The following is a 57,671-nucleotide window of genomic DNA, read 5'->3' on the forward strand; positions in this document are numbered from 1 at the left end:
GCCTCGCCCAGGATGGCTTCCAGGAGCGCTTCGGTCGCCTCCGCTTCCGCTGCTGCTGTGAACCGGGCGGTCTCCTCCAGTCGGTTCAGCAGATGCCCGAAGGCTTTCTCCCTCGCTCCGTTCGGGGCGGTGCGGGCGCGGAAGGCCGCAGCATTCGAGGGAGGCGCGTATGCGAACGAATTCGGTGAGGTGTCGGCGACCGCGTGTGCTCGCGAGTCGCGGGTGGCCATCGGAAGGAGGGCCATCGCGCGGACGCTCATGATGCCCGCCTCCGGGGGGAGTCGAGCTCCGTCCAGACGGTCTTGCCACTGCCCCCCGGGTCGGTCTCGACGCCCCAGCGGTCGGACAGCTCGTCGACGAGGCACAGGCCGCGCCCGCTCGTCCGGCTCACGGAGAGCCTCTGCTCCGTGGGCTTCACGGCGGACGGATCACGCATATCTACGCGCAGCTGGTCGTCGGACCACGCAACGGTGATCTTGACCTTCGCTCTGTGCGGCAGGTTGACGCAGCCGTGCAGGATGGCGTTGGTCATGAGCTCCGTACAGATCAGGGTGACATCGTCGGCGACGTGCTCAAGGCCGTCCTCCTCCAGACACGCACGCAACTGGCGGCGCACACGCGAGATCGCCGCCCGGTCCGCGGGGAAGGACGCTTCGAACTGGGGCTCGTTCTTCGCACCGAGCGTGACGACGAGGTCGTGGAGTTCGGTCACCGCACACACTCCTTCAGCTGGCAGTGCCGCACCCGCATGCCTCATGACGGTGGACGGAGCTGCCAGGCAGCTAGGCGTCGTGCGCGTCAAGTGGTGCACGTTCATCGGCCACTTCTCCTCGCCTGGCAGCGTGCAATCGGCTCTGGCCCCCGAGCCGGCCCATGTGAATGAGGTCGTCGATTCCCCTGCGCCGCAAGCGGGTTGGAGGAATATCGTCTTCACGAGACAACCGCGTCTGCGAGGGGCTGGGTATCCCGGTGAGCACGCGGGAGTGGGGAACGTGGGGAAAGATCGTTTTGGAGGCGGGGGCGCACGATGGCACGGATGCGCAACGAGAAACTGGCTGCGGCCATTGCTGAACTTGGCCTGTCCCAGGCCCGTCTGGCCGCTCGCGTCAAGGCGGTGGCGGAAGAGCACGGTGTCGCCAGCCTGGCCTCCGTCGGCCGATCCCACATCACCAAGTGGGTGGGCGGAGTGACCCCCGAGCCGCCGGCTGCCCGTATCTTGGCCGAGACGCTCTCCCGTGGCCTCGGTCGCCTCGTCACGCTCGCAGACATCGGGCTGGCGACGGACACCGAGCCCGAGCCGCAGCCGCCGGCGTGGAGCGACGACACACTGACCACGCTGGTGACGCTCGGGAGTGCGGACATGGACCTCGACCGCCGACGCCTTTTGGCCAGCACCATCCACTCGACGATCGGCTTGGCCCTTCCCGCCGAGCAGTGGTTCGAACAGGCCATGGATCGGGCCCGCGCCCGCAAACCTCTGTCGGGCCACACCGTTACAACTCAAGACGTGGAAGACGTCCGCGAGATGTGTGACTTCTTCTCCCGGCGAGACCAGAAGCGCGGCGGGCGCGCCGGGCGCACCGCCCTGGTGGCGTACCTGCGCACGGACGTTGCTGACCTCCTGGGTAGCCACTTCCCTACCGAGGACATTCGCCGCAGCATGACGTCGGCCGCAGCGGAACTGGCCTACCTCGCAGGATGGACAGCCTTTGACGGCGGTGAACATCCGCTCGCACTTCGCTGGTTGACCGCCGCGACCAATCTCGCGGAGGAAGCCGGCGACGCTCCCCTGGCCGGCCATACGCTGCGTGCCATGGCCCACCAAGCGGTTGACCTCGGAAACCCAGGAGAGGCCGTGCGGCTGGCCGAAGCGTCGCTTTCCAGCCGCCGGTACGCCCAGGCCTGCTGGCGAGAACGCTCGCTGCTCGGCGTCGTCCACGCCCGAGGCCTGGCGGCGAGCGGCGAGAAGAAGGCCGCTGTCGCCGCCCTGCTCCAGGCCGAACGAGACCTCAGCCGCGCCAGCGAGAGCGACAACGAGCCCAACCGCGTGTTCTTCTTCGGCGAAGCCAGCCTCGCACACGAGACCGCCGCCGCACTTCGTGACCTGGGCGATCTCCAAGGAGCTGAGAGCCAGTTCCGCCACAGTGTGCGAACTCGCCGCGGTGAGTTCACCCGAACTCACTCCGTGACTCTGGGATACCTCGGGGCGGTACAGGCCCAGCAAGGCCACCTCGACGTCGCCTGCGAAACCTGGGGTCAGGCACTCGATGCCATGGCCGGGGTTCAGTCCGGGAGAGCTCGCGAGACCGTAGTTCAGATGCGCCGGGCCTTGTCCCCGTTCCGAAGCCGGGCAGGGAGCCGAGCCGCCGAACTCGACGCAAGGGCGCGGACAGCCCTCGGCGTAGGCTGACGCGGCCAGGACGACGATCGTGGCAGTCGCTGCGACTGCCACCCAGATCAGACCTAAGGGGCCTTCGTGTCCGACGAGTTCATCCAGGTGCCGGTAATCGGCCGAGTCGTTGGCGGCCACACCGGCCGTCGCGACGACTTCAAGGGCGGAGTCGAGTCGATCATCCGTCTGAACCCGGAATTCCCCGTGGAGACCTTGAAGGGCGCCACTGAGTTCAGCCACCTTCAGGTGCTGTGGCACTTCAGCGAACGCTCGCCTGAGGACGTCGCCCTCCACGCCCGGAGCCCGCGCGACAACCCGGCGTGGCCCGAGACCGGAACCTTCGTTCACCACAATCACCGGCGCCCGGCCGGCCTGGGCGTGTCTTTCCCCAGGTTGTTGCGGATCGAGGGGCTCGACGTACATGTGACCGACCTGGATGCCGATGACGGCACACCCGTCATCGATGTGGTCGTGGTGTTCCAGGAGTTCCTGCCACGCGGCAAGGTCACACAGCCGACCTGGCCTAGCGAGATGCTCAAGGACTACTGGACCGACGCAGAAGAGCGTCCCTAACAGGGATCGCTTCTCCCGCGAGCGGTGCCAGTACAGGAGCGACCACGCGCGGGGAACGGCTCGTCCCCGCTCTGTGGCAAGCATCTGCATGAGCGTGCCGGTCACGAGGACCTCCTTGCGACCGGCACGAGGTCCCCCCGCGCAGCCAGCCACCCGCTGCAGCTTCCCGACAGCGGACGCACCCACCACTTCTTCGCGTCGTAGACACCGGGGCCGACTACCAGGAGTACGTCACAGTCCCGATTCGTGTCGTGCGCGATGCCGTCCACTTCAGGGCTCCAAGTGCCCGTCGGATGAGCCGCCGTGTCCCTCGCCAAGGACGGGACGCAGGGCGCCCTCTTCGCAACTGTTGCCTGGTCAGATCCTGTCCGCAGTTGCGCAGACAGGTACGCGTCAATCGAGGTGGGAGGCATAGCCGGTCCTCGTCGTCGAGTTGGCGGAGGCTCGCGAGGTATGCGAAGGCACACAGAGTTAGCGAGCAGCTGCTTGCTGTTGCGACCAGCCGAGTATGGCAGCGACTTCTTCTTTACGTAAAGCGAGTCTGCGAAATTTTCTCAACGAGCTTCTTCGGTTCCTTGCGGAGCGACCGGAAGCTATCGTCATGTCGACACTTGACGTCGAGTGAGCAGTTCTCGCGTCAGCAGCCCGAGACGAAGTCCCCACAGAAGGAGTTGACATGGCAGCCGTCGACGACAGGTCCGTCGCACTGTGCCGCATCCTGCTCAGGCTGCAGCTCCGCCGGCTCCGTCAAGCCCGGGGGCTCAACGCCTCCGCCGTCGCGAAGGTTTTCGGGTGGTCAACAGCACGCATGACCCGCCTGGAGACCAAGGACACCGCGGTCGAGGTCGGCGACGTTCGCCTTCTTTGCGACTACTACGAGGCGCCGCGCGAGCTTCGCGACGAGCTGGAGAACTATGCCCTCATCACCAAGACGCGGAAAGACTGGTGGGAAGAGAAGCCGTACAAAGGCAAGATCCCACCGTGGTTCCAAGCCTGTCTCGGCCTGGAGGCTGCAGCTCGGACCATCCGCATCTATCAACCCGAGTTCGTGCCAGGCCTGACTCAAGACCCTGAGTACGCCCGGGCGATTCTCGCCCTCTCCGAGGCCGATGAGCAAACCCAGGAGGTCCACGCCGCAGTGCGGGCGAAGCGACAGAGCATCCTGGAACGCGAGGAGGGCGCACCCTCGGTGGTGGTGATGCTCAACGAAGCGATCCTTCGGCGGCCCGTGGGCGGGAGCGAGGTCATGCGCCAGCAGTTGCAACGCTTGATGCACCTCGCTGAGCAGCCCCACATCACAATCCGGGTGCTGCCGTTCGCTGCCGGTGCGCACCCTGCCATGCACGGCCCCTTCACCTTGTGGGATTTCGAGGATGAGACGGTGGGTGAGCTCGCCTACCTCGAGAACCTCGTTGACGGCGGAGTCCACTCGGACGCCGAGAAGGTCGCACCGTTCATCGACGTGTTCGAGCGGCTGGATTCTCTTGCCGTTACCCAAGAGTTCTCGATCAAGATGATCAAGGAGGCGGCGGCCAGCCTGTGACCACTCCAAGGCCTGGCTGCCTCTGGTCAGGTGCTGGCCTGGCCATCCGGGTCCGCAGGGGAGACTCTGAAAGGATGCCCAGGCAGTCGCCTGGGAGGCCTTCAGCAGAAGGCCGAGGTACCAAGGAAGTTAGGAGAGTCTCCGTTGACGCAGGAGCTCAAATGGTGGAAGAGCAGTTACAGCGGCCAGAACGGGGGGGACTGCATTGAGTGCGCCGTGCCCTCACCGGTCGGCACAACGGGGGCCGCGCAGGACGTGATCCACGTCCGTGACTCTAAAAACAAGAAGGGGGCACACCTTACCTTCCCGGCGGCGTCCTGGAACTGCTTCGTCGCCGCCGCCAACCGTGGTGAGTTCGGCACCGCATAAAGAGGAGTTCGCCGCAACCCCATAGCAGTCGCAGTGGCCCGAGCGGGTCCCCCCTCAAGCGTAGTGAGGAGGGACCCGCTCGGCGTTCTACCTTCCCCCCGTGAGGCCTCAAGAGCAACTAGGCGCACTCGCTGTCGTCGAGCCGCTTCGGCCTCCGGTTCTACTTGGGCTTACCCGGAGCGGGGCTGTGGCCTCCAAGTCTCTTCGACAGCCGGGGTACGTATGGTTGCGTTGCGGCGCGGAGTGGAGATCATGCTGCGGCGCAACTCGTCGGCAGGAAAGGCCCGTTCGGCTAGTTTCGAACCCACCGCGACAGTCTGTCGACGGGGTGTGACAGTGATGGTCGCCGAGGTCATTGGTGGGCGATCGTGGCCTGGAGGACGAGCGCGCCAGCATGCAAGCCGGGCGGGCACGCCATCCCATCAGCAGTCCGGCCTCCCGGCCGACCAGCAGGGGCACGGTCTGACAGCAGAGCTCGAACAGCTCCGGCGCGGGCAGTGCTCACCTGGTGGCGGCCACTCATCGAGCCTCACTCACGACCCGATGAGTCCCATTAGGCGCGGGACATCCTCGATCGTTACGGGCTGTGAGTGAACGTATCCCGGCCTGATCAGTGCCGGAAAGTGACGCACGGTGGTTTGGGATAGTGCACGGTGATCTTCTTCCCCGTCCTCGCGGAGCTCGGCGAAGAACGCACCAACAACACACTCATCCGCTGGCTCAGCCACCACACCGCCCGACTCATGCAGACCTCATCCACGCAGACGGCCGGGCAACAGTCCGCTGATCCGCTCGCCGAGCTCGGCGAGCGGACCCGCAACAGAACAGCCGCCCGCCACGACAACCGCCGAAGCCGACCCAGCGGCCGACCAGTTACACGGCACCGACGAAGGCACTGAACAGACGAGTGACGTCGAGCTGACTGCGGGCGGGGGCAATCCCTGAGCAGCAGCATGCCCTGGGCGCCGAGTAGCTGCCCGGCGGCCCGCATCGGGAGGCCGCGCTGCACCGCCACAGGTTCTCGGCGAGAGCCGTTCCAACGCCCACCGGAGACGGGAAGGAGAGCCAGACTGTCGGCCATGGACACTTCCTCAGCCCACCAGGACCGTGAAGAAGCAGAGCGGCTGAGCACTGCCGTGGGGGTCCTCGCCGACTTCCTGAGCCGCCAGCCGCTCACCCAGGCCCTGGCCTCGCTGGAGCACCGACTGGAGGGCGCCGACGGGATGAATGTCATGCGGATCGCGGCGGACGGCCACGTCGTGCCGCAGCTGCTTGCCTCAGCGCTCACGGTCCGCGAGAGCCTGGGCCGGATCAACGACTTGATCCACGCCTGCGGCATCCTCCTCGTACTGCCCCACATCCTCGGGGATGAAGAACGCATCACCGTTCGCCCCTCCCTCGGCGCCGGCAACGACCCGAGCCGCCCGTACGACGTGGAGACAGACCAGCGCATCACGGAGTTCAAGCTCGCTCGTTGGCGCGGCGCAGACGCCATGCGCAAGCGCCAGACCTTCAAGGATCTCGTGATGCTGGCCGCCGACACCTCCGGCCGCCGGGCTGAGCTGTTCGTGATCGGCCCCGAGCCCTGCCGCTTCCTGACCACCAGCACTTCAACTGCGGCCTGGGCCCTGGACCGCAGCCCAGGGGCGCTGCGGACCTTCACCACCGTCTTCGGCACACCGGGCATGTCCGTCGCCCAGTTCACCGCGACGCATGCCGCCCACGTTCAGATCACCGATCTGCGGGTTCTTCTCCCCGCGTCCGTCGCAGCCCTCCTGCAGTGAGCCGTTCTCACCATGAGGCGCCAGCCTTGCGAAGGGCCCTGTATTCACGCTCCCCAAGCCGCGGCGGCGCGTTCCACACTAGCGCGGCGCCAGTGAACAGGTGGTGACGCGGCATTTTGCCTGGTCACAGCGGGGCGCATGCGAGCTATCGCCATTCACATGCGCAGTCGTGGATGACTGGCCCCTCGTGCCGCCGCCTTGAGCGGTCTCCTCGCCATGGCGTACATCCTCGACGACGACGGCCATGCTGCTGGGCAGCGGCGTCACGGGGCCGGGCAGTTCGCGAGTTCCGGCTGGATCGGCCGGCAGGGGAGTGAGGCAGCTCCGGGGAGGCCGAAGCGCCCTCTGGTTGGGGCACCGGCATCCGTGCGATGTGCACCTGCAGTCTGGGGCGTCGGTTCGCCGCGGCAGTGGGTTAAGCGCGGTGCTTGCCCGGCGCGGGCTGCCGCCTTGCGAGCCCGGTCTGCCGGGGCTGTCAGTCCTGCGTGGTGTGCGGCTATCGAAGCGGCGATGGCGCCGCCGGCTTGAATGGCCAGTGCGGGGATCGGGCGGAGGGCGACAGCGGCCGCAGCTGCAATCTGTGAGTTGCTGGGGCGCTCGGAAGGTGTCGCAGAGTCGGAACGGGAAACGGTCCTTGACGAACGCCGTGTGCCGTCCCTGGGCGAAGAGTCGGAGCGTGGCTGCGGGGCCAGCCATGCACGGGCCGGTGGTGTCGAGAGTGTTGCCATGCTTCCGCGATTCCAGCGCGGGGAGTCCCTGGTGTGCATTGTTTCCGCAATGCCTCCTATGCGGCTTTCCGATCAATTTGTGTCAATAATCTAATTCTTATCTGGGGTGTGGGATTTATCCCCGAGTGGTGGTAAGGACCACGGTCGGCCGGTGCAGTTTCGCCGAAGCTGGCTTGTGCTGTCAGCGGCGGCCGGCGTGGCCAACGAGCGGTGATACGCAACCTCCAGTCATGGCACGTGGCCTCGGGTGTGTCGCGAACGGCGTGAGTGCAGCGGCCCAGGAGACGCCAGCAGCGGTGAGGGGAATGCCTGTCGGCGTCCCGGGGGGATGTTCGCTTCCGTACCCTGGTGAGGTTCGCCGTCCGGCTCGCTGTGACGGGCGGCACAGAGACTTCGCGGCAGGCAGCAACACGAAAAGGTGACGAGTGAGCGACAAGAACCAGGAGCTGGCCGACTTCATCTGGTCGGTGGCCGATCTGCTGCGCGGCGACTACAAGCGTTCCGAGTATGGCAAGGTCATCTTGCCGATGACCGTGCTGCGCCGCATGGACTGCGTGATGGAGGACACTCGCAAGGACGTGTGGGCGCGTGCCGAGTCATACGCGGGTATGAACAAGGATGGCGTGCTTCGGGCTGCTGCCGGCCGGAACTTCTGGAACCTCTCCCAGCAGTCATTCGCCACCATCGGCGCGGACCAGGACACCGACAAGGTCGAGAAGAACCTCAAGGACTTCATCGACGGCTTCTCGGCGGAGGCCACCGAGATCCTCGACCACTATGCCTTCCACCTTCAGATCGAGCGGCTGGCCAAGGCCGGTCTGCTCTACCTCGTCGTGCAGAAGTTCGCCGAGATCGATCTCAGCCCCGCAGTCGTGGACAACCACAACATGGGCTTCGTCTTCGAGGAACTCATCCGTAAATTCGCAGACGCCTCGAACGAGACCGCCGGCGAGCACTTCACCCCACGCGAGGTGATCGAGCTGATGGTCGAGCTGCTACTCGCTCCAGACGCTGAACGCCTTACCGGTGAGGCTCCTGTGGTCGATATCCTTGACCCGGCCTGCGGAACCGGTGGCATGCTGTCGGCAGCTGAGGAACACATCAAGACGCTCAATCCTCGGGCACGCGTGAACCTGTTCGGGCAGGAGGTCAACGCTGAGTCGTACGCGATCTGCCGCTCAGACATGCTCCTCAAGGATCAAACGGCCTCCAATATCTGCTTCGGAAATTCATTCACCCACGACGGCCATGAGGACGAGCAGTTTGAATACATGCTCGCTAACCCACCCTTCGGCGTGGAGTGGAAGAAGGTCGAGAAGGAGATTAAGGAGGAATATGAAGATCGCGGCTACGATGGCCGCTTCGGTGCTGGCCTGCCCCCCATTAACGATGGCTCCTTCCTTTTCCTTCAGCACATGATTCAGAAGATGAGGCCATTGAAGAAGGACGCCGAAGGCAGAGAAGTCGGGGGCAGTCGCATCGCCATTGTATTCAACGGATCGCCGCTTACTGGCGTTGCGGGATCGGGTGAGTCGGAAATCCGCCGATGGATTATCGAGAACGACTATCTGGAAGCGATCGTTGCCCTCCCGGACCAACTCTTTTATAACACAGATCTTTCTGCCTACTTCTGGATCGTCACCAACCGAAAGCCGAAGAACCTCAAGAATCGGATCATCCTGGTCGACGCGCGGGATCAGTGGCGCAAAATGTCAAAGTCGCTGAGCAAGAAGCGTAAGCGGATCGCTGAGGAGCAACGCAGGGAGATCTGTCATTGGTATGGGCAGGCATATCGACTGGCGCGCTCAGGTGAGAACTCTGAACACTCCGTACCGGATAAGGTGAAAGTCCTTGCTGCCGACGAATTCGGATACAAGCGGATCGCCGTAGACCGGCCACTCAAGCTGCGCTTCGAGGTCACTGAGGACACCCTTGACGCGTTGCGCGCATCCAGGGTAGTTGCCAGGGAGTTCCGTGATCCAGAGAAGCTAGTTGATGCATTGAAACCCCTGGTCGGGTCGAGTTGGGCTACCAAGGCCCAGGCGTGGGGTGACCTTCTAGCAGCAATGGCTGAGAAGGGTGTGACGTGGCCGAAGGGTAAGCCCTTCGACAGGGCCATGCGTGACGCAGTCGGAGTGCCGGATCCCGAGGGTGAGATCCAATATGCAAAGAAGGACCAGCCCGAACACGACCCAGGTTTGCGAAACTTCGAGTATGTACCCCTTCGTGGTGACATCGACGAATACTTCGCGCGTGAGGTGAAACCCAATGCCGAGGAGGCGTGGATCGCGGAGTCCAAGAACGCGGAAACGCAAGAAATCGTTCGTTTTCGGATCGGGTACGAAATCCCATTCACGCGACACTTCTACGTCTACGAGTCCCCGAATTCCCCGACTGATATCGACAGGGAGATGAAGGCCCTGGAGGCAAAGATCCAGACGTTGCTGAGTCAGTTGGCCACATTGGATGATTTCACCTTCGCTGAGATCTCCGAGACTGTGTCGCCCGGCGGCTTGAGGAAGCCGCGTGCCGAAGGGGCGTGGAGGTGGCTCCCCGAACTGCCTGACAGTTTTAAACTGGTACGCCTCGCGTATGTGGCTCGCCTGCAGAACGGGTTGACGGTCGATGCGAAACGCGATATCACCGGGGATGTCGTCACGCGTCCGTATCTGCGCGTAGCCAATGTTCAAGCCGGTCGTCTTGCGCTCGACTCCGTCACGGAGATTACGGTGCCGCGGAGTGTGGCCCGGCGTAGCACGCTCAGGGCTGGCGATGTTTTGATGACCGAGGGTGGGGACTTGGACAAGTTGGGCCGCGGGACCGTATGGCGAGGTGAGCTGGAAGGTTGCTTGCATCAGAATCACATCTTCGCCATCCGGCCCGACGAACGGCATCTCGATGGCGAGTACTTGGCTTACGTCACTCAGTCCCTCCATGGGCGCTGCTATTTCGAGAGCACGGGAACCAGGACTACGAACCTCGCGTCCACCAACAGCAGCAAGATCCAGAACTTCCCAGTGCCCCTCCCGCCCGTGCCGACACAGAAAGCATTGGTCCGTTCCCTTAATGCGTCGCTCGACCGCCAAACACGGCTGCGCGACGAGATCGAGCGCCAGCTCGCGCTCCTTATCGAGCGCCAGCGGGCACTCTCCACCGCTGCAGTCACCGGGCGACTGCGGGTTTCCACCACTTAATCGCCGCTCGATGTTGTATGCCGCTTCCCCTATCCCCGAGGAGAATCGATGACCCCCGTCCCTGCGCAAGCACGAGAGGCGCACACTGAAGGAGCCTTCGAGGCCGTCATCGAGTCTGCCCTGCTCCGGAACGGCTGGGAGCGAGGGCTCGGCAATTTCTACGACCACGAGCTTGGCATCGACACCTCCGAACTTTCCAAGTACCTCCGCGCGTCCCAATTCGACGCCTGGGAGCGGCTGATGGATGCCTACGGAGAGGAGGAGCCAGATGCCATCCATCGCTTCGCAGCCCACGTGGCCAAGCAGATAGACGCCCGCGGGACACTCGACGTACTGCGGCACGGAGTTGTGGACCGGAACGTGAGGTTGCGACTCGCCTACTTTCGCCCCGCGCACACCCTCGCCGTCGGTGCGCTCGACGAGTACGACGCCAACCGCCTCACTGTCGTCCGGCAGTTCCACTACTCCTCGGCCAAGCCGACGAGGTCGCTCGACCTGGCGCTTTTCCTCAACGGCCTACCCATCGCATCCGCCGAGTTGAAGAACCCGCTCACCGGCCAGACCGTCGAGCACGCCAAGCGGCAATACCGGACGGTTCGAGATCCGAAGGAGTTGTTCTTCGCGCGTCGTAGCCTCGTGCATTTCGTGGTCGACCCGGATTTGGTGTTCCTGACGACGCGTCTGGCTGGTCCCCAGACCCGCTTCCTGCCGTTCAATATGGGCGATGGAGGCCCGGGGAACATCGGCGGTGCTGGCAACCCGCCCACCCCCGACGGCACCACGTATCGCACTTCGTACCTGTGGGAACAGGTATGGCAGCGTGACAACTGGCTCGACCTCCTGCACCGCTATCTGCACGTCGAGGACGAAGCCGCCAAGGCGGGCAAGGCCCCCCGCTATCGCCCGGGCGCCGCGCACACCCAGCCGCTAATCTTCCCGCGCTTCCACCAGTGGCATGCCGTACGGAAGATGACGGCGCACGCCGCCCAGCACGGGGCGGGCGAGAACTACCTGATCCAGCACTCGGCGGGGTCCGGCAAGTCCAACACCATCGCCTGGCTCGCTCACCGTCTCGCATCACTGCACACGCCCGAAGACCCGGCACTCCTCGACCCGGCCGCCGCCAAGGCCAAGAACCTCGCGGCGAACAAACCCGTCTTCGACAAGGTCGTCGTCATCACCGACCGCCGGGTGCTGGACAAGCAACTCCAGGACACCATCTACCAGTTCGACCACACACCGGGCGTCGTGCTGCGCGTCGACGACAGCTCCCAGCAGCTGGCCGAGGCGCTGACCGGGGCGACCGCCCGGATCGTCATCACCACGCTGCAGAAGTTCCCCTTCATCCTGGACAAGACCTCCGGCCTTGGCCGCGAGCGCCGCTACGCGATCATCATCGATGAAGCGCACTCCTCACAGGGGGGCAAGGGCGCCGACGCGCTCAAGAAGGCTCTGGGCAAGCTCGGTTCGGATGCAATCGACGAGGACGGCGATCCACTGACCGCTGCTGCCCTCGCCCGCGGCAAGCAGCCCAACCTGTCCTTCTTCGCGTTCACCGCGACCCCGAAGGACAAGACGCTCAAGCTCTTCGGTACTAAGACTTCTGACGGCGGGCAGATGGAGCCGTTCCACATCTACTCGATGCGGCAAGCCATCGAGGAAGGCTTCATCCTGGACGTGCTGGGCACCTACGTTACCTACGGCACGTACTTCAAGCTTCAGAAGGCAGCCGTGGACGAGGCGGAGAAGCAGGTCGATCCGCGCAAGGCCAAGTCGAAGCTGGTACGGGCGGCCCTGCTGTCCGAGGCGTCTCTCGACTCCCGGGCGAAGATCATGGTAGACCACTTCCGGGCACACTCCGCCGACCGGCTCGGCGGGCGGGCGAGGGCGATGGTGGTCACGCCCAGCCGTGAGCACGCCGTGCGCCTCTATCAAGCAATCCGCGCCTACGTGGAGCGGTGCGGCTTCACGGACTGCGCGACTCTGGTCGCGTTCTCCGGCACTCTCACCCTCGACGACATCGAGTACACCGAGGCCAAGCTCAACGGCTTCGCCGAGAGCGAGCTTCCAGTTCGATTCGCCTACACCCGTCTCGACGACCCGAAGCCGCCGTCCGTTCCCCGCCCTGAATACCGCATTCTCGTCGTCGCCGACAAGTATCAGACCGGATTCGACCAGCCGCTGCTGACCACCATGTACGTCGACAAGCCACTGGCGGGCCTGGCGGCCGTGCAGACGCTGTCGCGGCTCAACCGCACGCATCGGCTCAAGTCCGCCGAGGACCTCTTCGTCCTGGACTTCGCCAACAGGCCCGAGGTCATAGTGGAGGCATTCCAGGCGTACTACGAGGCGTCCCTCGCCGAAGAGCCCGAACCCAACCTGCTGTTCACCAGGCATGATGAGGTGATGGCCTATCGCCTGCTGATCGAGGCGGAGATGGACGCCTTCGTCACCGCGTACTTCGCCGCGTTCAAGGACGGCTCCGCCACCGATGCGGCCGTGTCCAAGGCTCACTCGAAGCTGCACCACTACACCACCGGAGCCGTGGACCGATTCAACCGTTTGGCGGACGAAGAGCCGGACGCCGCCCAGGAGTTCCGGAGCGCGTTGGACGCGTACGTCAAGGCGTACGGCTGGCTCTCACACGTCATCGGTTTCGAGAACGAGGAGCTGGAGCGGCTCTTCCAGTACGGGCGGTTCCTGGTACGACGCCTGCGCCTACCAGCGGGTTCCGCCAGCGTGGACATAGGGGAGATCACTCCTAGCCACATGAACGTACGGAAGACCGGCACCCCCGAACTGCGGCTCAAAGCGGAAGGCGCGCAACTCCTGCCGGGCATCGTGCCGCAGCCCGCTGGCGCATCCCCTGATGCGCAGGAGAAGTCGCTAGCTGAGGTCATCGAGTCGGTCAACGAGGAGTACGGAATCGGCCTGTCCACCACAGACCAGATCCTGCTCGGCCAGCTCGTTGTCGCCGTCTCCGAAGATCCCGACTTGAAGCGGATCGGCCTCCACAACGATGAGGAGACCTTTCGCCGGGAGGTCGACCGGGACATGGACCGCATCGTGATCGACCAAGCCCAGTCCAACGATGCCCTCTTGGTGCGCTACTACGACGATCCGCTGGTGAACAAACTGTTCAAGCAGGTGGCCACCCAACAGGCGTACGGACTGATCCGCCGGCCCGCCCGCCGCGAGGCGGAACGCCGTGCGACCGCCGAGCGGGCCGCGGCGATCAAATCGGGTGAAGCCCCGGCCGCACCGTCCACTGATGCGTAACCTGCGCAGGTAACGGCCTGTCACGTCAAACAGCCGGTGCGTGCCCAGCGCCCGCGCGGAAGGGACCACCGAGGTGCTGCAAGACGAGTCGACCGAGGATGCCGCCGTGCCGTCCCGGCTCCTCGCTGGACGCTACCGGCTGGACAGACCGATCGGCGCCGGCGGCATGGGCGAGGTGTGGCACGCATACGACGAACGGTTGGGGGACAGGCGCGTCGCGGTCAAGATGATGCTCACCGACGTCCGCGGCGTATCCGGCATGCCGGGCTTCGGCGCCGCCGAGGCGCTGCAAAACCGGCGCGAACGCTTCCTGCGCGAGGTGCGCACCACCGCCGCCATCGAGCACCTCGGCATCCCCGCCGTCTACGACACCGGCGTCGACGACGTCTCGGGACGGCTGTATATCGTGATGCAGCTTCTGCGTGGGCGGGAGATGCAGAGGTTAATCGACGACACGGACTACACGGCTCAACCACTCGCCGTTTCCTGGGTGGCCGCAGCGGGCGCGCAGATCGCATCCACGCTGGATGAGGTCCACCGGCACGACGTTGTCCATCGCGACATCAAGCCTGCCAACCTCATGCTCACCCCGGAGGGCGTGGTCAAGGTCCTCGACTTCGGCGTCGCCACCCTCCTCGGCTCGGGCACTCACCCGCGCCTCACTCAAGAGGGCATGACCGTCGGCACGCCGCCCTACATGTCACCTGAGCAGAGCTTGGCCAACGCGGTCGGCCCTGCCTCCGACATCTACGCCCTCGCATGCGTGCTGTACGAACTACTCACCGGAAGACCACCGTTCACTACCGACAGCAGGGGCTCCTGCACTTGGCACCATGTCCGCACTCCACCTCCGCCGATCCGCACCGTGCGCCCGGACATCCCCGAGGAGTTGGAGCATCTCCTCCTGGGGATGCTGGACAAGGAGCCGGAACGGCGGCTCGGGGCCCCGCAGGTCTACGATGCTCTGCTGCCCTGGGTATACGGACAGGACGACTCCACCACTGCCCAGCAGGAGTACGACCCGCGCCAACCTTTCCGCCGCCCCTTCGGCGGCCCGACCAAACGCGTCGCCGTCCGCTCGTACACGCCGACCGAGATCGTCACGGTCGCCCATAATGCCGCTGGTGAGAAGGGGCCCATACCGCTGACCGATCAGGAAGCGGACGAAGTGTCGGACGTTGCGGCACGCTTGGCCCAGGACGGAAAGTTCGCTCAGGCTGCCGACCTCCTCGCGGGTGCCATAGACCGTGCCGCGAACGGAGTCCTACACGATGACCTCGTCTTTTCCCTAGCCCAAGTGAAGTTCCTGGCGGGAGCCCACCGAGAAGCGGCAGACCTTTTTGAGGAAGCGGGAGCCGCCTACGACGCTTTATACGGGGCTGAGGACGAGCAGGCCAGGCTGTGCCGCTACTTTGCCGCGCAGTGTCGCATGGCCCTCGGCGAATCCACTGCTGCCATCCAGGCCTTCCGCGCATACTCGGCCACGCAGCCCAACACGGCCGACGGTGAAGCCATCGACCGATACCTGGACGCCCTTGCCTCCCTCACCCGCCTGCACGCCGCCAAGGAACGTTTCCCCGAGACCGTAGCCGCAGCGGAGGAGTTGCGGGAGGCCACTCGACGCCTTCGTGGTCCTGACGCACCGGAACTCACCGACATCGATGGGTTCCTGGCCCGTCTTGGCCGCTTCACAGGCTGACGATGGCGATTCGAGCGCCTGACAGCGCCCGCTGAAGTCGAAGGAGGCCCCTGACTCGTACGTTCTCTCACCTGCGGCTCTGCTCTATGGCAGCAACCCGAGTTCGCGGGCCGTTTTCAGGTCGGCGACAGTGTGGGTGCCGATTAATCATCCGGGCTGGTCAAGCGGCATATTGGTACTCGTGCAGAGTTCCGCGCAGGGCTCGCCGCCGCGTACAGCGAGGCGTGGGCGAGCGCCCTGACAACCCGCAGTAGCCCGCCTTCGGAGGCGGCGAGGAGGGTGGCGGAGGCGTCGTCGAGGGTCACGGTCATGGCGGGCCTCTTGGTGCTACGGGCGAGGGTGAGACGGAATGCACGTACGTGTGCGGTCAACTGCCTCCGGCGGGAGGGGTTGGCGAAGGGGTAGGTCAGGAGGAGGGAGAAGGGCTTGGGACGGAGGCGTGCGTGCATTTCGTCTCACGGCGACCCGCCCGCGGGGCCGCCGGGAGCACCGGGGGCCGTCCCAGCGGCCGGGGGAGCAGGCGCGAGGGGTGGCATGGCGCGGCGCGGGCGCGGGACGCGCGGGAGGAGGCGGCGGGCGCGGCCCCGGGGGCGAAGGTGCGCTTCCACTGCGGCCATGTACTGCTCGCGGACATCCGCCAGCGCCCGCAGGTCGACGACCGACGTCGGGATCACCATCGCCGTGTCGTCCGCCACTGGGGGCGAGAGCCACGCATCCTTCATGCTCTGCCCGGCCACCGTCCGCGTACGGGCGACGAGTTCGTCATACGCGGCGCCCACCTCCGGGGCCTCGAAGCGGACCCATGCCTCGTGCCAGGTCAGTCTGGCCTGGATCTCCCGCAGCTGCTCCGACAGGCGGACCCGCTCCTTGGCGGCGGCGTCCGCGCGGGCCCTCGAAGGGCGAGTGCTGGGCGAGTGCAGGACCGTCGACAGCGCCGCCCGCACCCAGCGGGCGACGGTGGCCTCGTCCCCCTCGGGCATCCACGGGTAGTAGGGGGCTCGCCCGACTTCGCGCAGCGCCTCCGTTCGTGCTTCGAACTCCGGGCCGGGATGCGGGCCAGCCGCGAACGGCTTCATGACCATGCACCGTAGCGTCTCGACCCTGAACGCGCGTCGGCAGTAGGCGAGTTGGGTACGGTCCGACGGGCGGTCTGGGTCGTTCGGCGGCGGAGGCGAATCATGAAGAGTGCGCACGTGGGGCTCGCGGCGTTCGAGAACAGAGTGAGCGAGGCTGCCCGGACCCTGCTGCACAACCAAGGGTATGACGGCGGGTGGGGCCTCACCCTGACCTCGGTCTCGTCCATCGTCAACACCAGCGAGGTCCTGCCGATTCTGCGGGCCGCCGGCATCGCCGGACAGCCGGTTCGACAGGGGCTCGACTTCCTCACCGGCGCCATCCCGGAGCACTCGCGGCCCCGGCCCAAAGGCGGCCGTGGTGAGCACACCCGGTTCATCGCCTTCGGCCTGGCCGGACTGCTGTCCCACCCCCGCTTCTTCCACCACAACGGCGTCGCGGAGACCGCGGCCTGGTGCGTCGGCTGGCTGGAGGACCACCAGGTCGACCACGGCTGGCCCGAAGTCCTCGGACTCGACGACACCTCGCTGCACCAGACCGCCTTGGTGGTGCACCGGCTCGCTGAGCTCCGAGATACCCTCCATGATTTCGGCCCCGGGCTCCTCTTACCTGGCGGGGTGGAGACCAGCAGCCTGTTGGAGCGCGTCGAGCCGCTGATCGGCCACGGAGTGCATGGTCTGCTCTACCACCGGCGCCCCAGCGGGGCATGGGGGTGGCGTACCTATATCGACACCGAGCCGAGCCCGAGCAAGACCGCGCTGTGCCTGCTCGCGCTGTCGGCCGTCTGCTCGGGCACCGGGCCCGGCGGCGAGCCTGCCTTTCGGGACGGCCCGCGGGAGGCGGGTGGGGTGCACGGCCCGGTGCAGCGGAAGCGGCTGTCCGAAGTGGTCGTCGAGGCCGGACAGTGGCTGCTGCACAACCACCACCGGTGGGAGGAGTTCGTCGAGGACGACAAGGATGTGCAGGGCACGGCCTGGGAGCACATGGCGTACGCGCTGTGCACCCAGGCTGCCATCCGGGCCGGTGCGAGCCCGCGTGATCCCCGCCTCGCCAAGGCGTGGAAGTTGATGAACGGCCTGTGGGACCCGGAGGCCGGACTGTGGAACGAGCCGGGTGCCTCGGGTAAGCGCGCCACCATCCGGGCCGCGTACTACACGGTGTCGGCCTACATGGAAGCGATGCAGCGTCTGGCCCGGTTGAACCTTGCCGACCCCGCCTCCGAGGACGCGAGCGAGGCGTCGGCCGAGATGGTCATCGTCCATGTCGCCCTCGGTCCTGGCCGGACCGTCCTCCTCGGGGCGCGCGACAGCGAAGGAAGGGTGGCGTGTGAGCTGTCGGAGCGCCTTTTCGACGTGGTGAAGATCGTGTACGACGCTCCTGAGGCCGGAATGTCGACCGAGCGGATCGCGGCGAAGCTCTACGTCGCCCCGTCCTCGGTGCCCAAGTACGTTCAGCGCCTCAACCGGGCCGTCTCTGCGGTCTTCGGCGGCGCCCCGGCCCGGCTACTGCTGGCCAGTACGGTGGACGGGGCCAGCGGGTATCGCCTCGCGGGGCGGTAGGCCGCCGCCTACGACGTGGCGCGCTCCCCGGCCACCGGGTAGTTCAGCAGGGCGAACCGCGCCAGGGAACGGACCTGGTCGAAGGTCTTGAGGGTGTCGAGGTCCTCCAGGCCGAACCAGGCGGCCCCGTGCACCTCTTCGAGCTGCGCCTCCACGGCCTGTTCCCGGGTGCCCGGCTGCCGCTGGACGTAGAAGAACTGGACCAGCGCCGGCGTCGGGAAGCCTTCGCGCTCGATGTCCACGTAGAACGGCACGGGTTCAGGTGTGGCGTTGTGGTCGGCCGGGTGGATGGCCGGCTGGCTGGAGATCGCCTCCACCAGCAGCCCCGTCTCCTCCTTGAACTCGCGCACCGCCGTGCCCGCGAAGGACTCCCCGGGCTCGATATGACCGCCCGGCGGAACCCATTTGTCGAAGCGGTTGTGGTGCACGAGCAGCACTTTGCCACGCTCGACGAGGTAGCCCGAGCAGCAGTACACCAGACCGATGTCGCGGGCGGTCTGGCCGTCGTGGATCAGAATCGAGCGAGGCACCCCGCCACGATAGCCCACCAGGCAACCACTCGAACTCCCGTGCAGGTGAAGCGACTTCAGCGCAGTGTCAGCGCCGCGCCGATGACATGTCATCGGCAATGACAGCGCGATGTCATCGCGTACACGTCACTGCGGGACGGATTGTGGTCGTATCCCCGGCCCGCGGCTCCCGCTCGCGGTCGGCGATGCCCCTGTCCGTCGAGGAGAGGACCCCGATGCGCTCTCGCCCGTCCCCGTGGCGTGCCCGGTACCAGCAGCGGTTTGCGGCCCCGCAGACCGTGGTGGTGCAGCCCACGACCTGGTGCAATCTGGACTGCCGGTACTGCTACCTGCCGTTTCGCAAGCTCAAGCACCAGATGCCCCTGGAGGTGGCCGAGGCCCTGGCGCAGGCGGTGGCCCAGTTCGACGACAGCGGCCATCCGATCGGCATCGTCTGGCACGGCGGGGAGCCGCTCGCCGTGGGCCAGCAGAAGTTCGCAGCCCTGCTCGCGCCGTTCGAGGCCCTGCGGCAGGCGGGCCGAGTCCACCACTATGTGCAGACCAACGCAACACTGATCACCGAGACGTGGTGCGACCTGCTGGCCGCGTACGACGTCCGCGTCGGGGTGAGCATCGACGGCCCGGCCGCCTTGAACGCCGAGCGCGTCGACCTGCGAGGCAAGCCCGCCTTCGACCGGATCCTGCGCGGAATCGCGCAGCTGCGCGAGCACAGCATCCCGTTCTCCGTCATCTCGGTGGTCGGCACCCTGGGCATCACGATGCCGGAGGAGCTGCTGGAGTTCCTGACCTCTCTGGGCGGCCATTCGGTGGGATTCAACATCGAGGAGATCGAAGGGGTCAACGCCGACCGCCAGCCGCCAACCGCTGGCCAGGCCGAGGAGTTCTGGCGCCGCATCCTCACCTGGACCCGCCGGCATCCTGGCGCCCCGGCGCTCCGGGAAGTCGAACGCCTCGCCGAGTACCTCCAGCTGATCCGTTCCGGCCGGAGAGCTGAGTGGGACGGGCGCCGCCTCGACCCGATCCCCACCATTTCCTGGAAGGGCGACGTGGTCCTACTCTCCCCGGAACTCGCGGACACGGCGGCGCCCGAGTACGGCGACTTCGTGGCCGGCAACATCCTCGACCGCCCCCTGCCCGAGATCCTCCGTGATGCCCACCGGCTGCGCTACGTACGCGACTTTCTCACCGGCCTGGACCGCTGCCAGGCCGAATGCGAGTTCTTCGACTTCTGCCGCGGCGCCCAGGCCGCCAACCGCTACTTCGAGAACGGTGACCTCACGACCACCGAGACCAACTACTGCCGGGTCTCCCGGCAGGCCCTGGTCACGGCCCTGTCCACGCTCGCAACCAAGGAGGCTGTTGCATGAAGATCCTGGACCGACTCACCACATCCGACACCCCCGTCGTGATGGAGTTGATAGCCACGCACGACGTCCCGCCCCCGGTGATCGTTGAAGCAGCGTGGGACAACCGGCCCACGTGGGACAACTGGGCGAAGAACCCGGCCCCCTTCGACAACCGCCCGACCTGGGACAACTGGAACAAGAAGAAGTAGGCCGCGCCGCTGCTGGCACGCCTGGGGCGTGCCAGCAGCACCGGCGACCGAGCCACCGCGCTGAAAGGCTGTTGATGGACACCCGCACGATCCGCCGTACGAGCGTCACGCTCCCTGCCCTGAACGAGCCGGGCCTCTACCTCTCCAACGTCACCTCGCTGGAGGGCGGCCGTGGTCGGGTGGCGGAGTTCCACTACGCCGACGCCGACCTGCGGGACCTCGACCTGGCCGACACCCACCTGATGGACGGACGGATCACCGGCCTCAAGGCCCAGCGCACCCGCCTGGAGAAGCTCCGCGTCGACTCCGTGGAGTTCACCGGATGCGACCTGTCGTCCCTGCAGTGGACCGACAGCAAGATCTCCCGAACCGTCTTCCGCGACTCCAAGCTCATGGGCGCCGCACTCGAAGACGTGACGCTCGACAACGTCCTGTTCGAGAACTGCAAGTTCGACTACAGCACCCTCACCCGCGTCCGGGCCGCCGGCCCGGTGATCTTCGCCAAGTGCTCTCTACGCGAGACCACCTTCGCCGCCGCTGACCTCGGCGCCGCCCTGATCGATGACTGCGATCTACGGCTGACCGAGTTCGACGGCGGGAAGAACCACGGCCTGGACCTCCGGGGTAACGACCTCTCCCAGCTCCGCGGCCTGGCCTCGCTCAAGCAGATTGTCATCGACCACGCCCAGACACTCCAGCTCGCTGAGGCCCTCGCCGTCGAGCTGGACGTCACCTTCGGTGAAGACCTCGACGACAAGTAGCCCCGCACCTGCCCTGGGGAGGCACGGCCATGGGCCCACAGCTCGTATTCCACTCCTTCGACGACCTACGCGGCCGGTGCGACACCGCACCGGTCCGGCAGACCACCAGCGAGTCCGATTACGACGACGGCGCTATCGTCCCCGACGAGAACTGGAAATCGATCACCGCGGCCGACGCCGAGCAGCATCGTGCCGATGACTCGGTGCCGGACAGCATCCGGATCGAACTCGTACACCGACCGCTGCCGGACCTCGATTCCGACGACTTGGCCGGCCGCCTCGAAACCGCCGCCCGCCTCGACCCCCTCAACGGCCATTGGCCCACCACCCTCCTGGGCTGCGCCGCCAGCCCCGGCCACTGGACCACCACCACAGAGGACTCCACCACCGGTCGCCGGATCGGACTGCACGTCGACAACTTCGACCGACTGCCGTACGCCCGACGCCACCAGGGTCGCCGACGGCTCTGCCTCAATCTCGGCCCTGGCCCGCGCTACCTGCTCATCGGCGACCACGACATTCAGCAGATCTGCCGCACGCTCCACGCCGACCCGGACCGGCACCACCCCCACACCGAGGACATCCGCCGGTACGTCACCGCAGGACACCCGCTGCGCTGCCTGCGCATCCGCCTCGATCCGGGCGACGGCTACATCGCTGCGACCGAGTTCCTTGCTCACGACGGCTCGACCGCCGGTATCGACCAGCCCTCCGTCGCCGCCTTCTGGCTCGGCCAGCGACCGAACGCGTCATGACCGATCAGCCGCGAGACAGAGCTCAAGGACCGGGAGACCCTCGCATGGACGCGAGGGCGCCACACCCCGCGCTCGACCCTGCCATCGCCTGGCCCACGCTCGGCATGTGGGTTCGATGGGAAGGCGAGCGTCTCGACCTCGTGTCGCTAGCGCCCGCACACGGCACCACAACGGATCAAGTCCTGCTGCCGTGCTCTCCGGAACTCCTGATACAGCTCGGGAAGATCTCGCTCGGCAACAGCCGTGCCGGCCTGTACGCCGTGCGCCTGGCGGAGGACGGCGCGGACCACCGTCTGGTGCTCTGCCAGCGGGGTTGGGAAGGTGCGGTCCGAATCAGCGGAGCCGTGTCCTCGATCGCTGAGCCGCTGTACGGGAAGACCCGAGCCGCCATGCTCGCGGCCGGCCGCGAGCAGAGAGCCGCGGGGAACCAAGACGACGCCGCACAGTGGAGCACGATGGCCCGCCAACTGCTGCTGGCCAAACGATCCTCCCGGCGCGGACGCAGCGTCCGAACGATCTCGGGTGGACTGCCCACTCTCGGCAAACACGGATGAATGAGGGGGACGAACTATGCGAGCCCTCCCGGCAGCAGTTCCCGCCGATCCTGCACGAGGCCGGGCTGGGCTGGCACCAGCTGGTGTGTGCGCTGCGCGACCTGCACGGACCCGACCGGCACCTGGTGAAGGAGACGAACCTGTTCTTCGCGGCCGACACGGTGCCCGGGGTCCTGCCTCGGTCGCCAGCTATCGTCCTGACCCGGGCCCCGTCGGGATCGCGTCGTCGTTCGCGCGCGTTCCGCGAGTGAACCGAAGCTGTCCCTGGCGCTCACTGCCTACTCCCGCACCCACCCTGTCGACGTCGTCACCACCACCCAGCCCATGACCGACCTGGGCTGGATACCGGCGACCTGTGACGCCGTGGCCCCGTACCCGCGAGAAGCCGACGCGCGCGGGCAGCCGCGAGGCCTCCCGTGGGGAGCCGGGAGGCGCGGCGGGCCCCGCCGCCACGGGGGGAAGCGGCAGGGCCCGAGGGGCCTCCACCTGGGGGTGAGGGGCCGTCCGCACACCATGCACCACAAACCGGCCACCGGGATAGATCCCGACCGGAAATAGGCGCTGTCAGTGCCAGCGGCAATGATGGGCTGCCACCTCACCTGCGCGTCGCAAGCGTCAACGTCCGCTGCGCTCGGGTCCTTAACCTTTTGCGCGGGCGGTTCGGCGAGGCCCCCATCGGACGGGCGGCCATCGATGAGGTGACCGCTTATAGAGAGGGCATCTTGCTGCCCCGCGCGACCGGCCGGTGAAATGGGCGGGTGGCTCCCTTGGCGACGTCTCGTGACCCCTTCGCCCAACACCGACTCAACCGCACGGTCCATCTCGCGTGCCAGCACGCCGGATTGCCGCAGACAAATAGACCGGAGTTGATACATGTCACGATGAACGCGCTCTTCAAGATCCCCGGCGATCCGGTCATCGTCCGTATCGCCCCGTCTGCCACTCTCCTGGCGGACACCGAACGTCTCGTTCAGGTCGCGCGCTGGCTCGAAGCCGTCGACTTCCCCGCCGTCCGTCTGCTGCCCGAGATCCCTCAGCCGCTACTCATCAACGAAACCGACCACATCGTCACGTTCTGGCTCTACCTGCCGCAAGACGGCCGCCCGACGCCGCGTGCCTACGAACTCGCTGGCCCACTGCTCCACTTGCACGCCCTGCCCACGCTGGAGTTCGGCCTTCCCCAGTGGGAGCCCATCCGGGAGATGCGCGAACGTCTGGCCGATTCGTCGATCCTCCCTCCCGGGGACCAGGCGTGGCTCGGCGACAGCGTCCAAGAACTCGACGAGCAGCTCCGGGATCTCACCTACCTACTCCCGCACCGGGGTGGTGTCATCCACGGTGACGCCTACATCGGAAACCTGCTCCGTGGCCCCATGGCGAACCTGTGTTGTGCGACCTGGACTCCTTGTGCCGCGGCCCCGCCGAGTGGGATCTCATCCCGGAGTTGGTGGCCTGCATCCGGTACCGACGCCCCATAGCCGACTACGACCTCCTGTGCCAGCTCTACGGTGCCGACATACGGACCTGGTCTGGCTGGCCCGTTCTCCGCCGGCTGAGGGAACTCAAGGTCCTCACTGCTGTCCTGCCGGTCCTCGACAGTAGCCCCGGTCTCGCAGAACAGGTCCGTCTCCGCCTGCACGGCCTTCGCGAAGGCGCCGAGGCCCCGTGGACTCCCTTCCGCATGACCCACTGAGCAGCCAACACGCGATTCGGCAGCCATCACCGACAACGCAGCGGCAAGGGAGGGGAGTTGAGAAACAATGAAGCCCGATGACGAAAACCGAAGCAGCTAGGAACCCCGGAGGCCGCCCTGCTGCTGGCCGCCCGCTCCACCAGCACCCGCAGCGGCAAGCCCCTGCTGACGTTCAAGAAGATCGCCGCCGCGCTGTGCTGAAGGAGCTGCTGAGCCAGTCACTGCCCGCCGGCCTCGCAGCGGCGGTGACAGGAGCCGTGACCGGCTCGTGGGCGGGCTCGGTGAACGGGGTGGAACTGGGCCGCGGAGCCCGCAGCACGAGGCGGGGCGGCAGCGCGGCGGCGTGCGAGAAACGCGGCTTCAGGGCGTCCGGCGGTGTGCGCGGGGCCTGGCGGACGGGCCGTGCCCGGTACGCCCGTCCGCGGCCGGTGAGATTGCGGTCGTGCGGGTGGGTGGCGGGGCGCGGCGGGGAGAGGGTTGTCATGCGCGATCCCTGGTCAGTCGGTGCAGCAGGGCTGCGAGGGTGGTGTGGTCGTAGGGGGTGATGCGGACCAGTGCGTGGGCAGCGGCGAAGCCTGCTCCGCCGGGGCTGGTGTCGCGGTCGGAGTGGAGCCAGGCGGCGATGGCGTTCACCAGGGTGCGGCGGCTTTGTTCTGGCGGGCCGCCGAGCCGGTGTATCGCGACGGCGGCCTCGGTGTAGAGAGAGGCAGCGGCGGCGCGGTCCTGGGCCATCACGGCGAAGTACGCCTGGAGTTCGGTGCCCATCGCTGCGTACGGGTGGTCGTGGCCGTGGCGGGCGATGAGGTGCTGGGTGGCGCGGTGGGCGGCCTGTTGTGCGGCACGCCAGTGCCCCGCGCGCTGAGCTGCGCGCGGGGTCTCGAGCAGGCCGGTGTCCTCGGGGATGCCCTGGTTCCATATCGGGTCGACGGGCTGGGTGTTGGCGGGCGGGTCCTGGCCGGGGTGGACCGTGCCGTCGGCGGCGATCTGCTGCTGGTCGATGTGCCCGTAGGGGTGGCCGATGGACAGCAGGATCGGTCGGCCGTGTCGCTGGGCCGCGGCGCGCAGGGGGCCGCGGACGCGCTCGATGAGGGCCTCGGCCTGGTCGGGGTGGCCGTCTTGCCGCAGCCCCTGGGCGTGGATGCCGCCGCCGGGAAGGACGATGATCGTCTCGTGGATGTCGGCGGTGAGTGACGGGCCCAGGGGCATGGTGGTCTTCCTCGGTCGTGGCTGGATGGGGTGGGGTGGGCCGTCAGCGGGAGTCGACCAGGGCGTAGCGGTAGTCGAGGATCTCGGGCTTGCCGTGGCGGGGCAGGTGGACGACGGCCTCGCCCTGGAAGCTGTTCACCACCACGGCACGTGGCGTCTTGTTGTAGACCGACTCGGTCATGCCGGGGGTGATCTGCAGGCCGGCGTTGGTGACGAGGGTCTCTGCCTTGTGGGCGAGAGAGGTGATCATCAGGACGCCGGACGAGGTGGTCAGGGTGTAGGTCTTGTCGTGGGTCGGCGTGATCGGGAAGAAGTTCACCGTGGCTTGGGACCCGAGGTGGTCGCCGCGTTCCTTGTAGGTCTTGAGGATGGCCTTGGCGTTGTCGTTGGCGTGGGAGAGTTTGCTGCCGTCCTTGGTGCCGCCGCTGGCGAAGAGGTCTTCGACGGCGTTGGTGACGCCGCTGGGTGCGAGGCTGCCGACCGGGGTGTCCGCGTCGGCGGGGACGGCCAGGCCGCCCTTGGTCCGGGGGGGTCGGGAGCGGTTGCTGCGGGAACAGGGAGATGACCTTCTTCCAGGTGCCGCCGGTGTCGGCGGACTTCTCGAAGATCATGAATGTGTGGTTCGTGCCGTTGGTGGAGGCCTCGGCCGCGAACCAGTTGCCGGTGGGCGGGATGTAGAAGGAGCGCCGGGTGAAGTAGAACGGGGTGCCGTAGTCCTTCTTCTCCTTCGCGCTCAGGGTGTCGAACTGCTCATAGTCGGCCTTGCTGCGGGCGTAGAGCTGGCCGGCTTCCACGGTGGAGAGGAGGCTCGCGTCGCGCGTCTTGTTCGCCTTGTTGTTGATCTCCTGGTAGTGGTCGAGGATGGACCCGGCAGTCTTGTGGTCGACGACCCCCTTCGGAGCGGGGCTCGCGCTCGAGGTGGGGGCCGAGCCGGTGTCCGAGCCTGGTCCACAGGCGGTGAGACACAGCGCCGCCGCTGCGCCCAGGGCTGCGGCACCGGCACGCATACGGGGTGGGGACGGGTGCTGTTGGGGGGAGGGCATCTGGATCACTCCTGGTGGAATCGAGCGAGGGAAGGGGTGCTCCGCTCCGGCGGGCGGGTATCAGTGCTGTGGGGGCGGCGGTCGGACGGTCCCCGCGTCCGCTCTCGCGGTGAGGGTGGTTGGAGCGGCGTCCGGTCAGCTCTTCACGGGCCACTCCAGGGGCTTGCTGTAGAAGCCCTGGCTGAGCTGGACTGCGGCGGCCTTCTGGCCCTGTGGGATGAGGAAGGCGGTGCAAATGCGCTGCGACTGGCCTGCGACGAGCTTCTTGTCGGAGTCGAACGCCGGGCAGTTGGGCCACTGCGCCTGGCCGAGCAGCACGATGAGGGCGCGGGTGCGCTGGCCTGTATCCGTTCTGACAACCAGATCGTCATCCATGTCGCCCAGCGCCATCGGCTTGCCGCTCTTGTGGGTGAGCGTCGACCAGACGTACACGGGCACCTGGGGGCCGTCTTCCTTGTCCTGCTCAAGCCCGGAGTTGTCCATGTCGGCCTTGCTGCCGACGACCACCTTGGTGGGCGTGACCGTGTAGGTGGCCCCTCGGGAGCGCTGCATCTGGCTCTCTTGGACCGGGCTGGCCTCACCCAGCTTGAACGTCGTCTTCTCTTTGCCCGCGCTGGTCGTCGAGGCAGATTTCTCCCTGGTCGCGCCGGTGTCCGAGTGTGCGCCGCAGGCGGTGAGGGTGAGGGCCGTGGCGACGCCGACGGCGAGCACGGTCAGGTGGCGCGGGCGCGGGATCGAGGCCGAGGAATGGGGCATGGTGGTTCCTCCTTCAGGAACTGGGGACGGGTCAGGCTGCGGAGCGCCGGGCGCGGCGGACTCCGGCGGCGAAGTCGCGAGCGATCTCGTCGGCGGCGGTGGCGGGCGTGTTGGGCTCGTCTCGCATGCGCCGGATGACAGCCGAGCCGACCACGACGGCGTCCGCGTACGCGGACGCCTGTGCAGCCTGGCCCGGTGTGCTGATGCCGATGCCGACCGCGACCGGCAGGTGGGTTGTGGTGCGCAGGCGGTGGACCAGCCTCGGCAGGTCGGGGCTGAGCGGGTGTTGGGAGCCCGTGAGGCCGGGGGTCGCGGGGGCGTAGACCATGCCGCTGTGGGAAGCGCCGATCGCCGCCAGTTGTGCCGTGGAGGCGCGGGACTGGATGAGGGGGATGGTGTGCAGGCCGGCCGAGGCTGCTGCTGCTCTCCATGCCTCCGCCGCTGGCGGGGGAAGGTCAGGGATGAGTACCCCCGCGCCGCCCGCAGCGGCCAGCCGACGCGCAAAGGGCTCGATGCCGTACTGCGCGATCGGGGCCCAGTACGACATGACCAGCAGCGCGGCAGGTGTGGACGCAGTCAGTTCGGATGTGGCCGTGAAGACATCGTGCATCTGGAAGCCAGCGGCCAGTGCCTGGGCGGAGGCTTCCCGGATCAGGGGGCCGTCCATGACCGGGTCGTGGTGCGGGACGCCGATCTCCAGCACGTCGGCGGACTGGGCCATCGAATGCAGCGCGTCCAGGCTGGCTGGGGGTGGGGTAGCCGAGTGGCAGGTAGAGGCTGAGCGCGGCCCGCCCCTTCGCGTGGCTGACGGCAAGGGCCCGGTCGAGGCGGTCGGCGGGCGGCCAGGACGGCGACGTGGAGTTGTTCATGACGGCCTCTCGGGCGACGGGTGAGGGGAAGGGGCGGCTGCCGTGCGCACCGCGAGGCGCCGGCAGACTGGGGCGGAGAGGACGAGGGCGAGCGTGGCCGTGCCTGCCGGGAGGGCCCAGGGGCCCTCGAGCACGCCGGCGGCCGCTGTCCCCAGGGACTGGCCCAGCCCGAAGGCTGCGATGAGCCAGCCGTACGCCTCGATGAGCGTGCCGGGCGGGGCAAGCTCTGCGACCACCTGATACGCGCACGTCAGCAGCGCTCCGAAGGCCATGCCGGGCGGCACCGTCAGCGCGAGGGCGGCGAACGGTGGCGGGTCGAGGCTCAGCGGCACCCAGACGGCCGCGAATACTGCGGCGGTCAACGCGAGTTGCCGGCTGAGGGAAGCGGGCAGCGGCAGCGCGGTCCAGGCGGCGGTCCCCAGGAGCGCACCGATCGACACCCCGGCGGGCAGGACGCCTGCCAGCCACTGAGCGGAATGCCGTTCGCTCGCGGTCAGGGCGGCCACCGACAGCGCGCCGAGTGTCCCGCCGACCACGGTGAGGACGAGCAGCATCCATCGCATGCCGACCGAGCGCAGGGCACCGAGGGCTCCGCTTCGCACTTGCGCGGGTCGCCACCTGCGGGAAGGAGCCGATGCCGCGACGGCGAGAGCCCCTCCCAGCCCGAGGCCGGCGGCCACGGCGAAGGTGAGGCCGGGCGGTGCCACCGCTGCAGCGGCGACAGCGGTGAGAGGACCGGCGGCGTAGACAAGTTCCTGGCTTCCGCTGTCGAGGGCCAGCGCCGCACGCAAATGCCGCCGCGTGGGGGTGATCGCGGGCCACAGTGCCCTCAGGACCCCCTCCATCGGCGGGGCTGTTGCTCCCGCGACGGCGACGGCGGCGGCTGCAATCAGCAGGTTGAGCGTTTCGGCGGCCGCAAGGATGAGGAGTGCGGCCGCCGACGTGATCGCGCCGGCCATGAGTGTGCGGGTCTGTCCCCGCCGGTCGACCAGGCGGCCGAGCAGCGGCTGCCCGACCGCTACCGCGAGCCCGTACAGGGAGGCGAGCGCAGCCCCAACGCCGTATCCGTGGCCGTTCGCCCGCGCAGCGATCAGCAGCGCGACAGGCGTCATGCCCAGCGGCAACCGGCTCACGAGCGTGGCGGTCAACAGGCGCGCTGCGTACGGCAGCCGCAGCACGGTGCCCCAGTGCACGGGGCGCTGCTGGGTGTGGTGCGTCGGCGCGGCGCGGACGATGGGGGCGGGGGGTGTGTCGACCGCGCTCATGTGTGCGCTCCGCGGTGCAGACTCGTGTGCCGCCGGGTCCGGCTGCCGTGGTCATTCGCCTCGGCGGTCCGTGACTCATCGCCGATGGGCGCGGGCCGACGAACAGGCACGTGGGCCTGCGTCGGGTGGCCGAGGGACGGAAGGGCGTGCGCGCCCGGGCACGCGAGGGCGCATGCAGCGTGCGCTGAGCCGTCGGTGGGGCGCATCATCGTCCTTCGGTTGACATGGAAAGCCCGACGCCGGGTGGATGTGTGCGAGGGATCGGCGGAGACGGGCATCAGGCCGCCGGGGTGATGTCGTCGGCGCGTGCGATCATGGCCAGTCCGTAGAGGCGGGCGGGGTCGGTCCACCAGTGGCTCAGCTCCAGGCCAGCGGCGTTGAGCTGCGCGGCAAGGCCGTGAGGATGGAACTTTGCGCTGACCTCGGTGCGCAGTTCCTCTCCCGCGGCGAAGGGCACGACCAGGTCGACACCGCGCAGGGTGACGGTCTGGTCCCGGCGGGACCGCAGACGCATCTCGATCCACTCGTGGTCCGCGTCCCAGACGGCCACGTGCTCGAAGGCGGCCACGTCGAAGTCGGCGTCCAGTTCCCGATTGAGGCGATGCAGCAGGCCGAGATTGAACCGGGCGGTCACGCCTGCAGCGTCGTTGTAGGCGCGAATGATGACGGCTGGGTCCTTGACCAGGTCCACGCCGAGGAGCAGGCGGTCGCCGGGGGCCAGGCGGGAGGTGAGGGTGGCCAGGAATGCCGCTTGCTCGGGGGGAAGGAAGTTGCCGAAGGTCCCGCCGAGGAAGGCGAACAGGCGGGGCCCGTCGGTGGGCGGAAGGTCGACCGCGGCGGTGAAGTCGGCAAGGAGGGGTTTCACCGTCAGGCCGGGGTACTCCGCCGCGATGGAGGCTGAGGCCTGGGCCAGGGCGCTGGAGCTCACGTCGACCGGCACATAGCTGGTGAGCGGGCCGCTCAGGGCATCGAGCAGCAGACGTGTCTTGGCCGAGCACGAACCGGAACCCAGCTCGATCAAGGTTCTGGCGCAGGTGAGCCAGGCGATGGTGGTGCAGGAGTCGGCGATGATCGCCTGCTCCGTCCTGAACGGGTAGTACTCCGGCAGCCGGGTGATCTCGTCGAAAAGCTGGCTCCCGTCCGCGTCATACAGCCACTTCGGCGAGAGCTGTTTCGGGGACGTGGCGAACCCCCGTACGACGTCTGTGCGCAGTTCAGCAAGGTGATCGGGTGCGGGCGAGGTCACGGCGGGCAGAGCGGGTGCGGTCATCGCGAAGTCCTTTGGACAAGTGAGGGGGCGCGGGTGGGGACGGTGTTCACGTGGTCACGTGCTGGGGTTCGGCGACGGCGGTGGGAAGGACCGAGGACGTCTCCGTCCGCGGGTGGCGCAGAGCACGACGAGGGCCGCGGCCCCGCCAGCCGGCAGGAGCACGCGGGCGAAGGAGAGGCCTGCGGCAGCGGTGCCCACGGCGCATCCGAGGTCGAGAGCCGCAACTAGCACGGCGCTGGCCTCGGTGACCGTGCCGGCCGGCGCCAAGCGGACGGTGAGGAGATAGGCCGCGCTGAGCAACGGGGCCATGACGAGGCCCGGGAGCAAGCACGCCGCGACCGCGAGAAGGGAGTTCCCAGCCGCCAGCAGGGGGATCCAGCCCGTCGCGAAGCCAGCGCAGAGGATCACCAGATGCACTGCCGTTGGGCCGGGCCACGAGCGTGCCCCGTACAGGAGTCCGCCGACCAGGGCACCGGCGGAGACGGCGGCGGGCAGTGCGCCAGATAGACCGGCGTACTGGAACTGGTCGGTGAAGGTGACCGCGAGCGGGGTGAGGGCACCCATGGGTACGCCGATGAACAGCATGGCCGTGTAGAGAACGCGCAGTTGCTGAGACCGCAGCGGGCCCAGCCAGTCCACTTCGCGAGGCTGCGCCGTCCACGACCGCGACGGGGGTGCGGTGACGACGAGGAGCGTGCCCGCCAACCCGACAGCTGCCGTCGCCACCACGGCCCAGCGAGCCGACGACGTGTAGGCCAGGGCGGCCACCAGCAAGGGGCCGACGATGAAGATCAACTCTTGCACGGCGGCGTCCAAAGAGACAGCGACCCGCTCGTGCTCGCGGTCCGGCATCAGTGGGCTCCACAAGGCACGCAACGTCGCGTCGAGCGGGGGCTTGGCCAGTCCGGCCAGGGCCACCGCTGTAAGCACGACCCCCCATGAGGCGCCGTCCGCCGTGAGCAGAAGGAGTCCGGCGGCCGCGGTGGCCGCGCTCGTCGTCAGCACTCCTGTCTGCCCGTGCCGGTCGACCAGGCGGCCGAGCAAGGGCCCGCCCACGGCGTTGGCCAGCAAGTACACGGCAGCCAGTCCGCTCCCCGTCTGCAACCCGCCGTTCTCGGTGCCGATCAGGACGATGGCGAGGGGCGCCATTCCCGATGGCAGGCGTCCTATCAGCGTGCCGATCAGCAGCCGGGCGGCATGGGGCACCCGCAGCACGCTGCGATAGGTGACAGCGCGCAGTGGCCTGTCGGCCTTGGCGGGGGCGGTCTGCACAGGGTCTCCTGAGGACTGATGGGATGGCACCGGGAAGGAAGGGATCCAGGTGGGGGGCGGACGGGCTCCTTCGGCCCGGCGCCGGGGGGCTGACTGGCTTGTCAGCTGTGGGACCAGGGGCCGAGGACGCTGCTGGCCGGAACGGCCACCAGGTGCAGGTGGTCGGGGAGAGAGTCCTGGTAGTGGGCGAGTTCGGCGGTGCTCACGGGCGGGGTCGGTGCCCGGTCGGCGGCCGATTCGAGGGCGGTGAGGACCTCGGCGTCGATGTCCGGGGGGCCGTGCCAGCGCAGGACCAGCAAGTCATGGCCTTCGCGGTTGCGTTCGGGCAGAGTCCGCCCCGCCTGCGGTGCGCTCCACAGGGGCAGGGGGTCGACAACCACCACCGCGAACAGATTGGGGAGGCCCTGGCAAGCGGCCTGGACCCGCGAGGCCGAAGGCGGGACGGTCATGAGGGGCGAGTGCATACCGGCCTCCCGTACAGGCCGAGGTTCTCGGCGGCTCGGATGACCTGGTGGTCTTGGTTGATAGCGCGGCTGTCGTCCGCGACAAGGAGGAGCCATCCCGTGGTCTCGTCGGCTCGCACCGGGGTGTCGGCGGTGAGCTCGGTGGTGGCGGCGACGGTGGGCAGCGCGGTGATGGTGCGCAGCAGAGCGTGATCCAGTGCGCCGTCGTGCCGCGGCAGCAGGGCGATCTTCGTGACGTGGGCGTGGGGTCGGTGGCGGGCCGCGGGGCGGTTGCCGGTGGTGAGCAGCAGCGCGGTGTCACGGATGGGGTCGTGGCCGGTGGCCTGGCGCAGCACGTCGGTGGCGAAGTCTGCGTAGGGGTCGGTGCGCAGGGACAGCAGGGCGGGTCCACGGTCGGGGATGAAGGTGACCGTGGCGTGGGCGGGGCCGTAGCGGATGCCGAGGGCAGTGAGCGTGCGCATCGTGTAGAGGGCCAGGGCGCGGGCCAGGAGTCCGTGGCGGCTCAGGAGGTCGGCGCGGCATACCTGTTGGTCGGCAGTGCGGGTCTCGGACCAGATCGCGGTAATGCTGTGGTCGGTGGATCCGTCGGGGCCAGGGCTAGTGAGGGTGTGGATGCGGTAGTGGGTGCCGGCGAGGTGCTCGCGCAGGACCAGCGGCTGGGTGCTGGAGTGGTGGAGGCGGTGCCAGGCGGAGCGGATGTCGTCTTCGGTGCGGCAGACGGAGGAAGGGTGGGGGTGGGTGGGGTCGGGGTGCTGGAGGACGAGTTCGGCTGTCTGCGTGTAGGTGGCCCATTCGAGGGCGTTGGAGAGGCGGGCTGTGCGGATGCTGCGGGGCGCGGTGATACCGGCGTCGAGTAGCGCGGCGCTGGTGAGACCGGCATCGCGGCGGATGTCCGCGGTGTCGAGGGCGTTGCCAGGCAGGTGGAGTCGGGCGGCGAGCAGGTCGGCGAGTTCGGTACCGGCTGGTGAGCCGGCGAGGACGGCTTGGACTCCGAGGCGGTCGAGGTGGGCGGCGGTGCGGCGCAGGCTCGTGCGGTGGGTGACGTGCCGGAAGTAGCCGGTGTTGTCGTCCGGATGGTGAGCGGGTTCGGTGACCGCGACGGAGTTCCAGCCGTGCCGGGCCAGCGCGGGCACGTACCGGTCGCCGGCATCAGCGGGAGCGATGACGGCGGCGGTGCCGGTGCGGTACGCGGGCGCGGCCGCCGCGTGGAGGGGTGCGGCGAGGGCCATGGTCGGGTCTCCTGTGTGTGTCGGTGCCGTGCGGGTCAGGCGACGCAGGCGGTGGTGGCGTTGTCGGGCTGGATGTGGATGCCGCTGCGTTCTTCGACCAGCTGCAGTCGCCGGTGGCAGGTGTCGGGGTCGGGCCCGGTGACCACGGCCAGTGCCAGGCGGTCCAGCAGCGTGGCGCGGGGCGGAGCGTTGACGTGGCTGCGGGGTGCGGCGATCCACTCGAAACGGTCGAGCCAGGCGGCGAACACGCCGGTGTGCCGTGCCGTGACGTGACCGGTGACGGGCGGGTAGAGGAAGCGGACGGCGGCGCTCTGGTGCTGGCTGGGGACCAGCTCGGGGTCGGCGCCGACGGCGAGGTCGGCCGCGATCTGCGGCAGATTGAGGCCGGTGGCCAGGTGGACCAAGTGCGGGATGAGGTCTCCGCCGAGCCGGGCATTGATCTCGACGATGCGCGGGCCCTGCTGGGTCAGGCGCATCTCGACGTGCATGACACCGCTCGTGATGCCGACCGTGTTCAGGGCAGCGAGGGCCACCTCGTGGATGCGGGGGTCGGCCAGGAGAGGGTCGGTGGTGTCGACGAGGTGGCCGGTCTCCTGGAAGTCCGGTTCGTCGCCGAGATACTTGCGGGTGATCGCGGCGATGTGGACGGTCTCGTGGCCCAGGACGACGCACTCCACGCTGATCTCCGGACCATCGAGGTACTCCTCGATCAGCACGCCCCCGGTCCCGGTGTTCTCCAGCCCGAAGAGGGTCGCGCCGCGGGCCGCCTGGTAGGCGTCGCGGACTTGATCGGCCGTGTCGGCGCGGCGCACGCCGGCGCTGCCGCCCATCGACCGCGGCTTGAGGACGACAGGGCCGCCCAGGAGAACCGCGTACTCGACGGCGGTCTCGGCGTCCGGGACGAGGTAGGAGCGGGCCGAGGGCACGTTGGCCGCGGCGAGCAGGGAGCGGCTGAGGTACTTGTCCCGGCAAGCCTCGACGGCGCTGGGGGTGTTGCCGGGCAGCATGAACCGCTCCGCGATCCGGGCGGTGAGGGCCACGTGCTGCTCCATGTAGGTGAGCACCCCGGCAACGCCCTGGTCAGCGGCCAGCGCGGCAACGGCCTGGGCGACGGCCTCGGTGTCCGCCAGGTCGACGGCCATGGAGATAGCCGCGTGGTCGTTGGCCCAGGCGGGAGGTTGCTCGTCGAGGAGGGCGACGCGGTGGCGGGCGGCGATGTGCTGCAGTCCGTATCCGCGCCAGATGCGGCTTCCAGCGCCGATGAGGACGAGCAGCGGTGATCCCGAGGAGTGCCATGTGCTTGTCACGGCACGGGAGTTGGGGCGCAGGGCGGTCAGACTCATGGTCGGATCTCCGGTTCGGTGATCGGGATGCGGCGGGTGCCGGTCCGGTGGGACGGCGTCGCGAGGGCGGTCATGCGCTCGTAGCGAGGACGCCCGGGCGTGTGACGGCGGGCGGCCGGGGAAGCCGGCGGGTGAGTGCGGCCGGGTCGCCTGTGTAGTGCAGGCCCTGCAGGCCGAGCTGCTCGGCGGCTTCGACGTTGTCCAGCCGGTCGTCGACGAACAGGGTCTTTGCGGGGTGGGGCATTCCGGCGGCCTCGAGCGCGGCCTCGTAGGCCCGTTTGTGGGGCTTGTTCACTCCGATGCGGGCGGAGTAGACGGTCCGGCTGAACAAGGTGGCGCACCATTCGGCGTCGTCGAGGGCGTTTGCCAGCGGTTTGGGCGCGTTGGACAGGAGTACGAGGCGCAGCCCGGTGGCGTGGGCTGTGTGCAGGAGGTCCAGCACGGCGGGGTCCGTGGCGGTCCACATGTCGAGGTCGGCGCTTGCGAGGGCGGCCAGGAGGGTGCTGCCCGCAGGCGCGGTGCATCCGTTGCGCAGCAGTCCGCTCCAGAACGTGTGGGTGGTGGCGGTGCCCTGGTCGTAGGGCTCCCGCCGCTGCCAGAAGGCCTGTTGGAAGGCGTGGGTCTCCTGGGGGTGCCAGCCCGCGAGTTCGGCGAGCCGGGCCCACTGGGGCGGGCCGGGCTGGCGGCCGATGACCCCGTTGTAGTCGAGGATCAGGGCCTCGAGGCCGGCGCCGCTGGGGGTGGTGGGCTGGGAAGAGGTCAACGGGACTCCAGGGCTCGGTGGGAGACGACAGCGACGGTCGCGGTCAGGACGACGAGCAGGGCCAGCGCGGTGGTCAGGCTGGTGAGCGAGGCGATCGCCCCGATGGCGGCCGGTCCGGCGAGCAGGCCGAGGTAGCCGATGGTGGCGACGGTGCCCACGGCGCGTGGTCCTCCCCGTCCGGCGGCTGTGATGAGGGCCGGCATGGCCGTGGACAGGCCGGCTCCGAGGGCCATCCAGCCGAGCAGGGCGGCCGGGGCGCTGCCGGCGATCAGTGCAGCGCCGAGTCCGGCGGCGGCGAGGGTGGCGCCGGCGCGTACCAGGGCGGGTGCTCCGTAGCGGCCGGTCAGCCGGTCGCCCGCGAGCCGGCCTACGGCCATGGCGGCGCTGTAGAGGGCGTAGGCGGCCGCCGCTGTTGCCTCGGAGCTGTTGAGGGAGTGCAGGTGCACTGCCGACCAGTCGGCGGCGGCGCCCTCGGCTAGCAGGCACGCAGCGGCCAGGGCGCTGAGCAGCCACACCTTGGTGTGGGAGGTCTGCGCCGGCTTTGCCTCGTCCGGAACCGCTTCGGGACGCTCGGGTGCGTGGTCGAGGGAGGTGGTCGTTCGTACGGCCGGAACGGCGGTGGCAGCGGCGAGCACCGTGAAGGCACCGACCATCGCGAACAGCACCTCGTGGGACATCCAGGTGGTCACGGCTGCGAGCGCGGCCCCGCACAGAGCACCGATCGAGTAGGCGGCGTGCAGCCCGGACATGATCGACCGCTGGAAGGCGATCTCGCAGTGAACGGCAGATACGTTGCAGCCGACGTCAAGCAGCCCGTGTGCGAAGCCGAAGACGACGGCAGCCGCGATCAGGGTCGGCAGCGTGCGGCACTGGCCGAGGAGAGCCAGGGCGAGGCCGAAGACGACGGCGGGGACGACCAGCAGTCGGGAGGGACCGTGCCGGTCGGCCAGGCGCCCGCCGAGCTGGAGCCCGGCGACCATGCCGGCTGCGGCGCCGAGAAGAACGAGTGACAGATGGCCCGTCCCAAGGTTGGCCACCCTCTGCACTGAGGGCATCCTCGTGCCCCAGACCGCCATGACGAGGCCCATCACGGCGAAGACACCGAGCAGCAGCCGTCGGTCGCCCGTCGGCGGTGCGGACTGCTCGGCCGGAGCGATCGCAGTCATCGGCCTGCCCCCGGCGCGGGCGTGGGCCGGGCTGTCGAAACAGGAGGCCATCTGTGCGGTGCTGCCCACGAGTTCGGGCATGTGGTGCTGTGTCTCATGGTCCGGTTCTCCGGTTCGGCGGTCAGGTAGAGGCGGGGACAGGGACGGCGGTCACACGGGAGGCGGTGCGGCGCTGGGTGAGGCCCGCGAGCGGCAGGCACAGGGCTGCGCCCATGGCACCGGCGGCAAGGGTGGTAAGCGCGGCGAGAACCCCACCGCCCGAGGTCAGGGACACGGCCGCGAGAACCGGGGCGATGATCACGGCGACGGCGAGGGTTGAACCCCAGATCCCGGCGTACAGACCACGGGCGTGTACGGGCGAGATCTTGGTGACGATGTCGTTGGCGGCGATGAAGAAGACGATCTCTCCGGGGACGGCCGCCGCCACGGCGAGGCTGTAGCCCGCCGTGGTGTCGGCGAGGCCTGCGCTGCCCATGCCCGCGCCCAGCAGGAGCGATCCGACGGCGAGCAGGCCGGTGACTGGCTGGGACCCGTCGCAGCGGCGCCGCAGCCACGGGTTGAGCAGCGGGGTGAGCACGACGACGGCGCCGGCGTTGGCGACCTGTGTCCATCCGTAGGCGTCGGCGGCGAGCCCGTCGTCCTCCATCAGCAGCGGCAGCACGGTGAACATGCCGGCAGCGCAGGTCAGGGCGGCCACACTGGCCATCCACAGCAGCCACAGGCGGGCGTCGCGCACGGCCGAGCGCAGCGGGGTGCGCGCGGCGGGCTCGCTGGGGCGGGCGGAGGCGGCCGGGGTGTCGTCGTCGAGGTAGCGGTGGGCGAGCAGGGCACAGGCCGCGCAGGCGGCGGCGTTGAACCAGAACAGCACCGGGAAGCCAAGCTGTCCGGCCAGCAGGCCGCCTACCGCGCCCGTGATCGCCGCGCCGATGTTCACGGCCCCGTGGCGCCAGCCGTTGACGGCGGCGCGCTGTCCGTCGTCGGCGATGAGGTCGGCGATGGCCGCGGAGACAACCGGCCTCGGCGCGTCGTATACGATGCCCGCGATCAGGGCTCCGGTGCACACGGCGGCGAACGCGTGTGCCTGGGACATCACGGGCAGGCAGACGGCGGCTGTGAGCATGGCGGCCACGAGGGTGCGGCGCCGGCCGAGCCGGTCGGCGGCCCAGCCGGTGAGCAGCTGGCCGACGAGCCATCCGATGCCGAAGACCGCGAGGGCCTGGCCGACAGCGGCGGTGGTGTAGCCCAGGTCCTTGAGGTGATAGCTGAGGAAGGGATAGGCGAAGCCGAAGCCGCGCGCCACCAGGGTGATGACGAGCAGTGCCCAGATCGTCGGCGGCCAGGGCCGCGGTCGGGACGGTTCGGCGTCCTTGGCGGTGGAGACGGGCATGGTGGTGGCTGACACGGAGGCTCCGGGGAAAGCAGGGGTGAGACGTTCCTGGTGGGGCGGCCGGCGTCAGCTGGTTCGGGCGCCGGACGGGAAGGGCGGCGCGTGGGGGCGTCGCCGTGGGCGGACGACGCCCCCACTGAGCAGCCGGGCCAGCGCCCGCGCCGGAAGGACGCGGGGATGTCGCTCCAGGGGATGGAAGCGAGGGGCCGGGCCGGTCAGCCGGCCAGCTGGTAGAGGCCGTCGTCGCGCACCCAGCCTCGGGTCCCCTTGGGGATGCCGGACTTGGAGCGCTGGGTGAGCTGGCTGTAGTCCCAGTTGCCGCGGCTGCACAGCACGGTCAACTTGTCGCCCCGGTACAGGAGGCCGCGGCTGGCGTAAGCGGTGGATGGGCCTGTGCGGTAGTTCCAGCCGGCCTTGGCCACGGTGGCGCCGTAGTTCGGCCAGTTGACGGTGCACTTGCTGTTCTCACCGACGGCGTGCGCGGCGGGAGCGGAGGCCACGGTCAGGGTGGCAGCGGCCGCGAGTGCGAGGGCGGCGGGCGCAACCGAGCGGAGGGCGAGATTGCGGATCATCGGGAAACAACCTTCCGAAAGGGGGGAGGGGCACGGCGTCGCCCCGTCCCCGGCCAGGGCGTAGCCACTGGTCGGGGCCCCTGCGTCAGAAGTGCGGCGTGAGGCCGCCCTGTCGGGCATGGGAAGAGGCGCGTCCGGTGCTGGGCGCTGTGTGGGGGTGCGGAGTGGTGCGTTGGTGAGTGATGCGGGGCGTATGTCTGCCTGATGACGCCTTGAGTTGCCCGGCGTGGATCGGCGAGCCGCGGCCGGCTCAGTCGAGCTGCATGGGGACGCAGTCGTAGGCGTACTTCTTGGCGACCCAGCCGGTGGTGTTCTTGGCCAGCCCGGTCCTGGACTTCTGGCCGAGCTTGAGCTTGATCCAGGAGCCCTTGGTGGCGACCTTCTTGCCCCAGTCGCGCTTGTAGAGCAGGCCCTTGGACTTGTAGGCGGTCGACGGCCCCGTCCTGAAGTTCACCGCGTTGGTGTTGATCTCGTAGTAGACGCGCGGCTTGCACGGCATCTCGGCCGCAGTGGCGGCCGGGGCGGTGGTCGCGGCCAGGCCGGCGGTCACCGACAGGGCAAGCATGGCCGTGGCGGCAATTCGAGCGGGAGCACGAAGTCGCATGGGATCCCTTCAATTCATGGGGTGGCATGGCCGGTGGGGCGAGACGCCCCACCGGCCGCACGGGCCGCTGTCAGTGCATGGACGGTGGGCATGGCTGTCCGAGGCGCCGGCGGTTCTATGCGGCCTTCCTCCGGCGTGCGACCGAGGCCTGAGTTGTCGTCATGGCATCGCGCCGCAAGGCAATGGATGCAGCGGCAGTGGCTCCGACCTGAATGGCCTGCATGGGAATCGGGCGAAGCGAGACTGCGCGAGACGCGGCAGTGGGGACTCGTACTCGACTCGCCGAGGAGGCACGCACGGTCGCAACCACACCGCAATCAGCGGAAGAGTCGCGCCCGAACATGTTGCCCGCCTTGTATAGAGTGGACCGAGTGCCTATTGCGCTCTATTGAAACACGACTTGGAATGTCATTCAATAGGCGATCGACTGCGACTCGATGAGCGCCACTGCGCGGGGCGTCTGCAGTACTGGCTGCGACGACAAGACCGACCTGAACTTCTTCGCCAGGTGCGCCTCTTCTGGCGCCTGCCCTCGGCCCGAGGGGGCGCGGATAACACCTCTCTCGGGACCGGTTACGGGTCTGTGTGACGACGCCCGGGAGTAATGTGACAACCCACCTGGGGGCCGCGCCGAGCGCGCCTATGATCGGTGCATGCCGTCGTCCCTTCCCACGTCCCTTGCTGTGTCCGACGCCATCACCCACTACCGCCAGCTGCGCGAGCTGACCGTCGACGAGCTGGCCTATGTGCTCCGGATGCTCGATCACCCGATCTCAGCCGATGCCCTCGCGGAGATGGAGCGATGTGCTCGCCCCGTGACCGTCGACGACCTCGTCGCGATCGCCTACGCTCTCGACACGACCCCCGCGGTGCTGCTGTCGCACATCCCTATCGACATGCCGGAACCCGAAGGGCCCCTCGCTACCGGGCTCCCGAGCGACGTCGACCAGGCCGAACTCCGTGCCTGGCTCGAGGGGAAGACCTCGCTCGACCGCGAGTCGCGGGTGGGCTGGTGGAAAGAGCGGGTCGCCCGCCTCAGGGTCCGGTCGGCGCATCACGAGGAGCAGCTGCAGGGCGCGTACGCGGAGCTGCGCGAGCTCGGTGACCTGGCGCTCCAGGAAGCTGACGCCCCGCCTGTGCAGCGTCTTCGGTGGCGCATCCAGGACGGCGAGCACGCGCTCAACCAGTCCGAAGTCGCACTGGCGCTGACTGAGCATCGACTCGACAACCTCCGAGAAGGCGCCTGACACCCTAAGTCCTGGCCAGTCAAAGTCACCTATCCATAGGCGACTTTGACTGGCTGTCTGTCGTTAGGTGGTACATCTGGTACATCAATCTGCAATACTGACAGTGCGCTTGTGAATGCCTTCGCAAGTACTCATGTACGAGAAGAAAGCTCGGAAATCGGTCGGGTGGTCCTCAAGGGGGCCAGCTTCGGCTCCCAGGCGTGGTCGGGATCGGGGTCTCGGGGATGCAGTTTGGAACTGCGGAGCCGAGACGCTGGTCCCTGTGAAGATGGCACCGCCTGGACACGCAGAACTGAACGAGAGAAAGCGGGGGCGATTATGACTGAGGATCAGCCTCAGTTACCCGAGCAGCCGACACAGGGCCATGCAACAGCATCACAGGCCGTGCCGCCGCGACCGCAGGTTCCGCCAGTTGTCACGGCCGAGCAGTGGGCCGCCGGGTTCCGGCAGACGCATCTCCGCGAGCCGACGATGCCCGAGTACCAGGCCGCCGTTCAGGCTGGACTGATCGCTCCCGAGCACCGGCCCCGTGATCCGTCGATGCAGCAGATGACCAACGGAGCCAAGCAGGTCGTCAACGGTGCCCGGGACTTCTTCAACACCAAGGTCGCGCCGGTCGTCGAGAACTCTGGAGCCAGGGAGTTCCTCAGCAACCGCGTTGCCCCCGCCGCGCAAAGCGCCGCGCGCTCGATGCAGCAGAGCACCTCGCGTCCCGGACTGGCCAAGCTGAGAGGGCTGGCCACCTTCATCCTTCCCGCCGCGGCGTTCCTGGCGATCATCTCGCTGTTCATGCCGGTCGCTTCAGCCATGGGCTTCTCGGTCAACTACTTCAGCGACGAGGCCGGCGGCGAGGGCGGCTTCCTGCTCTTCACCATGCTCGTGGCCATCGCCGCCTCTGTCGTGGCAGTCATCCGCAAGACGAACTGGTCCCGCGTCACCGCCGGAGTCGTGGGCATCGTCGCCGGCCTGATCGGCATGATCGACGGCTTCGGGACCATGGGCTCCGTCAGCGGCACCCGCTACGCCTCCGTCGGAGCGGGCGTGGTGCTCCTGGCGCTGCTGTCGGTCGTGATGCTGGCTGCTGCAGTCCTCATCCTGCTGTCGCCGCGTCAGGCCTCTGCGGTTCCGCCGATGCCGAGCATGCCGCCGGTCCAACCTCCGCAGAGCTGAACCAAACCGACTGTCCAGAACGAATGAAGGAAGAACCCCATGAACTCCACCAGGACCGCACGTGCGACGCGGACCAGGATCGCCGTGTCCGCCGCGGCCCTGGCCGCGGGTGCTCTCATGCTCACCGCCTGCAGCGGGAGCAGCGATGCTGCTTCCTCGCAGAGCCCCAGCAGCAGCCAGGCCTCCAGCTTCGACGGTGCCTACATCGCCATCACCGACGGGGCGCGCGGCGGCATCGCCGCAATCGACGGCCACAAGATCACGTACATCAACGTCACCGCTGGCGACCAGCAGTGCCAGCTGACCACGAAGGCCCTCGACGACATCAAGCACGGCTCGATCGTCAAGGACGGCAAGACCGACAAGGGTCAGTACCAGGTTCTCTCAACCGGCACGATCAACGACAGCCGGACCAGTGTGCTCTGGGACGACGTCAACGGCTCCGACCAGACAGGCACTGACCCGGGATCCGGCTCGATCTCGATGTCGAACAGCATGATCACGCTCGGGTACACCTTCGCCTACTCGATCGACCAGGTCCAGCTCATCCCCGCCGACAGCGACCAGGCGAAGACCTTGATGGCCAAGGACTGCAACCAGCACAGCTGATTGCCGCACCACCCCAGGCAGCACAGAACCCCCTGGACATCACGTCCACGGGGTTCTGTCTTTTCTCTGACACCTACTCCTGGAGCTGCTGCGCCCGGTACTCCTCAATCGTCTCCGGTGGCCGGCCGTACTTCGGCGCGTGCTGCTCGGCGAAATCCAGCTCAGCCCACGCTGCCGACTGCCGGATCCTCGACCGGGCGACCACGACGAACACCGCGGCACTGATGGCGATGTTGAGCAGACACCACCCAGCCAGCAACGCCGTCAGCACCACAGGCAGACCGTCCTCGATCGCCATGGTGACCAGAACGACCAAGCCTGCGCTGTTGCCCAAGAGGCTGGCCACGTACCCCTCGAACGTGCCGGACAGGTGCGCCAGAGTCCGCGGCTCGTCGCGATGCCGCACAGCGCGCATCATCTCGCCGACGAACACCACGGTGGCCACAGCCGCCGCAGTGCTCAATGCCAGTTCGCGGATCCCGGTGATCCACCATCGCGCCGAGCGACACCAGCCACGCGGGAAAACGCCGCGAAGCCTCGATCCCAGCCTCATGCTCTTCCCCTTCTCCTCCTGCCGCGCAAAGACGACGCACCCGGTGAGGACGACCATTGCGTTCATCCTCAACGGGTGCGTCAGCCCTCCACGCTCGCCCGATCAGTCCTGCCGCTTCTCGCGTCGGCCCCGGCGAAGACCACCGGCCGGCCGCTGCTGCGGCTCCGGAGTCTCCACGCTCTGAGGAGCCGGATCGGCAACCCGGCGCGGACGGGGACGAGGGCGCGGAACCGGAGCCTGCCGCGGCGAAGAAGCCGGTGCAGGAGCCGACGTCCGCGGAGTCTGAGCCCGCGGGGCGGGCGCCTGGCGCGGCGTCGGCGTCGCCGCCTGGATCGCACCCGGCTGACGCGCTGCCTGCGTCCGAGCCGGAGTCCGCGCACCAGGCGCAGCCGGAGTCTGACCCGAAACCGGAGCGGCCACGGGACGAGGAGCCGACGTTCCGGCTCCCAGCTGCCTCGGAGCCGGGGTGCCCTGAGCGGAGCGCGTCGGACGCGTGCTCGGCGAGGCTGGCTGCTCGAAAGCAGGGACAGGCACAAGAGCAGGAGTAGCTCCGCCGCTGAAGCGCTGCGGTGCAGCCTGCTGGTTGCCGCCCTGCTGCCTCTGCGCACCCTGGGCATCCATGCCGAACTGCGCCGGGCCCGTCTGACCGGCGACGGTCCTACGGCCTCCGCTGGTGGGAACAGAACCAGCGCTGCTCTGCCCCTGAGCACCACCGCGAGAACTCGACGGCTCCGTCGACGAGGCCAGAACCTCGCCGGGGATGACCTTGTTGCCGTCCGAGGTGTACCCGAGGTTCGACAGGCCGCCCTGGTTGCTCAGGCCCAGCGCCGTCTGCTTGTCAGAGTGCGAGCTGCCCGCTCCACCACTCGTCAGCTGCAGCGGGCCACCCTTGTCGTCGGGGCCGTCACTCTGGCCGGACGCGCCCAGGGCACCAGCAGGACCGCTGCCGCCCGGCAGAGCCTTGGCGTCACCGCCGCCGCCACCGCTGCCAGGACCACCGTCCAGTGCCGGGCTGTTCGGATCGCCCGGGCCACCCTCGCCGCCGCCCTCCAGGGCCAGCGCCTGGTTGCCCGCGGTCAGCGCCGTGGGGTCGCTGTTCGTACCGCCGGCGTTCGTCGACGCCGTCTTGCCCGCGGGCTTGCCCGTGCTCGGAGACGCCGGGCCGCTGGTCTTGCTGTTGAACCCGTTGGCGAGCTTGTTGCCCATGGCCATACCCGCGCCGGCCCCTGCACCTGTGGCCAGAGCAGGCATCAGCCCACCCTTGTCCGGCTTCGGCGCGGAGTTGGTCTCCAGGAACTTGTCCACGAGCTTGGTGACCACCTCGTCCATCGCCTGCAGCACCGTCTTGCGGACCCGCAGCAGAGCGAAGGTGATGCCCATGATCATCAGCGACGAGATGAGTGTCAGGATCACCACGATGGTCCCGCCGAGCGCAGCGCTGCCCCACAGGCCGCCCGGGCTCATGAAGCTCGACACGGGCCCGGCCATGATGTCCGGGACCGAGATCAGGAACTCCGAGACGAACTGGTAGATGAACAGCGTGACGAGGACCTCCAGGATCAGCGCCATGGAGTAGACGATTACCTTGGCGATCGCGGCCATCGCGCCCAACGTCGCGAACGGCACGGCCGCTACGAGGCCGAAAATCCGCTTGACCGAGCCGGCCAGCATGCCGATGGCGTACCAGAAGCCGAGCAGGACGATGGAGCCCAGGACCGTGGCTGCGTTGGACCAGTACATGAACTTCGCCGGCCCCGTGCCCACCTGGCTGACGGCCATGTGGTTCTCGCGGGTGAAGCCGGACGTGGCGTTGTTCGAGCTGTACATGTTCAGCGAGCTGGGGCTGAACCCGGTGTTGAGGTAGTTGTACGCCGCCAGGGGAGACAGGTTGCACGAGGAGGGCGTCTTGCCCACCGTGAAGCCGCAGCCGGCCTTGGTCCCCGTCGTCGTGAAGACCGTCGAGTCCTTGCCGGGACGAGAGGAGGTCAGGCCCGTGCCGTCGGTCGAGATCACCGGGTGATCCACCGGCTTCGGCCCCTTCTCCTCACCGAAATCCTCCACGTCGCCGTAGCTGTCCTTGTCGACGAACCAGCTCTTCTTGACATCCGCGCTCTCGTCCAGCTGCGTGATCGAGCTCTTGATCCCCGACTCGAAGTCGGAAGCTGCGATCTCGTTGCTGCCGATGTACTTGCCGATGATCCCGAAGGTCGAGAACACCGCCTTGAAGTCGTCCGACGCACCGGTGCCGACGGAGACCGTGCCGTCCTTCCAGGCCGACTCGGCGTCGTTGGCCTTCGTGCCGATGCTGATGCCGTTGAACGTCGCTCCGTGGGACTGCTTGTTGATCGCCAGCGCGCTCGTGCGCACCGACATCATCGCGTCAGAGCTCGCCTGGTCGCCGTTCCAGGAGACAGTGGCCTGGTCCGGGATCCCGAGGCGGTCGTTCATCATCCACGCCTCGAAGTCGACGTACGTGCTCAGCACGACGCGCGTCGGACCGGCATGCTGGCCGAGAACCGAGTTGTCGAACTTGTCGAGCACGCTGGTGTACATCGAACCGATGAGCGGCAGACCGACGCCGATGAAGACGACGCGCACGATGAGCTTCTTGATCGCCGAACCCCGGTCCATCTTCTTGAACATGACCAGGCCGAGGAGCAGGAAGCCGATGAAGATCGGCACCAGCACTTGCCACGAGATATCGACAAGCAGGCCATACCAGCCACTGATCCAGTGCTGGAGGCCCGAGAGCGCGCCGCCTCCGGTGTCACCTCCCGTCATCCCGTCGGCGAAGGTCGGATTGACCGCCCTGACCGCCTGGTAGAACCACATGAAGGGGTTGATGAGCTTCAGGAACTGGAGGACGACGTAGAACAGCGTGCCGACCGCCAGTGCCAGGGCGTAGAGGACCCAGATGATGGAGCCTCCGATCACGCTGACGATCTGGCCGCCGATGCCCGAGGACATCGTGTCCAGGCCGAGGTCGTTGTTCGCGGCCCCGAAGTGCGCGTAGTCGAGCATGCCCGAGTACTTCGCGTTGCCCTTGTCGTCTTTCGCGGCCAGAGTCTCGTACGTGACGGTCTGGGAGGACCCCGAGACCTCGGCGAAGAACCAGCCCACGATGTTGCCCAGGCTGAAATCCGGGTCGGCGTAGCCGAGCATGGAGCCGCCCGAGGCCGGGCTGCCGACGACCGGCTTCCACTTGTCGTGCATGCCCTTGTCGTTCGACGGCGAGTTCTCCTCGCTGAAGTACGAGCTCGCATTCGAAGCCAGCTGGTAGAGGCTGTAGTTGTCGCGCTCCTTCTGGTCGTCCGCGGACGCTGGCGAAGAGGCAGCCATCATGAGGACCGGCACGAACAGCGCGGCCAGGAGCACGAGGGCGAGCCCGCGCGCGAGCCTGCCCTGGCGGGCTCCGCCACCGCCGGGGCCGGCCCAGGCACGCATCCGCGCCACCGCCGTGATCGTCCCGTTCATCGTCTCTCCCCTGCTCCTCGCCTTCGTATCAGCGCTGACCTCGTTCATGCCTTGACCAGCTTCTTGGGCTTTGGCTTCCTCGCTGGCCGCCTTGCGCCGTCCTCAGGCTCCTGCAGGCTCTTCTTGCCGTCGCGGCGCTTGCCCCCGTCGCTCTGGCCCGCGTCAGGCTCGCCGTCGCCGCCCTCGCTGTGCTTCCGGATGCTGGTGAGGTTCGCGCCCGGTGCAGGCTTGTCGTGCATGATCGCGTCCATCCGCGCCGCCTCTTCGGCCCTTGCCGCCTCCAGGCGGACCTGCCTGCGTTGGGCCTCGCGGTAGGGGTTGATCCCCAGTGCCAGGTCCAGGTGGAAGACCACGTTGGAGACGCCCCGGCGCAGATACGTGAGGTTCTCGCCCTTGGTCGTGATGAGCTGGGCGAGATCCGGTGGAATCCGCTGGTGCAGCTGCTTCTGGTACTCCGCCACCGTGCCGTCGCGCATCGGGCCGAAGAGCGTGTAGTCCGCGGCGTCGAACTTGTTGAAGTCGCTGTCGGCCAGCATCGTGTCGACGTCGTTGTAGCTGTAGACCACCCGGCCGCCACGCTCGTACATATGGTCGAACTGGTCCTTGATGTACTTCTTCACCCGGTCGTCGATGTGCTCGGTGCCGTGGATGATCACCGTGTCGCCGAGCCCCAGCTTGCCAACGGCGAAGCCGACGATGTTCACCAGTTGCGCCATCGCCACGCCCTTGCCGCGGCGCATGAGCCGCGAGAAGTCGTAGACCACGCGCCGCGAATCCCGGACCCCGTCCACGGCCGAGGCCGTGTGGTTGTTGAACAGGTCGCCGTTGGTGCTCAGCATCGCGTTGGCGATGCCCCTGAGCACGTTGTAGGCGCGCAGCTGGTCCGGGTCGGTCTTGCTGGAGTTCAGCAGTGCCTTGTGCGCGGTTGCCAAGTAGGAGACGAACATCTGAAGACGCGGCACCTGGGTGTGCGGGATGTTCACCACGCGCAGGCGGTGACGCTGCTCCTTGGCGTTGTGCCGCCACATGCCCTGCTCGATGTAGAAGTCGGTCGCGGTGTCTTCGAGGGCGCTGCGGATGATCGAACCGATCGCTCCGTCGCTGGTCTCGTAGAGCTGCTCGAACATCAGCTTGAGCTTCTCCATCTGGGCGGAGAAGACCATGAGCTCGTCCTCCTCCTCGCCGAACATCTCGAACATGTTCACATCACCCTGATTCAGGTCCACGCGCGAGGTGAGCCGCTCGAACTTCGGGCCGAGCTTGTCGAGGTTCGCTCCGTCGAGGATGAGGTGGACGACCTGGCCGTTGTTCAGCAGCGCCGCCTGAGAGATCTTCGAGCACCACATATTGGCCACCCGCTGGCGGTCGAGGTACTCGCTGAGCGTGGCATCGGCGACGATCGCGCTGTGGTCGTAGGCGTTGACGTCCATGAGTACGGCGCTGTTGTTGACGTCGCCGACCATGTAGCCGACGTACTCGCCGCCCTTGTCGTTCAGGCCGTTGGTCACCAGCGAGTACGAGCCGGCCAGCTCGGTCGAGGTGAAGTGGAAGCCCTTGCCCTTCTTCTTCTCGTTGTTCTTCCAAAGGCCCGAGAGCTCCTGACGCTGCTCGCCAGCGTAGGGCGCAGCCTTCAGCGTGCCGAATCGGTCGATGTACAGACGCGTGACCCGGTCGATCGTGTCGTCCAGGGTCGCCAGATCGGGGGCCTTGAGGAAGAGCCGGTTGTGCACCGAGAGGTAGCTCGCACCGTCCTGGATCTCGCCGATCGTGATCCCGAGGTCACCGGAGATCTTCGCGGCCTTGCGCTTGGAGGAGGTCGTGCCCGTCTCCTCCTGCTCGTTCGCATCCAGCCGGTCCAGCTTCTCCGACTGCTTGGTGTACGAGTCGATCCACTTCTCATCCATCCGCTTGACCTGCTCAAGCACGACGGCGGTGACCCGCTCGTCCAGGCCGTCCGGGATCCGGTCGATACCCCAGAAGGCGGCGAAGTTGTCGTGCGCGGCGTCGTCGTGGAAGTACGCCAGGATGCAGGCGACCGAGCCGTCGACCTCGAAGTAGTCGGAGCGGAAGAGGTACTTCTCCTTCGGCTTCAGCGCGAGCAGGTGAGGGTAGGCGTCGAACGTACCCTGGAGGTGCTTCACCTCCCGGCGGCGCTGCCACCAGTTCTTCTTCGGCTCGGCGGCCTCATCGGCTGCGCCGTCCGCCGGCGCAGCGTCCTGCACGCCCTCAGCCTGAGCAGCACCGTCCGCGCGCAGATCATCGACCACAAGCTCCGCGGTCTCATTCGTCTCGTCAGGCTTCTTTCCCGGAATGCCGAGCTGTGCCCGGACTTTCGTCATCAGCGCCATGGTGTCCTTCGTTCGTTCCTCGTCGTGGTGGCCGGCCTGGCGCTGGTCAGTTCAGCGACGCCTTGAGATCGAGCAGTTCGTCGTCGATGCCCTGGTAGAAGACCCGGAGCATCGGCAGGGCCTCCTCGCGGTCGAGCATCGTGGCTTCCTTGATCATCAGAGTCGAGCCGCCGACCTCGGCCTGGAGGACCTGGTGCCCCTTGCGCAGTGCGTCGGTGTTCTTGCCCTTGAGCAGCAGGTACTGGTGGATCGAGGTGAACTTCCCGCCCACGTGCTGCGTGAGAATGTCGTATTGCTCGTTCTGCAGCTCGATCAGATCGGGATCGCGGACCTGCAGGGCCTGGTTGCGCCGTTCCAGGTTCGCCACCTGGTGGTAGACCCGCTGCGGCTCCTTTGTCGTGATGAAGCTGTGCTCGCAGGCCGTCTCGACCTTGCGCCAGAAGGAGTCGACCCGATCGAGGATCCCGACCCGGTCCTCGTCGAAGAGCAGGTAGCTAGCCGAGCCGACGACCAGGTAGACCCGACCTTCGCCGCCGTCGGAGAAGTGGATCAGCCCGTCCTCGTCGATCCCGTCGATGCCGACGATCGAGTAGAAGTCCGTGGGGTTCGAGCCGCGACGGGTGAAGACATGGCGGGCCTTCAGCGGCAGGTAAGCCAGGAAGGCTGGTACGCGCATGATGCGCAGCTCCTTCGTCTTCATCAGCCCGCCGAAGTAGGCGATCGCCGCCAGTCCCCAGAGGACGAAGAACGTGATGGCGACTGGGCCCGAGCTCGCGACGAACGTCGACGTGCTGAACCACAGCAGGGCGAGGATGCCGCCGCCGAAGAAGAGCAGTTGCTTGATCGGGGAGGGCTTGGCCGCCCACCCTCCCTTGCTCAGCGTGATCTCGTGGTCGAGGAAGCTCCTGTTCAGCGAACTCGGCACCTTATAGGACAGTTTCGCCATGAATCTCTCATCTCCCCCCTGCAGCCTTAATGGCCATTGCTCGTTCTATCGAAAAGTCCTCATACGTGAGGTGTGTAGATGGCATCCTATCTCAGATAGGTCATTTGAATCGAGAATGAAAGGGGCTTGAATGGAGACGTTCGATGGCTCGGACTGGCGAGTCCGGGTTATCGGGTGTCGTCTGAGCGGCTGGCATGATCCGTCCGCGGGCCGCTGGATCCGGACGACGCCCACCGGTGCCTCACACACCTCGCCTGCGACCTGCGCCGCCTGGGCACGCATGATCTCGCCTGGTGGCAGCTCTGCCGCTGGTGTCAGCCGCTCGCCCGTCCGTGGGCAGGGTCCCTGCTGTGGGGAACCGTCGCGTGCCTGCTCTACGTCCTCGGCGTCGCACCGTGGGCGGTCACCTCCGGCGTCCCCCTGCGGGCCTACGCCAATGCGTTCCTGTGGTTCGACTTTCCCTGGGTGGTGGCTCTGATCGTCATGCACCTTGCCGCGGCCTGGCTCGGCGCCAGGACGTGGTGTAGGGAGCACGCTGTCCTTGCGGCGGCGGTCGCGCGTACCTGCGGCGGGCTGGTGGGAGTCGCGGGGTCCGTGTGGGCGCTCTTTCCCGACCTGCTCAGGTGGGACGTCTTCTTCTCCGCGCTCGTCTGGCTCGGATTCACGTCGCTCATGGTGCTCCTCCGCACGGGACTGCCTGCCTCGCCCCGAACACCGAGCCGTGAAACCCTCATCCTGGCCAACCTGGGCTGCAGGCTGCGCCGTACGGCGACTACGGTGGCTGTCGCCGCGGTTCTGGGCGGCTGTGGCCCGTCCACGTTCTCGTTCATGGTGGACGGGCACACGCCACCGAGGATCTGGCTCTACGGCATCTTCATCGGCACCGTGCTGGCGCTGGGCCAGTCGACACTGCGATGGGTGAACGCCGCGGACTCCAGGGACGACCTGAGCACCCAGGCCAAGCTTGTTTGCGGCGATCGGCTCGTCAAGGTGATCAGCTGCGTCATCGGCTCCCTCCTGTTCCTCCGGTCCCGCACAGCCCTGGATGTCGTCGAGCATCAAGAGTCCAGCGCGGCGACAACGTTCCTGGGGAGCTTCGACGACCACCCCCGGAGCGTCTGCGCCTTCGGCGTGGTACTCGCCGTCATCCCCTACTCATGGCCTCGCTACACCGTCACGCTCTGTCTCATGGCGGCGGGAGGCTGCACTGGCAGCCGCGGATGTTCCTGGCCGACTGTCACCGGCTCGGAGTCCTTCGCCAGGTCGGTACCGTCTGTCAATTCCGTCGCGCGCATCTGAGGGATCGCCTCGCAGTGGGCCCGACTCGGCCTACCCACCCACGAGTCACTACGCCGACGGACCCTACTTGCCAGGCGATGCCGCCGCCTCCTGATGTGAGGTCACCAAGAACAGATGGCTGCTCTTGTGCCCGATGGTCCGGTGGCCCTGCAGTCGGGCGACGGCCTCGGACCGCACCCTGTACCGGCCCGCAGCAGCCTGGAAACCCACACACCTCTTACTCATCACCCGGACACCGGCGCCACCGGCCGGGCCTGAGCACCTACCCTCCGCTTCCCCCTGTTTCGCGCCGAGCCCACGGCTCAGGAGACGGCAGGTTCACGCGGAAAGCGGCCAGGCCCGCGGGTCCGCCGATCGCGAGGGAGACCTGGCCGTCCTCGTACACCGAGGCGATGGAGTCGACGGGCGCGGCGGTGATCAGACTGTGCAACAGCTCGCCGGAAACCGGGTCCCACAGGTGAAGGGCGTGACCACTCCCGCTGGCGAGTACATCGCGGGTGGGGGAGAGCGTGACGGAAGCCAGCGACTTGGTCCAGGGGGTCGTGATCCGCGCCCGCGGTTCCCAGTCGGCCGTGTCCCACGTGTGAATGCCCTCGCGGTCGGCCGCGGCCAGGAGAACGGAGCCGGCCGATCGAAGGACCGCCAGCGCCAAGGTGTCCGAGCGTCGCCTCCCCCGTACCCGCAGATGTACGACTTCTCTCGCGCCTTCCAGATCCCAGATGCTGACACCACGGTCCGTGCCGATCGCAAGCCACGGAGTGACTCCGTCGCTCGCAGGCAGGGCCACGACCGCGCGGGACCTTGGGAAGGCCACACTGGTGATGAGCTCGCTTGGTCCGCCCTCGACATCCTCCAGAAAAATGCCGCTGTAGCTTGCGCGGGCCAAGTGGGTCGAGCCTGGTGGCCAGTTGACGACACACGAGTCCGAAGAGCTTTCGCGTCGCTGGAAGACCGCGAGGTGGCTTCCTCCCGGGGCGGGCCGCGGACCCTGCTGGTCTCCCGCTGTCCAAGGCTGCCAGATCCGTGTGCCGGTGCCGGTGCCGGCCCGGACGGCCACGCGCCCCGGAGAAACCGGATGGAGCGCGTCGACCATGCCGACGGCCAGATCGGTGCTGTTGCCGCCGTCCAGATCCATGGCTACGGCGCCGGCGGGGTTGCCGACGATCCATCGGTGGTGGCCCCGGCCGTCCGCCGCAGGCATCCGAAGCGCCGTCAGCGCGGTGACCGGTCCCACCGACATTCCGGGCGGCGTACGGGGGGTGGCCGGTTTTGGCTGCCACAGGCGCAGACCTTCCTCGCCGGCCGTGGCCACGAGCCATCGGTCCGCCGCCGGCAGCGTCGTCAACCCGGTGATCTCTCCCACGGTGACGTCGGCGACCAAGTCCCAGCCGCCCTCGCCGAGTTCCCACACCTCCACGCTCCGGTGTCGACGTCTCTCCAGAGCGATGACCACGCGGCCGTCCGGGAGATCGAACTGTGCGGGAAACGCGGCAGGCCCCTTGCCCACCGGCAGCACCTGCCCCGTGTCGGGATCCCAGCTCAGGACGCGGCCGGTACTTGCCACCAGCACCATGTCCGTACGCCCCGGGCGCCGCAGGCACAGGAGTCTGCGCACGTCACGGCAAGCGATGCGCGCGCGTGAGTGGATCGCGTCGTCGTCGAGACTTTGCAGGACCAGTCCGTCCGAGACCGCCGACACGAGCAGCGGTCGCCCTCTCCGGTCGCGGATTACGGTGTGCGCGGGACGGCGCTGGCCACCTGCTTCGTCCGTGGGGAACGGCACTGTCTCGGAACGGTTCTGGTCCGGTTTCCAGCGGGTGAGGCCGTGGCCGTAGCGTGAGAGAAGCTGCCACCGGTCTTCACCGTCAGTGACGACGTGAACCGCACTGGCGGGCGTACTGGAGTGGTGGATCCGCAGTCCGGACAGCGGGTCCCAGATCGCGACACCCCGAGGTCCGGCGGTGGCGAGGAAGGCTCTGCTGTTCCCGCGTACGACGCACAGGTCGTCGACGAGACCGGCAGGGAGATCCGCCAGGTGCTGGCCGTCGGCCGCGTCCCAGACGTGGGCCCCTTGCTTGGTTCCGGCAACGACGAGGGTGCGTCCCGTTGACACGTCGATCGTGAGGAGAGCGCGCACATACTGTCCCGGGGTGGCCAGGACGTTGGTGGCGGACCGCCACCACACCATGCGCGGGCTCAAGACCGTGGCGCCCGGCTCCTGCGGTTCCTCGCGGTGCCGGAGTGCCAGTGCGTGCAGAGCGATGCTGCTGTGCCGGGAGGCCGGGTCGACGGCGTCCGTGAGATAGGGCTCGATCAGTGCCGCCGCGGCGACGTGGGTCCGGTGGGTCTCCTCCGGGTCCTCGGGCAGCGGTAGGCCCAGTCGTTCGCGCAGGGTGTGCGAGGTCTCCTGGGACAGCAGTCGCAGGGGAACGTGTTCGTCGTCCAGGACGTGTCCGGCGGTGGCGTGTGCCACGAGATGCCGCCGGACGTAGGGGTGCGCGGTGGCGCGCTCCGCGGGGAGGAGAAGCGCCAGCTCACGGGTGATGCGGGCGTGCTCCTCCGCGAGCGGCGGGGGCACCTCATCACCGCCGGGTGCGACGGGTGAGGTACCGGCGAGAGAGGAGGGCTGTTCCAGGAGAACCTTGGCGACCTGCTGGTGCACCGGCCGGTACGTGAGGCGCCCATCCTCCTCGCTCCTGGCGAGATAGCCGGTCAGTCGAGTCGTCTGCACGGTGCGGATGGCGGCGGCAAGTTCCTCCACCGACGCCCCGCTGTCACCAGGAGCTACGAGCGCGTGGGCGACACCGGGCCAGACCTCCGCCCAGGGCAGTCCGGAACCGGCCCCGAACGCCGCGGCACGCAGGACTCTGACCAGCACGGTCACCGGCAGACCCTGCTGACGGGCCACTTCGTGGAGGTCCTCGTGGAGCAACGCCACCGTGCCCCGGCTCAGACGCTCCTGCCAAGTCCGCGCGGTCACCTCCTGAACCTGCTGGGCGGTCCGCAACTGGTCCGCGGCCAACCGCCCGTCCAGGAATGACGGCGCCACCGCACGCGCCACGGCACGCGCGGCGATCCCGGCCTGCTCGCGCCTGTCGGCGTAGGGCCCGGCCTCGTCTCCGGCGAGCAGGGCCTCGACGTAGGCGGCGATGTCGTCGGCGACGCCGGGACCGTCCGTGCGCTGCACGGTGACCGGGACCGGCAGACGATCGCCCTCCAATGCCCAGCACAGCCGATGCAGCAGCTCGTCGGCGTCCGCGTCCACGAGGTGCTCCGCGACGTCGGGCGAGTCGTGAGGAGAGCTGCGCACCCCCACCACCATCCGCACCAACGGCTTATGACGCTCCACCCGCAACCGTGCGATCGGCAGGACGACGTCGTTGAGGCAGGCGAGGCTGTCCTGGGCCTCGTCCAGCGCGTCGATGACGAGGGTCGGCATCCGGTTCTCGCGGGCACGCGCGGTGAGGCACTCCAGCAGAGCCTGGAGGGGCGCTGTCCCGTCGGGGGCGGCCTCTGCCTCCAGCACCCGCAGGAGATCCTCGATCAGGCCCAGCGAGGTCTTGTTCCGCGCCAGGACGGCGGCGTCCACCGAACCGGCAGCAGGACGTTCGTCCGCGGGGACCGCCGCCGCCACTCGGGACAGGTCGGGCTGGTCGAGGAAAACCGGATCAGTGAGCGTCACCAGGCGGGCCAGCAGGGCGGACTTCCCCGAGCCCGCCGCTCCCGTCACCACGAGCACACCACTGCCGCGGGTGACGAACTCAGTCAGCGTGCGCATTTCGTGATGGCGCCCGCTGAAGTACCAGCCCATGTCCTCCGAGTGGATCCGGCCCGAGGCGCGATCACGCCAGTAGCCGTCGAACAGCCCGGCGGCGTCGGGCAGTTCACGCACCGCGGTCCCCAGATCCTGCGGAGCCTCGAAACGTGGGTTCGGCAGGCACAGGCTCGCCTCGTCGGAGAGCTGCTGCTCCGGCCACACCCACCTGGCTTCGACCAGCCCGTGGTCCTCGCGCTGTACGGACTCCAGGGCCTCCCGCCACTCACGAAGCGACAGATATGGCTTCGCGAACCCGGTCTCCTCGGCTCCGATCTTCTCCAGGGTGCGCCTGAGGAGTTCGGTGAACGACCCGACAAGAGGCTGTTCGTCGAAGTCGCCCGACGTGACCACGGCGAGCGAGGCCAGCTTGCGACGGGACGTCAGATCGCGCAGTACGGGCTGGACATCGTTGGCGAGTGCCCCAGCGAAGCAGGAGTCCACAAGGACCAGCACATGCTCGGCCGAGCTGCCCAGCGCGGCGCTGATGACCTCGCTGGTGGTCAGCGCGGTGCCCGGAAGCCGGCCGTCGTCGGTGCGGGCGAAGCGCAGGTAGTGCCGGCCCGAGGACGGTCCCCGCTGACCGTGACCGGTGATGTAGATGACGATCGCTTCCCTGCGCCTGGCACCGGCGATGTCCTGGACGTTCAGGAACCGGTGTACCTGCTGCACCGAGTGCAGCGTCACGTCCGGTCTCCGGAGCGAGAACTGCCGCTCCGGTCCCAGCGCGGAGTCGGCCAACCAGCCCGTGACGACGCCCACTTGCTCGTTGATTCCCTTGGTGAACTCGGCGTTGCCGTCCGCGTAGTCGTCCACCGCGATGACGATCAGCCGACGGGACGCACGCGCCACCCCGCTCATCAAGCCCCCCAGCTTGCCCATGTCCTACGGCTCGAAAGCGGCACTCTACCGCCGGGAACGATCGCCTTCGCGCTCGTACGGCGCGGCGCGGCGGGCCACCGGTAGCATCATCGGCGTCCCGCCAGGGGAGGCGGAGGAGAGAGGGGGCCGGTCCAGTGAGCGATCTGCATGTGGTGGGAGTCCACGGAATCCGCCAGCGCGACACCAACTCCCTCAAGCTGGCCGAGGACTGGAACCTGGCTCTGGCGGAAGGCATATCCCTGCACTGCGGCCCCACGTCCCCCACACCGTCGGTCATCACCCCGTACTACGGCGACGTCTTCCCCAAAGGGCGCTTCCAGCTCGGCGACGACGACCCGTCCGAGTGGTTGGCCGAAACCGACGAGGAACAGCTGGAACTGCTGGCGCAGGCCTTGGAGGCCCACACGCCACCCGTGCTGGGAGAGCGGCCGGCGGCCGGCACTTTGGGCGCACCTCCGCCTGTCTCGCCCCGCATCACGGCGGCGCTCGCGCGTATCGACCGCAGATGCGGCCCTGGAGTGGGGAAGGCGCTGCTCAGCAGGGTCAGTGAGGTGTACGGCTACTTCAGCGCCAAATCCAAGTACGAAGGCATGGCGGACACCGTCCGCGACCGCGTGCGCGAGGCGGTGGAACAGAGCGGCGCCAGCCTGATCATCGCTCACTCCCTGGGCAGCGTCATCGTGTACGACATGTTCCAACGGGGCCGGATTCCCTCGGACGTTGATGGCGGCGTGAGCATGCTCATCACCTGCGGATCGCCCCTGGCATGGCTTCCATTGCGGCGCAAACTCGGGGTACGCGCATCTGACGAGCTTCAACTACCCTCAAACGTGCGCTGGTTGAACGTCTTCGACCCCAACGATCCCGTCACCGCCGGTGTGGGACTCTCCGCAATCGCACCAGGCGTGACCGACGTGGCCGTGGACAATCAAGACGACCCGCATGCGGCAGGGCGCTACCTGGAACAGCAGCCGGTGGCAGCCGCCGTGCACAGCCACATGACGCGTGGCCCCATGCTCCCCAAGGGCTGATCTCACAGCCTTTACGACGGCTCTGCGGGCACTCGGGAAAAGAGCGACAGATGCGATCGCAACCAAACGTCGTACAGGGACCTGGTGTCGCCCTGGACATCGCCGATCAGGCCCACCTGATCTCCCAGCTGCACGATGTCGTTCATCGTCCTCATCACATCCTTCTGTTGTCGCTGTCGTGAAAAGGCAGCAGCGGGTCCCGAGGTCCGGGACCCGCTGCTGCTCGCCAGCGCCTGTCCGGGCATCAGCCGAACAACGGCACGATCTTCTTCTTGCCGCCCTCTTCCTTCCAGGCGACCTTCGCGTCAAAGGTCTTGCCCTTCGACGAGACGAACCCCGTGCCCTGGATGGTCTTGCCGGCTGCCAGGTCCTTGCGCTGCGCGTCGGTGAAGGTCACCTGACACCAGGACCGCGGCGGCTCGTCGCCGGAGCCGAAGTCGGGGACGATCTTCTTGGCCTTCGCGTCCCAGCTGACCTTGCAGCCGAAGGTCTTACCGGTCCTCGCGCTGACGAAGTCGTCGATCTCCAGCGCCTGGCCCGCCAAGAGTGCCGTGACCTCCGCCGGCGTGAACGTCCGGCCGGACCACTTCGTCGGCTTGTCCGGCACCTCCAGCTGGAACCCGACGAACTTGCGGCCCTTGAAGTCGCCGACGCCGAGCGCTCCGGTGGCCGTGTAGGGCTTGCCCGCCTTGTTCGTGGCCTCGAACGAGATCGTCTCGCCCGCCAGCAGCTTCGCCACCTCGTCGTCACTGAACTCGTGGCCCGACCAGATCTTCTTCAAGGCGACCTTCTTCGGCCCACCCGGAGCGGCATGCCACACACCCTCGGCGCGGGCGGCGACCACCTGCTTCTTCAGGCCCAGCTCGGCGCGCATAGAGGTGGCGTTCTTCGTCATCGTGGCGATGTCCTCGCGCACCCAGTCGGCGACGACGGCCAGGCGCTCCTCGGCCGTCGCCATCCCGGCGGCGATGTCGCGCATGTCGGCGTAGACCTTCTCGGTGAGCCCGAGGTCGCCGATGCGTGTGCCCGGCAGGAGCCGCCAGCTCA

At 67.9% G+C, this 57,671-nt stretch carries 47 protein-coding genes and 1 pseudogene (2 of these 48 only partly in view); 22 read left to right on the forward strand and 26 right to left on the reverse strand.

All coding sequences use genetic code 11. The features are described from left to right. Both IF28_RS0103435 and IF28_RS0103440 read right to left on the reverse strand, forming a co-directional pair. Positions 1–260 carry the 5' portion of a hypothetical protein gene (locus IF28_RS0103435; protein ID WP_030213668.1) on the reverse strand. The gene continues 241 nt to the left of window position 1, outside the view, so the window shows 260 of its 501 coding nt (coding positions 1–260); the start codon lies at positions 258–260; its stop codon lies beyond the left edge, outside the window. Next, positions 257–712: an ATP-binding protein gene (locus IF28_RS0103440; RefSeq protein ID WP_051713619.1), complete on the reverse strand. Its 456-nt coding sequence runs from the start codon at positions 710–712 to the stop codon at positions 257–259. The genes IF28_RS0103435 and IF28_RS0103440 overlap by 4 nt, the downstream gene beginning before the upstream one ends. Before the next feature lie 324 nt (positions 713–1,036). On the opposite strand from IF28_RS0103440, the gene IF28_RS0103445 reads away from it, so the two are divergent. The 8 genes and pseudogenes from IF28_RS0103445 (at position 1,037) to IF28_RS0103480 (ending at position 15,561) form a co-directional block, all read left to right on the forward strand. Continuing rightward, entirely contained in the window at positions 1,037–2,410 is a 1,374-nt protein-coding gene (locus IF28_RS0103445) for a Tat pathway signal protein (protein ID WP_319125731.1), read from the forward strand. A 66-nt stretch (positions 2,411–2,476) separates the two neighbouring features. After that, a complete protein-coding gene (locus IF28_RS0103450; protein ID WP_030213676.1) occupies positions 2,477–2,965 on the forward strand; it encodes a TrmO family methyltransferase domain-containing protein in 489 nt (162 codons plus the stop codon). 676 nt (positions 2,966–3,641) lie between these two features. Further along, positions 3,642–4,508: a helix-turn-helix domain-containing protein gene (locus IF28_RS0103455; RefSeq protein ID WP_030213680.1), complete on the forward strand. Its 867-nt coding sequence runs from the start codon at positions 3,642–3,644 to the stop codon at positions 4,506–4,508. A gap of 144 nt (positions 4,509–4,652) precedes the next feature. Then, positions 4,653–4,877: a DUF397 domain-containing protein gene (locus IF28_RS0103460; RefSeq protein WP_030213683.1), complete on the forward strand. Its 225-nt coding sequence runs from the start codon at positions 4,653–4,655 to the stop codon at positions 4,875–4,877. Between the two features lie 1,079 nt (positions 4,878–5,956). Beyond that, on the forward strand, positions 5,957–6,661 hold the full coding sequence (locus IF28_RS0103465; RefSeq protein WP_030213686.1) for a hypothetical protein: 705 nt from the start codon (positions 5,957–5,959) through the stop codon (positions 6,659–6,661). A gap of 1,153 nt (positions 6,662–7,814) precedes the next feature. Beyond that, positions 7,815–9,845 (forward strand): annotated as a pseudogene (locus IF28_RS0103470) (type I restriction-modification system subunit M); the annotation flags it as partial. Positions 9,846–10,631: 786 nt separating this feature from the next. Beyond that, positions 10,632–13,862, forward strand: a complete 3,231-nt coding sequence (locus tag IF28_RS0103475) for a type I restriction endonuclease subunit R (protein WP_030213692.1) — start codon at positions 10,632–10,634, stop codon at positions 13,860–13,862. Positions 13,863–13,902: 40 nt separating this feature from the next. Beyond that, the gene (locus tag IF28_RS0103480) at positions 13,903–15,561 is read left to right on the forward strand and encodes a serine/threonine-protein kinase (protein ID WP_234324864.1); all 1,659 of its coding nucleotides are present in this window, start codon (positions 13,903–13,905) and stop codon (positions 15,559–15,561) included. A gap of 455 nt (positions 15,562–16,016) precedes the next feature. Here IF28_RS0103480 and IF28_RS36920 read toward each other — a convergent pair whose 3' ends face one another. Then, a complete protein-coding gene (locus tag IF28_RS36920) occupies positions 16,017–16,643 on the reverse strand; it encodes a hypothetical protein (RefSeq protein WP_030213701.1) in 627 nt (208 codons plus the stop codon). A gap of 96 nt (positions 16,644–16,739) precedes the next feature. Between IF28_RS36920 and IF28_RS0103495 the strand changes: the two genes are divergently transcribed. Then, complete coding sequence (locus IF28_RS0103495) at positions 16,740–18,194, forward strand: hypothetical protein (RefSeq protein ID WP_030213703.1); 1,455 nt, start codon at positions 16,740–16,742, stop codon at positions 18,192–18,194. An 8-nt stretch (positions 18,195–18,202) separates the two neighbouring features. Here the strand turns inward: IF28_RS0103495 and IF28_RS36925 are convergent, their stop codons facing one another. After that, complete coding sequence (locus IF28_RS36925; RefSeq protein ID WP_030213704.1) at positions 18,203–18,724, reverse strand: NUDIX hydrolase; 522 nt, start codon at positions 18,722–18,724, stop codon at positions 18,203–18,205. A 215-nt stretch (positions 18,725–18,939) separates the two neighbouring features. On the opposite strand from IF28_RS36925, the gene amcB reads away from it, so the two are divergent. The 7 genes from amcB (at position 18,940) to IF28_RS36050 (ending at position 23,827) form a co-directional block, all read left to right on the forward strand. Beyond that, entirely contained in the window at positions 18,940–20,091 is a 1,152-nt protein-coding gene (gene amcB, locus IF28_RS0103505; RefSeq protein ID WP_051713620.1) for a cyclophane-forming radical SAM peptide maturase AmcB, read from the forward strand. Then, positions 20,088–20,279 carry a multiple cyclophane-containing RiPP AmcA gene (gene amcA / locus IF28_RS0103510; protein ID WP_030213706.1) on the forward strand — a complete coding sequence of 64 codons (192 nt, stop codon included), beginning with the start codon at positions 20,088–20,090 and terminating at the stop codon, positions 20,277–20,279. Before amcB ends, amcA begins: the two co-directional genes overlap by 4 nt. Before the next feature lie 74 nt (positions 20,280–20,353). Further along, positions 20,354–21,040 (forward strand): pentapeptide repeat-containing protein, encoded by a 687-nt coding sequence (locus IF28_RS0103515; RefSeq protein ID WP_051713621.1) that lies wholly within the window; start codon positions 20,354–20,356, stop codon positions 21,038–21,040. Positions 21,041–21,069: 29 nt separating this feature from the next. Next, complete coding sequence (locus IF28_RS0103520; protein WP_030213710.1) at positions 21,070–21,795, forward strand: hypothetical protein; 726 nt, start codon at positions 21,070–21,072, stop codon at positions 21,793–21,795. Positions 21,796–21,839: 44 nt separating this feature from the next. Beyond that, a complete protein-coding gene (locus IF28_RS0103525) occupies positions 21,840–22,349 on the forward strand; it encodes a hypothetical protein (protein WP_030213713.1) in 510 nt (169 codons plus the stop codon). After that, on the forward strand, positions 22,346–22,600 hold the full coding sequence (locus IF28_RS0103530; RefSeq protein WP_030213716.1) for a hypothetical protein: 255 nt from the start codon (positions 22,346–22,348) through the stop codon (positions 22,598–22,600). Before IF28_RS0103525 ends, IF28_RS0103530 begins: the two co-directional genes overlap by 4 nt. A 630-nt stretch (positions 22,601–23,230) precedes the next feature. Continuing rightward, complete coding sequence (locus IF28_RS36050) at positions 23,231–23,827, forward strand: phosphotransferase (protein WP_051713622.1); 597 nt, start codon at positions 23,231–23,233, stop codon at positions 23,825–23,827. A gap of 387 nt (positions 23,828–24,214) precedes the next feature. Here IF28_RS36050 and IF28_RS39065 read toward each other — a convergent pair whose 3' ends face one another. The 16 genes from IF28_RS39065 to IF28_RS0103615 all read right to left on the reverse strand — a co-directional run bounded on the left by IF28_RS39065 (position 24,215) and on the right by IF28_RS0103615 (position 39,251). Beyond that, positions 24,215–24,526 (reverse strand): hypothetical protein, encoded by a 312-nt coding sequence (locus IF28_RS39065; RefSeq protein ID WP_158713645.1) that lies wholly within the window; start codon positions 24,524–24,526, stop codon positions 24,215–24,217. After that, entirely contained in the window at positions 24,523–25,248 is a 726-nt protein-coding gene (locus IF28_RS0103540; protein WP_030213718.1) for a hypothetical protein, read from the reverse strand. Before IF28_RS0103540 ends, IF28_RS39065 begins: the two co-directional genes overlap by 4 nt. 43 nt (positions 25,249–25,291) lie before the next feature. Next, complete coding sequence (locus tag IF28_RS39705) at positions 25,292–25,567, reverse strand: hypothetical protein (protein ID WP_234324866.1); 276 nt, start codon at positions 25,565–25,567, stop codon at positions 25,292–25,294. Between the two features lie 859 nt (positions 25,568–26,426). Next, the gene (locus IF28_RS0103550; RefSeq protein ID WP_030213724.1) at positions 26,427–27,047 is read right to left on the reverse strand and encodes a hypothetical protein; all 621 of its coding nucleotides are present in this window, start codon (positions 27,045–27,047) and stop codon (positions 26,427–26,429) included. A 31-nt stretch (positions 27,048–27,078) separates the two neighbouring features. After that, positions 27,079–27,768, reverse strand: a complete 690-nt coding sequence (gene trpA / locus IF28_RS36060; protein ID WP_234324876.1) for a tryptophan synthase subunit alpha — start codon at positions 27,766–27,768, stop codon at positions 27,079–27,081. A 144-nt stretch (positions 27,769–27,912) separates the two neighbouring features. Next, entirely contained in the window at positions 27,913–29,181 is a 1,269-nt protein-coding gene (locus IF28_RS0103560) for an MFS transporter (RefSeq protein ID WP_030213727.1), read from the reverse strand. A gap of 277 nt (positions 29,182–29,458) precedes the next feature. Then, positions 29,459–30,451 carry an L-histidine N(alpha)-methyltransferase gene (gene egtD / locus IF28_RS0103565; protein WP_051713624.1) on the reverse strand — a complete coding sequence of 331 codons (993 nt, stop codon included), beginning with the start codon at positions 30,449–30,451 and terminating at the stop codon, positions 29,459–29,461. A 54-nt stretch (positions 30,452–30,505) separates the two neighbouring features. After that, on the reverse strand, positions 30,506–31,723 hold the full coding sequence (locus tag IF28_RS0103570) for an MFS transporter (protein WP_051713625.1): 1,218 nt from the start codon (positions 31,721–31,723) through the stop codon (positions 30,506–30,508). Between the two features lie 101 nt (positions 31,724–31,824). Next, a complete protein-coding gene (locus IF28_RS0103575; protein ID WP_006379141.1) occupies positions 31,825–32,187 on the reverse strand; it encodes a hypothetical protein in 363 nt (120 codons plus the stop codon). Beyond that, positions 32,169–33,416: a glutathione synthetase gene (locus IF28_RS0103580; RefSeq protein ID WP_030213738.1), complete on the reverse strand. Its 1,248-nt coding sequence runs from the start codon at positions 33,414–33,416 to the stop codon at positions 32,169–32,171. The genes IF28_RS0103575 and IF28_RS0103580 overlap by 19 nt, the downstream gene beginning before the upstream one ends. 35 nt (positions 33,417–33,451) lie before the next feature. Next, positions 33,452–34,759: an ATP-grasp domain-containing protein gene (locus tag IF28_RS0103585; RefSeq protein WP_030213741.1), complete on the reverse strand. Its 1,308-nt coding sequence runs from the start codon at positions 34,757–34,759 to the stop codon at positions 33,452–33,454. A gap of 70 nt (positions 34,760–34,829) precedes the next feature. Further along, complete coding sequence (locus IF28_RS0103590) at positions 34,830–35,522, reverse strand: HAD-IA family hydrolase (RefSeq protein WP_030213744.1); 693 nt, start codon at positions 35,520–35,522, stop codon at positions 34,830–34,832. Continuing rightward, positions 35,519–36,688, reverse strand: a complete 1,170-nt coding sequence (locus IF28_RS0103595) for an MFS transporter (protein WP_030213747.1) — start codon at positions 36,686–36,688, stop codon at positions 35,519–35,521. Before IF28_RS0103595 ends, IF28_RS0103590 begins: the two co-directional genes overlap by 4 nt. A 121-nt stretch (positions 36,689–36,809) precedes the next feature. Then, positions 36,810–38,090, reverse strand: coding sequence for an MFS transporter (locus IF28_RS0103600; protein WP_030213750.1), 1,281 nt, complete (start codon positions 38,088–38,090; stop codon positions 36,810–36,812). A 200-nt stretch (positions 38,091–38,290) separates the two neighbouring features. After that, entirely contained in the window at positions 38,291–38,647 is a 357-nt protein-coding gene (locus IF28_RS0103610) for an SH3 domain-containing protein (RefSeq protein WP_006378930.1), read from the reverse strand. A 250-nt stretch (positions 38,648–38,897) separates the two neighbouring features. Next, positions 38,898–39,251: an SH3 domain-containing protein gene (locus IF28_RS0103615; RefSeq protein WP_030213753.1), complete on the reverse strand. Its 354-nt coding sequence runs from the start codon at positions 39,249–39,251 to the stop codon at positions 38,898–38,900. A gap of 683 nt (positions 39,252–39,934) precedes the next feature. Here IF28_RS0103615 and IF28_RS36935 point away from each other — a divergent pair. The 3 genes from IF28_RS36935 to IF28_RS0103635 all read left to right on the forward strand — a co-directional run bounded on the left by IF28_RS36935 (position 39,935) and on the right by IF28_RS0103635 (position 42,277). Beyond that, entirely contained in the window at positions 39,935–40,498 is a 564-nt protein-coding gene (locus tag IF28_RS36935) for a DNA-binding protein (RefSeq protein ID WP_078620867.1), read from the forward strand. 471 nt (positions 40,499–40,969) lie between these two features. Next, the gene (locus tag IF28_RS0103630) at positions 40,970–41,668 is read left to right on the forward strand and encodes a hypothetical protein (RefSeq protein WP_158713646.1); all 699 of its coding nucleotides are present in this window, start codon (positions 40,970–40,972) and stop codon (positions 41,666–41,668) included. A gap of 39 nt (positions 41,669–41,707) precedes the next feature. Then, on the forward strand, positions 41,708–42,277 hold the full coding sequence (locus tag IF28_RS0103635) for a hypothetical protein (RefSeq protein WP_030213761.1): 570 nt from the start codon (positions 41,708–41,710) through the stop codon (positions 42,275–42,277). Positions 42,278–42,350: 73 nt separating this feature from the next. On the opposite strand, the gene IF28_RS0103640 is transcribed toward IF28_RS0103635, so the two are convergent. The 4 genes from IF28_RS0103640 to IF28_RS0103655 are packed head-to-tail and all read right to left on the reverse strand — an operon-like array spanning position 42,351 to position 49,598. Further along, complete coding sequence (locus IF28_RS0103640; protein ID WP_030213764.1) at positions 42,351–42,887, reverse strand: hypothetical protein; 537 nt, start codon at positions 42,885–42,887, stop codon at positions 42,351–42,353. A 45-nt stretch (positions 42,888–42,932) separates the two neighbouring features. Beyond that, positions 42,933–46,352 (reverse strand): hypothetical protein, encoded by a 3,420-nt coding sequence (locus tag IF28_RS0103645; protein WP_078620836.1) that lies wholly within the window; start codon positions 46,350–46,352, stop codon positions 42,933–42,935. Next, positions 46,349–48,643, reverse strand: coding sequence for a hypothetical protein (locus tag IF28_RS0103650; protein ID WP_234324878.1), 2,295 nt, complete (start codon positions 48,641–48,643; stop codon positions 46,349–46,351). Before IF28_RS0103650 ends, IF28_RS0103645 begins: the two co-directional genes overlap by 4 nt. Positions 48,644–48,698: 55 nt before the next feature. Beyond that, positions 48,699–49,598, reverse strand: coding sequence for a hypothetical protein (locus IF28_RS0103655; protein ID WP_006379211.1), 900 nt, complete (start codon positions 49,596–49,598; stop codon positions 48,699–48,701). A gap of 465 nt (positions 49,599–50,063) precedes the next feature. Between IF28_RS0103655 and IF28_RS0103660 the strand changes: the two genes are divergently transcribed. Next, positions 50,064–50,897 (forward strand): hypothetical protein, encoded by an 834-nt coding sequence (locus IF28_RS0103660; RefSeq protein ID WP_030213772.1) that lies wholly within the window; start codon positions 50,064–50,066, stop codon positions 50,895–50,897. Positions 50,898–51,159: 262 nt separating this feature from the next. Here the strand turns inward: IF28_RS0103660 and IF28_RS0103665 are convergent, their stop codons facing one another. After that, a complete protein-coding gene (locus IF28_RS0103665; protein ID WP_106981982.1) occupies positions 51,160–55,593 on the reverse strand; it encodes an AAA family ATPase in 4,434 nt (1,477 codons plus the stop codon). A gap of 134 nt (positions 55,594–55,727) precedes the next feature. Here IF28_RS0103665 and IF28_RS36940 point away from each other — a divergent pair, with 134 nt between their 5' ends. Continuing rightward, positions 55,728–56,624 (forward strand): hypothetical protein, encoded by an 897-nt coding sequence (locus IF28_RS36940; protein WP_048818822.1) that lies wholly within the window; start codon positions 55,728–55,730, stop codon positions 56,622–56,624. 50 nt (positions 56,625–56,674) lie between these two features. Continuing rightward, the gene (locus tag IF28_RS40120) at positions 56,675–56,806 is read left to right on the forward strand and encodes a hypothetical protein (protein ID WP_267883046.1); all 132 of its coding nucleotides are present in this window, start codon (positions 56,675–56,677) and stop codon (positions 56,804–56,806) included. A 62-nt stretch (positions 56,807–56,868) separates the two neighbouring features. Here IF28_RS40120 and IF28_RS0103680 read toward each other — a convergent pair whose 3' ends face one another. Beyond that, on the reverse strand, positions 56,869–57,671 hold the end of the coding sequence (locus IF28_RS0103680) for a DNA topoisomerase (RefSeq protein ID WP_030213781.1). It continues 1,573 nt past the right edge of the window; the window shows 803 of its 2,376 coding nt (coding positions 1,574–2,376); the start codon falls outside the window, past its right edge — the gene reads right to left on this strand; its stop codon occupies positions 56,869–56,871.

Source organism: Streptomyces sp. NRRL WC-3626, assembly GCF_000718785.1.
In the GTDB taxonomy this organism is placed as follows: domain Bacteria; phylum Actinomycetota; class Actinomycetes; order Streptomycetales; family Streptomycetaceae; genus Streptomyces; species Streptomyces edwardsiae.

Excerpts from the sequence above, each read along its gene's own strand:
- IF28_RS0103640 (WP_030213764.1), bottom strand. The coding sequence starts at position 42,887 with ATGGTCGTCCTCACCGGGTGCGTCGTCTTTGCGCGGCAGGAGGAGAAG.
- IF28_RS39065 (WP_158713645.1), bottom strand. The coding sequence starts at position 24,526 with ATGACAACCCTCTCCCCGCCGCGCCCCGCCACCCACCCGCACGACCGC.
- IF28_RS0103530 (WP_030213716.1), top strand. The coding sequence starts at position 22,346 with ATGAATGAGGGGGACGAACTATGCGAGCCCTCCCGGCAGCAGTTCCCG.
- IF28_RS40120 (WP_267883046.1), top strand. The coding sequence starts at position 56,675 with ATGCGATCGCAACCAAACGTCGTACAGGGACCTGGTGTCGCCCTGGAC.
- IF28_RS0103635 (WP_030213761.1), top strand. The coding sequence starts at position 41,708 with ATGAACTCCACCAGGACCGCACGTGCGACGCGGACCAGGATCGCCGTG.
- IF28_RS0103465 (WP_030213686.1), top strand. The coding sequence starts at position 5,957 with ATGGACACTTCCTCAGCCCACCAGGACCGTGAAGAAGCAGAGCGGCTG.
- IF28_RS0103515 (WP_051713621.1), top strand. The coding sequence starts at position 20,354 with ATGGACACCCGCACGATCCGCCGTACGAGCGTCACGCTCCCTGCCCTG.
- IF28_RS36050 (WP_051713622.1), top strand. The coding sequence starts at position 23,231 with ATGAACGCGCTCTTCAAGATCCCCGGCGATCCGGTCATCGTCCGTATC.
- IF28_RS0103665 (WP_106981982.1), bottom strand. The coding sequence starts at position 55,593 with ATGGGCAAGCTGGGGGGCTTGATGAGCGGGGTGGCGCGTGCGTCCCGT.
- IF28_RS0103560 (WP_030213727.1), bottom strand. The coding sequence starts at position 29,181 with ATGAGCGCGGTCGACACACCCCCCGCCCCCATCGTCCGCGCCGCGCCG.
- IF28_RS0103580 (WP_030213738.1), bottom strand. The coding sequence starts at position 33,416 with ATGGCCCTCGCCGCACCCCTCCACGCGGCGGCCGCGCCCGCGTACCGC.
- IF28_RS0103650 (WP_234324878.1), bottom strand. The coding sequence starts at position 48,643 with ATGACGAAAGTCCGGGCACAGCTCGGCATTCCGGGAAAGAAGCCTGAC.
- IF28_RS0103585 (WP_030213741.1), bottom strand. The coding sequence starts at position 34,759 with ATGAGTCTGACCGCCCTGCGCCCCAACTCCCGTGCCGTGACAAGCACA.
- egtD (WP_051713624.1), bottom strand. The coding sequence starts at position 30,451 with ATGACCGCACCCGCTCTGCCCGCCGTGACCTCGCCCGCACCCGATCAC.
- IF28_RS36920 (WP_030213701.1), bottom strand. The coding sequence starts at position 16,643 with ATGGTCATGAAGCCGTTCGCGGCTGGCCCGCATCCCGGCCCGGAGTTC.
- amcA (WP_030213706.1), top strand. The coding sequence starts at position 20,088 with ATGAAGATCCTGGACCGACTCACCACATCCGACACCCCCGTCGTGATG.
- trpA (WP_234324876.1), bottom strand. The coding sequence starts at position 27,768 with ATGGCCCAGTCCGCCGACGTGCTGGAGATCGGCGTCCCGCACCACGAC.
- IF28_RS0103540 (WP_030213718.1), bottom strand. The coding sequence starts at position 25,248 with ATGCCCCTGGGCCCGTCACTCACCGCCGACATCCACGAGACGATCATC.
- IF28_RS0103445 (WP_319125731.1), top strand. The coding sequence starts at position 1,037 with ATGCGCAACGAGAAACTGGCTGCGGCCATTGCTGAACTTGGCCTGTCC.
- IF28_RS0103655 (WP_006379211.1), bottom strand. The coding sequence starts at position 49,598 with ATGGCGAAACTGTCCTATAAGGTGCCGAGTTCGCTGAACAGGAGCTTC.
- IF28_RS0103645 (WP_078620836.1), bottom strand. The coding sequence starts at position 46,352 with ATGAACGAGGTCAGCGCTGATACGAAGGCGAGGAGCAGGGGAGAGACG.
- IF28_RS0103595 (WP_030213747.1), bottom strand. The coding sequence starts at position 36,688 with ATGACTGCGATCGCTCCGGCCGAGCAGTCCGCACCGCCGACGGGCGAC.
- IF28_RS0103550 (WP_030213724.1), bottom strand. The coding sequence starts at position 27,047 with ATGCCCCATTCCTCGGCCTCGATCCCGCGCCCGCGCCACCTGACCGTG.
- amcB (WP_051713620.1), top strand. The coding sequence starts at position 18,940 with ATGCGCTCTCGCCCGTCCCCGTGGCGTGCCCGGTACCAGCAGCGGTTT.
- IF28_RS0103495 (WP_030213703.1), top strand. The coding sequence starts at position 16,740 with ATGAAGAGTGCGCACGTGGGGCTCGCGGCGTTCGAGAACAGAGTGAGC.
- IF28_RS0103630 (WP_158713646.1), top strand. The coding sequence starts at position 40,970 with ATGCCCGAGTACCAGGCCGCCGTTCAGGCTGGACTGATCGCTCCCGAG.
- IF28_RS0103455 (WP_030213680.1), top strand. The coding sequence starts at position 3,642 with ATGGCAGCCGTCGACGACAGGTCCGTCGCACTGTGCCGCATCCTGCTC.
- IF28_RS0103575 (WP_006379141.1), bottom strand. The coding sequence starts at position 32,187 with ATGCACTCGCCCCTCATGACCGTCCCGCCTTCGGCCTCGCGGGTCCAG.
- IF28_RS0103475 (WP_030213692.1), top strand. The coding sequence starts at position 10,632 with ATGACCCCCGTCCCTGCGCAAGCACGAGAGGCGCACACTGAAGGAGCC.
- IF28_RS0103525 (WP_030213713.1), top strand. The coding sequence starts at position 21,840 with ATGGACGCGAGGGCGCCACACCCCGCGCTCGACCCTGCCATCGCCTGG.
- IF28_RS0103520 (WP_030213710.1), top strand. The coding sequence starts at position 21,070 with ATGGGCCCACAGCTCGTATTCCACTCCTTCGACGACCTACGCGGCCGG.
- IF28_RS0103615 (WP_030213753.1), bottom strand. The coding sequence starts at position 39,251 with ATGCGACTTCGTGCTCCCGCTCGAATTGCCGCCACGGCCATGCTTGCC.
- IF28_RS0103610 (WP_006378930.1), bottom strand. The coding sequence starts at position 38,647 with ATGATCCGCAATCTCGCCCTCCGCTCGGTTGCGCCCGCCGCCCTCGCA.